Origin of the sequence: Arthrobacter sp. efr-133-TYG-104 (genome assembly GCF_030208915.1) — a bacterium.
Classification (GTDB): domain Bacteria; phylum Actinomycetota; class Actinomycetes; order Actinomycetales; family Micrococcaceae; genus Arthrobacter.
The window spans coordinates 57,296-111,395 of record NZ_JARVTA010000011.1; the positions used below are offsets into that span (position 1 = coordinate 57,296).

At 62.4% G+C, this 54,100-nt stretch carries 62 protein-coding genes, 3 tRNA genes and 1 riboswitch (2 of these 66 cut by a window edge); of the genes, 27 read left to right on the forward strand and 38 right to left on the reverse strand.

Going from position 1 to position 54,100, the window contains the following annotated elements; all coding sequences use genetic code 11:
• The 4 genes from QRN04_RS09630 to QRN04_RS09645 all read right to left on the reverse strand — a co-directional run.
• A protein-coding gene (locus QRN04_RS09630; RefSeq protein ID WP_284975903.1) for a CoA-acylating methylmalonate-semialdehyde dehydrogenase crosses the window boundary here: on the reverse strand, window positions 1–330 show its start. 1,170 nt of this gene lie to the left of the window's left edge; the window shows 330 of its 1,500 coding nt (coding positions 1–330); the start codon lies at window positions 328–330; its stop codon lies off the left edge, out of view.
• A gap of 193 nt (window positions 331–523) precedes the next feature.
• Window positions 524–1,915, reverse strand: coding sequence for a cryptochrome/photolyase family protein (locus QRN04_RS09635; protein ID WP_284975799.1), 1,392 nt, complete (start codon window positions 1,913–1,915; stop codon window positions 524–526).
• Between the two features lie 95 nt (window positions 1,916–2,010).
• A complete protein-coding gene (locus QRN04_RS09640; RefSeq protein WP_284975800.1) occupies window positions 2,011–2,355 on the reverse strand; it encodes a hypothetical protein in 345 nt (114 codons plus the stop codon).
• Between the two features lie 172 nt (window positions 2,356–2,527).
• On the reverse strand, window positions 2,528–3,214 hold the full coding sequence (locus QRN04_RS09645; protein ID WP_284975801.1) for a fasciclin domain-containing protein: 687 nt from the start codon (window positions 3,212–3,214) through the stop codon (window positions 2,528–2,530).
• A gap of 240 nt (window positions 3,215–3,454) precedes the next feature.
• Between QRN04_RS09645 and QRN04_RS09650 the strand changes: the two genes are divergently transcribed.
• Complete coding sequence (locus QRN04_RS09650; RefSeq protein ID WP_284975802.1) at window positions 3,455–5,188, forward strand: cytochrome c biogenesis protein DipZ; 1,734 nt, start codon at window positions 3,455–3,457, stop codon at window positions 5,186–5,188.
• 4 nt (window positions 5,189–5,192) lie between these two features.
• Here QRN04_RS09650 and QRN04_RS09655 read toward each other — a convergent pair whose 3' ends face one another.
• Complete coding sequence (locus tag QRN04_RS09655) at window positions 5,193–5,957, reverse strand: IclR family transcriptional regulator (protein WP_284975803.1); 765 nt, start codon at window positions 5,955–5,957, stop codon at window positions 5,193–5,195.
• A 172-nt stretch (window positions 5,958–6,129) separates the two neighbouring features.
• Between QRN04_RS09655 and QRN04_RS09660 the strand changes: the two genes are divergently transcribed.
• From QRN04_RS09660 to QRN04_RS09685, 6 genes are read left to right on the forward strand one after another with little or no spacing between them, the layout of a single operon-like run.
• Window positions 6,130–6,846: a CoA transferase subunit A gene (locus QRN04_RS09660; RefSeq protein ID WP_284975804.1), complete on the forward strand. Its 717-nt coding sequence runs from the start codon at window positions 6,130–6,132 to the stop codon at window positions 6,844–6,846.
• Window positions 6,847–6,879: 33 nt separating this feature from the next.
• Complete coding sequence (locus QRN04_RS09665; protein ID WP_284975805.1) at window positions 6,880–7,596, forward strand: CoA transferase subunit B; 717 nt, start codon at window positions 6,880–6,882, stop codon at window positions 7,594–7,596.
• A complete protein-coding gene (locus tag QRN04_RS09670; RefSeq protein WP_284975806.1) occupies window positions 7,593–8,807 on the forward strand; it encodes an acetyl-CoA acetyltransferase in 1,215 nt (404 codons plus the stop codon). The genes QRN04_RS09665 and QRN04_RS09670 overlap by 4 nt, the downstream gene beginning before the upstream one ends.
• Window positions 8,808–8,852: 45 nt before the next feature.
• On the forward strand, window positions 8,853–9,416 hold the full coding sequence (locus QRN04_RS09675; RefSeq protein WP_284975807.1) for an HdeD family acid-resistance protein: 564 nt from the start codon (window positions 8,853–8,855) through the stop codon (window positions 9,414–9,416).
• Between the two features lie 46 nt (window positions 9,417–9,462).
• Window positions 9,463–10,269 carry an exodeoxyribonuclease III gene (locus QRN04_RS09680; RefSeq protein ID WP_284975808.1) on the forward strand — a complete coding sequence of 269 codons (807 nt, stop codon included), beginning with the start codon at window positions 9,463–9,465 and terminating at the stop codon, window positions 10,267–10,269.
• 55 nt (window positions 10,270–10,324) lie between these two features.
• Window positions 10,325–11,218 carry a DUF8083 family protein gene (locus QRN04_RS09685; protein ID WP_284975809.1) on the forward strand — a complete coding sequence of 298 codons (894 nt, stop codon included), beginning with the start codon at window positions 10,325–10,327 and terminating at the stop codon, window positions 11,216–11,218.
• On the opposite strand, the gene QRN04_RS09690 is transcribed toward QRN04_RS09685, so the two are convergent.
• The 5 genes from QRN04_RS09690 to QRN04_RS09710 all read right to left on the reverse strand — a co-directional run bounded on the left by QRN04_RS09690 (window position 11,197) and on the right by QRN04_RS09710 (window position 15,960).
• The gene (locus QRN04_RS09690) at window positions 11,197–12,273 is read right to left on the reverse strand and encodes a LacI family DNA-binding transcriptional regulator (protein WP_284975810.1); all 1,077 of its coding nucleotides are present in this window, start codon (window positions 12,271–12,273) and stop codon (window positions 11,197–11,199) included. The genes QRN04_RS09685 and QRN04_RS09690 overlap by 22 nt on opposite strands.
• Window positions 12,274–12,387: 114 nt before the next feature.
• Window positions 12,388–12,672 carry a hypothetical protein gene (locus tag QRN04_RS09695; protein WP_284975811.1) on the reverse strand — a complete coding sequence of 95 codons (285 nt, stop codon included), beginning with the start codon at window positions 12,670–12,672 and terminating at the stop codon, window positions 12,388–12,390.
• Entirely contained in the window at window positions 12,669–13,553 is an 885-nt protein-coding gene (locus QRN04_RS09700; RefSeq protein ID WP_284975812.1) for a carbohydrate ABC transporter permease, read from the reverse strand. Before QRN04_RS09700 ends, QRN04_RS09695 begins: the two co-directional genes overlap by 4 nt.
• A 1-nt stretch (window position 13,554) precedes the next feature.
• Window positions 13,555–14,574 (reverse strand): carbohydrate ABC transporter permease, encoded by a 1,020-nt coding sequence (locus tag QRN04_RS09705; RefSeq protein WP_284975813.1) that lies wholly within the window; start codon window positions 14,572–14,574, stop codon window positions 13,555–13,557.
• Window positions 14,575–14,661: 87 nt separating this feature from the next.
• Window positions 14,662–15,960 carry an ABC transporter substrate-binding protein gene (locus QRN04_RS09710; protein ID WP_284975814.1) on the reverse strand — a complete coding sequence of 433 codons (1,299 nt, stop codon included), beginning with the start codon at window positions 15,958–15,960 and terminating at the stop codon, window positions 14,662–14,664.
• 250 nt (window positions 15,961–16,210) lie between these two features.
• Between QRN04_RS09710 and QRN04_RS09715 the strand changes: the two genes are divergently transcribed.
• On the forward strand, window positions 16,211–16,612 hold the full coding sequence (locus QRN04_RS09715) for a helix-turn-helix domain-containing protein (protein ID WP_284975815.1): 402 nt from the start codon (window positions 16,211–16,213) through the stop codon (window positions 16,610–16,612).
• A gap of 46 nt (window positions 16,613–16,658) precedes the next feature.
• Here the strand turns inward: QRN04_RS09715 and QRN04_RS09720 are convergent, their stop codons facing one another.
• The gene (locus QRN04_RS09720) at window positions 16,659–17,435 is read right to left on the reverse strand and encodes an SDR family NAD(P)-dependent oxidoreductase (RefSeq protein ID WP_284975816.1); all 777 of its coding nucleotides are present in this window, start codon (window positions 17,433–17,435) and stop codon (window positions 16,659–16,661) included.
• A gap of 180 nt (window positions 17,436–17,615) precedes the next feature.
• Between QRN04_RS09720 and QRN04_RS09725 the strand changes: the two genes are divergently transcribed.
• From QRN04_RS09725 to QRN04_RS09740, 4 genes are all read left to right on the forward strand, one after another.
• A complete protein-coding gene (locus QRN04_RS09725; protein WP_284975817.1) occupies window positions 17,616–18,953 on the forward strand; it encodes an MFS transporter in 1,338 nt (445 codons plus the stop codon).
• 73 nt (window positions 18,954–19,026) lie between these two features.
• Window positions 19,027–19,935 carry a transketolase gene (locus QRN04_RS09730; RefSeq protein ID WP_502868783.1) on the forward strand — a complete coding sequence of 303 codons (909 nt, stop codon included), beginning with the start codon at window positions 19,027–19,029 and terminating at the stop codon, window positions 19,933–19,935.
• On the forward strand, window positions 19,932–20,963 hold the full coding sequence (locus QRN04_RS09735) for a transketolase family protein (RefSeq protein WP_284975818.1): 1,032 nt from the start codon (window positions 19,932–19,934) through the stop codon (window positions 20,961–20,963). Before QRN04_RS09730 ends, QRN04_RS09735 begins: the two co-directional genes overlap by 4 nt.
• 133 nt (window positions 20,964–21,096) lie before the next feature.
• A complete protein-coding gene (locus QRN04_RS09740) occupies window positions 21,097–21,756 on the forward strand; it encodes a GntR family transcriptional regulator (RefSeq protein ID WP_284975905.1) in 660 nt (219 codons plus the stop codon).
• A gap of 6 nt (window positions 21,757–21,762) precedes the next feature.
• Here the strand turns inward: QRN04_RS09740 and QRN04_RS09745 are convergent, their stop codons facing one another.
• The 6 genes from QRN04_RS09745 to QRN04_RS09770 form a co-directional block, all read right to left on the reverse strand.
• Window positions 21,763–22,374, reverse strand: coding sequence for a hypothetical protein (locus QRN04_RS09745; RefSeq protein WP_284975819.1), 612 nt, complete (start codon window positions 22,372–22,374; stop codon window positions 21,763–21,765).
• Entirely contained in the window at window positions 22,371–23,015 is a 645-nt protein-coding gene (locus QRN04_RS09750; protein WP_284975820.1) for a DUF6286 domain-containing protein, read from the reverse strand. Before QRN04_RS09750 ends, QRN04_RS09745 begins: the two co-directional genes overlap by 4 nt.
• A complete protein-coding gene (locus QRN04_RS09755) occupies window positions 23,012–23,392 on the reverse strand; it encodes a hypothetical protein (protein ID WP_284975821.1) in 381 nt (126 codons plus the stop codon). The genes QRN04_RS09750 and QRN04_RS09755 overlap by 4 nt, the downstream gene beginning before the upstream one ends.
• Complete coding sequence (locus QRN04_RS09760) at window positions 23,389–23,580, reverse strand: DUF2273 domain-containing protein (protein WP_284975822.1); 192 nt, start codon at window positions 23,578–23,580, stop codon at window positions 23,389–23,391. The genes QRN04_RS09755 and QRN04_RS09760 overlap by 4 nt, the downstream gene beginning before the upstream one ends.
• Entirely contained in the window at window positions 23,577–24,023 is a 447-nt protein-coding gene (locus QRN04_RS09765; RefSeq protein ID WP_284975823.1) for an Asp23/Gls24 family envelope stress response protein, read from the reverse strand. The genes QRN04_RS09760 and QRN04_RS09765 overlap by 4 nt, the downstream gene beginning before the upstream one ends.
• 130 nt (window positions 24,024–24,153) lie before the next feature.
• Window positions 24,154–24,474 (reverse strand): hypothetical protein, encoded by a 321-nt coding sequence (locus QRN04_RS09770; RefSeq protein ID WP_284975910.1) that lies wholly within the window; start codon window positions 24,472–24,474, stop codon window positions 24,154–24,156.
• Between QRN04_RS09770 and QRN04_RS09775 the strand changes: the two genes are divergently transcribed.
• A complete protein-coding gene (locus QRN04_RS09775; RefSeq protein ID WP_284975906.1) occupies window positions 24,425–24,841 on the forward strand; it encodes a DUF6318 family protein in 417 nt (138 codons plus the stop codon). The genes QRN04_RS09770 and QRN04_RS09775 overlap by 50 nt on opposite strands.
• Window positions 24,842–24,918: 77 nt before the next feature.
• Window positions 24,919–25,791 (forward strand): hypothetical protein, encoded by an 873-nt coding sequence (locus QRN04_RS09780; protein WP_284975824.1) that lies wholly within the window; start codon window positions 24,919–24,921, stop codon window positions 25,789–25,791.
• 249 nt (window positions 25,792–26,040) lie between these two features.
• Here the strand turns inward: QRN04_RS09780 and QRN04_RS09785 are convergent.
• From QRN04_RS09785 to QRN04_RS09795, 3 genes are all read right to left on the reverse strand, one after another.
• Window positions 26,041–26,116: transfer RNA gene (locus QRN04_RS09785), tRNA-Phe, on the reverse strand.
• Between the two features lie 48 nt (window positions 26,117–26,164).
• Window positions 26,165–26,238 (reverse strand) — tRNA-Asp (locus tag QRN04_RS09790).
• 84 nt (window positions 26,239–26,322) lie between these two features.
• A tRNA-Glu gene (locus QRN04_RS09795) sits at window positions 26,323–26,395 on the reverse strand.
• A gap of 212 nt (window positions 26,396–26,607) precedes the next feature.
• Between QRN04_RS09795 and QRN04_RS09800 the strand changes: the two genes are divergently transcribed.
• Entirely contained in the window at window positions 26,608–27,546 is a 939-nt protein-coding gene (locus tag QRN04_RS09800) for a DMT family transporter (protein ID WP_284975825.1), read from the forward strand.
• Here QRN04_RS09800 and QRN04_RS09805 read toward each other — a convergent pair.
• On the reverse strand, window positions 27,543–28,466 hold the full coding sequence (locus tag QRN04_RS09805; protein WP_284975826.1) for a carbohydrate kinase family protein: 924 nt from the start codon (window positions 28,464–28,466) through the stop codon (window positions 27,543–27,545). The genes QRN04_RS09800 and QRN04_RS09805 overlap by 4 nt on opposite strands.
• Window positions 28,467–28,554: 88 nt before the next feature.
• Here QRN04_RS09805 and QRN04_RS09810 point away from each other — a divergent pair, with 88 nt between their 5' ends.
• Window positions 28,555–28,998 carry a metallopeptidase family protein gene (locus QRN04_RS09810; RefSeq protein ID WP_284975827.1) on the forward strand — a complete coding sequence of 148 codons (444 nt, stop codon included), beginning with the start codon at window positions 28,555–28,557 and terminating at the stop codon, window positions 28,996–28,998.
• 10 nt (window positions 28,999–29,008) lie between these two features.
• Window positions 29,009–29,929: a cation diffusion facilitator family transporter gene (locus QRN04_RS09815; RefSeq protein WP_284975828.1), complete on the forward strand. Its 921-nt coding sequence runs from the start codon at window positions 29,009–29,011 to the stop codon at window positions 29,927–29,929.
• 51 nt (window positions 29,930–29,980) lie between these two features.
• Here QRN04_RS09815 and QRN04_RS09820 read toward each other — a convergent pair whose 3' ends face one another.
• Window positions 29,981–31,018, reverse strand: coding sequence for a universal stress protein (locus QRN04_RS09820; RefSeq protein WP_284975829.1), 1,038 nt, complete (start codon window positions 31,016–31,018; stop codon window positions 29,981–29,983).
• Between the two features lie 418 nt (window positions 31,019–31,436).
• Between QRN04_RS09820 and QRN04_RS09825 the strand changes: the two genes are divergently transcribed.
• Complete coding sequence (locus QRN04_RS09825) at window positions 31,437–32,138, forward strand: NAD(P)/FAD-dependent oxidoreductase (RefSeq protein ID WP_284975907.1); 702 nt, start codon at window positions 31,437–31,439, stop codon at window positions 32,136–32,138.
• 105 nt (window positions 32,139–32,243) lie between these two features.
• On the opposite strand, the gene QRN04_RS09830 is transcribed toward QRN04_RS09825, so the two are convergent.
• Together QRN04_RS09830 and QRN04_RS09835 are read right to left on the reverse strand one after the other, a co-directional pair.
• The gene (locus QRN04_RS09830) at window positions 32,244–33,038 is read right to left on the reverse strand and encodes a C40 family peptidase (protein WP_284975830.1); all 795 of its coding nucleotides are present in this window, start codon (window positions 33,036–33,038) and stop codon (window positions 32,244–32,246) included.
• A gap of 3 nt (window positions 33,039–33,041) precedes the next feature.
• A riboswitch (cyclic di-AMP (ydaO/yuaA leader) is annotated at window positions 33,042–33,225 on the reverse strand.
• A gap of 116 nt (window positions 33,226–33,341) precedes the next feature.
• On the reverse strand, window positions 33,342–33,977 hold the full coding sequence (locus tag QRN04_RS09835; RefSeq protein ID WP_284975831.1) for a copper resistance CopC family protein: 636 nt from the start codon (window positions 33,975–33,977) through the stop codon (window positions 33,342–33,344).
• A 116-nt stretch (window positions 33,978–34,093) separates the two neighbouring features.
• On the opposite strand from QRN04_RS09835, the gene QRN04_RS09840 reads away from it, so the two are divergent.
• From QRN04_RS09840 to QRN04_RS09855, 4 genes are all read left to right on the forward strand, one after another.
• A complete protein-coding gene (locus QRN04_RS09840; protein ID WP_284975832.1) occupies window positions 34,094–35,536 on the forward strand; it encodes an NCS2 family permease in 1,443 nt (480 codons plus the stop codon).
• A gap of 83 nt (window positions 35,537–35,619) precedes the next feature.
• Window positions 35,620–36,576 (forward strand): formimidoylglutamase, encoded by a 957-nt coding sequence (hutG, locus tag QRN04_RS09845; protein WP_284975833.1) that lies wholly within the window; start codon window positions 35,620–35,622, stop codon window positions 36,574–36,576.
• Between the two features lie 78 nt (window positions 36,577–36,654).
• Window positions 36,655–37,131, forward strand: coding sequence for a hypothetical protein (locus tag QRN04_RS09850; RefSeq protein ID WP_284975834.1), 477 nt, complete (start codon window positions 36,655–36,657; stop codon window positions 37,129–37,131).
• Window positions 37,132–37,197: 66 nt separating this feature from the next.
• A complete protein-coding gene (locus tag QRN04_RS09855; protein WP_284975835.1) occupies window positions 37,198–37,419 on the forward strand; it encodes a hypothetical protein in 222 nt (73 codons plus the stop codon).
• Window positions 37,420–37,505: 86 nt separating this feature from the next.
• Here the strand turns inward: QRN04_RS09855 and QRN04_RS09860 are convergent, their stop codons facing one another.
• From QRN04_RS09860 to QRN04_RS09875, 4 genes are all read right to left on the reverse strand, one after another.
• Window positions 37,506–37,754 (reverse strand): hypothetical protein, encoded by a 249-nt coding sequence (locus QRN04_RS09860; RefSeq protein ID WP_284975836.1) that lies wholly within the window; start codon window positions 37,752–37,754, stop codon window positions 37,506–37,508.
• A 144-nt stretch (window positions 37,755–37,898) separates the two neighbouring features.
• Window positions 37,899–39,491 carry a histidine ammonia-lyase gene (hutH, locus tag QRN04_RS09865; protein WP_284975837.1) on the reverse strand — a complete coding sequence of 531 codons (1,593 nt, stop codon included), beginning with the start codon at window positions 39,489–39,491 and terminating at the stop codon, window positions 37,899–37,901.
• Between the two features lie 4 nt (window positions 39,492–39,495).
• Window positions 39,496–41,235, reverse strand: a complete 1,740-nt coding sequence (gene hutU / locus QRN04_RS09870) for a urocanate hydratase (RefSeq protein WP_284975838.1) — start codon at window positions 41,233–41,235, stop codon at window positions 39,496–39,498.
• Window positions 41,236–41,395: 160 nt separating this feature from the next.
• Window positions 41,396–42,202, reverse strand: coding sequence for an IclR family transcriptional regulator (locus QRN04_RS09875; RefSeq protein ID WP_284975839.1), 807 nt, complete (start codon window positions 42,200–42,202; stop codon window positions 41,396–41,398).
• A 233-nt stretch (window positions 42,203–42,435) separates the two neighbouring features.
• On the opposite strand from QRN04_RS09875, the gene QRN04_RS09880 reads away from it, so the two are divergent.
• Complete coding sequence (locus QRN04_RS09880) at window positions 42,436–43,872, forward strand: amino acid permease (RefSeq protein ID WP_284975840.1); 1,437 nt, start codon at window positions 42,436–42,438, stop codon at window positions 43,870–43,872.
• A gap of 39 nt (window positions 43,873–43,911) precedes the next feature.
• Here the strand turns inward: QRN04_RS09880 and QRN04_RS09885 are convergent, their stop codons facing one another.
• Both QRN04_RS09885 and QRN04_RS09890 read right to left on the reverse strand, forming a co-directional pair.
• On the reverse strand, window positions 43,912–44,661 hold the full coding sequence (locus tag QRN04_RS09885; protein WP_284975841.1) for a 3-hydroxybutyrate dehydrogenase: 750 nt from the start codon (window positions 44,659–44,661) through the stop codon (window positions 43,912–43,914).
• Window positions 44,662–44,665: 4 nt separating this feature from the next.
• Entirely contained in the window at window positions 44,666–46,060 is a 1,395-nt protein-coding gene (locus tag QRN04_RS09890; protein WP_284975908.1) for an MFS transporter, read from the reverse strand.
• Between the two features lie 143 nt (window positions 46,061–46,203).
• On the opposite strand from QRN04_RS09890, the gene QRN04_RS09895 reads away from it, so the two are divergent.
• Window positions 46,204–47,100 carry a LysR family transcriptional regulator gene (locus QRN04_RS09895; protein ID WP_284975842.1) on the forward strand — a complete coding sequence of 299 codons (897 nt, stop codon included), beginning with the start codon at window positions 46,204–46,206 and terminating at the stop codon, window positions 47,098–47,100.
• Window positions 47,101–47,115: 15 nt separating this feature from the next.
• On the opposite strand, the gene QRN04_RS09900 is transcribed toward QRN04_RS09895, so the two are convergent.
• A complete protein-coding gene (locus QRN04_RS09900; protein ID WP_284975843.1) occupies window positions 47,116–48,018 on the reverse strand; it encodes a spermidine synthase in 903 nt (300 codons plus the stop codon).
• Between the two features lie 118 nt (window positions 48,019–48,136).
• Here QRN04_RS09900 and QRN04_RS09905 point away from each other — a divergent pair, with 118 nt between their 5' ends.
• Window positions 48,137–48,403 (forward strand): hypothetical protein, encoded by a 267-nt coding sequence (locus QRN04_RS09905; RefSeq protein ID WP_284975844.1) that lies wholly within the window; start codon window positions 48,137–48,139, stop codon window positions 48,401–48,403.
• Between the two features lie 23 nt (window positions 48,404–48,426).
• On the opposite strand, the gene QRN04_RS09910 is transcribed toward QRN04_RS09905, so the two are convergent.
• The 3 genes from QRN04_RS09910 to QRN04_RS09920 are packed head-to-tail and all read right to left on the reverse strand — an operon-like array spanning window position 48,427 to window position 49,977.
• Window positions 48,427–48,930, reverse strand: a complete 504-nt coding sequence (locus QRN04_RS09910; protein ID WP_284975845.1) for a GNAT family N-acetyltransferase — start codon at window positions 48,928–48,930, stop codon at window positions 48,427–48,429.
• A 4-nt stretch (window positions 48,931–48,934) separates the two neighbouring features.
• A complete protein-coding gene (locus tag QRN04_RS09915; RefSeq protein WP_284975846.1) occupies window positions 48,935–49,606 on the reverse strand; it encodes an O-methyltransferase in 672 nt (223 codons plus the stop codon).
• Between the two features lie 38 nt (window positions 49,607–49,644).
• A complete protein-coding gene (locus QRN04_RS09920) occupies window positions 49,645–49,977 on the reverse strand; it encodes a thiamine-binding protein (RefSeq protein WP_284975847.1) in 333 nt (110 codons plus the stop codon).
• Between the two features lie 90 nt (window positions 49,978–50,067).
• Here QRN04_RS09920 and QRN04_RS09925 point away from each other — a divergent pair, with 90 nt between their 5' ends.
• A complete protein-coding gene (locus tag QRN04_RS09925; RefSeq protein WP_284975848.1) occupies window positions 50,068–50,697 on the forward strand; it encodes a TetR/AcrR family transcriptional regulator in 630 nt (209 codons plus the stop codon).
• A 9-nt stretch (window positions 50,698–50,706) separates the two neighbouring features.
• On the opposite strand, the gene QRN04_RS09930 is transcribed toward QRN04_RS09925, so the two are convergent.
• From QRN04_RS09930 to QRN04_RS09945, 4 genes are all read right to left on the reverse strand, one after another.
• Entirely contained in the window at window positions 50,707–51,018 is a 312-nt protein-coding gene (locus tag QRN04_RS09930) for an AzlD domain-containing protein (RefSeq protein WP_284975849.1), read from the reverse strand.
• A complete protein-coding gene (locus QRN04_RS09935) occupies window positions 51,015–51,791 on the reverse strand; it encodes an AzlC family ABC transporter permease (RefSeq protein WP_284975850.1) in 777 nt (258 codons plus the stop codon). The genes QRN04_RS09930 and QRN04_RS09935 overlap by 4 nt, the downstream gene beginning before the upstream one ends.
• On the reverse strand, window positions 51,788–52,249 hold the full coding sequence (locus QRN04_RS09940; protein ID WP_284975851.1) for a DoxX family protein: 462 nt from the start codon (window positions 52,247–52,249) through the stop codon (window positions 51,788–51,790). Before QRN04_RS09940 ends, QRN04_RS09935 begins: the two co-directional genes overlap by 4 nt.
• Window positions 52,250–52,348: 99 nt before the next feature.
• Window positions 52,349–53,236 carry a glycerophosphodiester phosphodiesterase family protein gene (locus tag QRN04_RS09945; RefSeq protein ID WP_284975852.1) on the reverse strand — a complete coding sequence of 296 codons (888 nt, stop codon included), beginning with the start codon at window positions 53,234–53,236 and terminating at the stop codon, window positions 52,349–52,351.
• A gap of 49 nt (window positions 53,237–53,285) precedes the next feature.
• Between QRN04_RS09945 and QRN04_RS09950 the strand changes: the two genes are divergently transcribed.
• Window positions 53,286–54,100: the 5' portion of a DUF445 domain-containing protein gene (locus QRN04_RS09950; RefSeq protein WP_284975853.1), read on the forward strand. Its footprint extends 541 nt past the window's final position; 815 of the gene's 1,356 nt are visible here — the first part of the coding sequence; its start codon is at window positions 53,286–53,288; the stop codon falls past the right edge of the window.

A 54,100-nucleotide genomic window follows, 5' to 3' on the forward strand; every position in this document is an offset into this window, starting at 1 on the left:
CACCACCTCGACGCCGCGCTGGATATCGCCCTTGGCGTCCGCGAACGTCTTGCCATGTTCGGAGGACAGGAGTGTGGCAAGTTCGTCCATGTTCTCGTTGACCAGGTCCACGAACTTGAGCAGGATCCGTCCCCGGCGCTGCGGGTTCATGGCCGCCCATTCGAGCTGGCCTTTCTCGGCATTGGCGACGGCGTTGCGCACCTCATCGGCGCTGGCCAACGGAACCCGCGCCTGGACTTCGCCCGTGCAGGGATCGTAAACGTCACTGAAGCGACCGGACGTGCCGTCGATCCTCTGGCCATCTATGTAGTGGGAAAGTTCGCGCACCATGGTGGAAATGCTCCTTTGCATCGTGAATGACTACCGTTCCGCCGGCTGCTGGGGCCGGCGAGGAACACGTGACCAACTGTGATCCAGGTCATCTCTGAAACCGAATATACTCGGACTTCCTACTAATTTCCAGAGGGGGTCCAAGGAGCGTTCGCGGCTGGCTGCCCCGGCGCCCCACCAGGCGAAGAGTTCGCTAGTGGACTTCCCTCATGCCCTTGTATGCCTCCAAGGCCTCGGCCCGGGTGGTCTTGAGGTCCACGATTCCTTCCGGGTAATCCGGAGTGCCGAACTCGGGGATCCAGTGGGCGATGTACTTGCCTTGGGGGTCGAACTTGGTCCGCTGCCCCTCCGGGTTGAAGATCCGGAAGAACGGGGAGGCGTCCGCCCCGGAGCCGGCCACCCACTGCCAGTTGGCCGGGTTGGACGCCGGGTCCGCGTCAACAAGGGTGTCCCAGAACCATTGCTCGCCGAGTTGCCAGTGGATGCCGAGGTTTTTCACCAGGAAGCTGGCCGCGACCATGCGTACACGGTTGTGCATCCAGCCTGTGGTCCAGAGTTGCCTCTGACCTGCGTCAACCAAAGGGAATCCAGTGATTCCTTTTTTCCAGGCGCGGAACTCCCGGGGGGCGCCATCGTGGCCGGGTTCGCGCCCGTTACTGCCGTCACTGCCCGGCCACGCCCACGGGAAACGGTCAAACTCCGGGCGGAGGTTCGCCGTGGCAAGCTGCGGGTTGTGGAAGTACTGGTGCCAGCAGAACTCGCGCCACCCCAGCTCCGAAGCGAAGATGCTGCTGCTCTCGGACCGCTTTTCCCCAAGCGCGTGCCACACTTCGTAAGGGCTGAGCTCACCCCATCTCAGGTACGGGGAAAGGCCGCTGCTGCCGTCAGTGTCCGGACGGTTATGGCCCTCGCTGTAATTGGAAAGACCCTCCGACACGAAGCGGGCAAGGCGTTTGTGGCCCGCGGCAGCCCCAGGCGTCCACGCTTGCGCCAACCCTCCTGCCCAGTCCGGCTTTGTGGGCAGCAGTGACCAGGACTCCAAGTCATCACTTTCAGCCATGGCACCTGCGTAGCCGTGGCCGGCTTCAGGCACGGGCAGCGGCTCCCGAAAATCCTGCGCCGAAACGGTACGCCAGAAAGGCGTGAAGACCTTGTACTGACCCCCCGTTTTGGTGGTCACGTTCCACGGCTCGTGAAGCAGTGAGGCCTGGAAACTCGAGACGTGAAGTCCGGCCTCGCGCGCCCAAGCCTTGATGCCGGCGTCGACCGTTCGCTCCGCCGCGCCGTACCGCCGGTTCCAGTAGAGTGCGCCGGCGCCGGGCGTCGTCGTCAATTCTTGGACAACCTCAAACGCCCGGCCGCGACGCAACACCAGCGGGATGCCCAGTTTGTCCAACTCGGCGCGGAGCGCCAACAAGGAATGGTGCAGCCACCAGCGCGACGCACCACCATGGGGGCGAAGGCCCGCTGATTCCTCGTCAAGGACGTAAAGCGCGACGGCGGCGCCGTCGTCCACTGCGGCACGGAGCGCGGGGTTGTCAGCGACCCTGAGGTCGTCGCGGAACCAAACGATGGACGGCTTCATTTTTCCTTTCAGCGCAGGCATGGGAACAGCCCATGTCCCTAACGAATACTAGGGGCATGGGCTGTTGGTGAGATGTTGGGCGAAGCCGGTGGAGGTCAGGCGCTGAAAGCGATAGCTTCCTCGCCGATTTCCATCAGTACGGGAGCCGGAGCCGAGGCCGTTTCAGTCCACATGGGCACGTTGTTCACCACGTAGTCCCTTGCGGCAGGCCCCACCATGCTCATGCCGGGATAGATCCTGTGGCCGATTTCCTTGGCGGACTTGATGCCCTCGAGTTGAAGCGCGGTCTTGAAAGCTGAATCGGGAATCGGAACCTTGCGTTCCAGTACGCACCAGCTGATATACAAGCCGTAGAGGGTGTCGAAGTCCAGGCCTTTTTCGGTGTCGTCCTCGAACACCACGCTGTCACGGAGAAAACGGGCGATTTGGGTGTCGGTCATTGCGGTGGCCTCTTCTAAGAGAGAAGTACGGGCCGCCGGTCTGCATCAGCGAATGTCCTGTTTTTTCATGATATCCCAGTCCTGACCGGGAAACCAGATTAACTCTCGGTGGCCGAAAGTAATGCCCTCTACATCTAGGGTAAAGGGCGTCACTTTCAGCAATTGAGTTTTTTTACTTGGGCATCAATACGGAGTCCACGAGGTAAACCGTTGCATTAGCCGTGTGGACGCCACCGCAAATAACATTGGCGCCATTTACAGTCAACGCATCTTTGGTGCCGGCCACCGTCACGTCCCCGCCTTGCACGGTCTTGTGTGTGCCCACCATCTGATCAGGGGTCAGCTGGCCGGGGATCACGTGGTAGGTGAGGATCTTGCTCAGCAAGGCGTCATCAGTCTTGAGCGTTGCGATGGTGGCGGGGTCGATCTTGGCGAAAGCGGAGTCAACGGGCGCGATCACCGTGAACTCGCTGCCGTCCAAGGTGGATACCAGATCCACCTTCGGGTTCAGCTTGCCTGAGACTGCGGACGTCAGGGTCTTCAAGAGAGGGTTGTTGGAGGCGGCTACAGCCACCGGGTCCTGCGACATGCCCAGGACCGAGCCCGCACCACTGGGAACTTGCGCCGCGTAGCCTGCGCAGCCGGGCCCAACCAGGTCACGGGTAGGATCCATGGCCGCGCTGGCCTTAGGGGACATCGACGGCGACGCTGCCATGGACGACGTTGCCGCAGATGAGGGCGCTGCGGCGGGAGTGGAGGCGGTGCTGGAGGTGCTCGAACCACCACAGGCAGTAAGGCCGAGAAGGGCAGCTGCGGTGAGGCCGACCAAGGCGAGAGCGGGGCGCTTTGTGGACAACATGTCATTCTCCTTTTTTGTGGAACCAGGGCGTTGGTTCCGTTGGTTGGTGGGACCCGGGCCGCCGGCGGTTTGTTTGCCCGGCAGTTTGTGTCTCAGCAGCTATTCGGAGGTCGGCACCAGCTGGATGGGTGCTGATCGAAAAAGTTTTAAACCAAGCCACACGGGCCTCGGCTCCGAACTGCTTGCAGATATCCGGAGCCGGCTTACGTTGCCGCCGCCCGGCAAACGTTGGGAGACGCAATGTTGCAACTAGCACTTATCGGCCTGCTGGGCGGATTGATCACGGGGATCTCCCCCTGCATCCTTCCTGTCCTTCCGGTCATCTTCTTATCCGGTGGCGTACAGGGAGCGCGCCAAGGGCCCGTCGACCTTAAGGCTGAAGCCAAGCGCCGGCGGAAGGCCGGCTTGCGGCCGTACCTTGTCATCCTGGGGCTGGTGGTCAGCTTCAGTGTCTTCACGTTGGTGGGCTCGTTCCTTCTGACACTGGTGAACCTGCCGCAGGACCTGGTGCGCTGGATTGGGCTAGTGGTGCTGGTGCTGATCGGCCTCGGGCTGATCTTTGAGCGCTTCCAGCACCTCCTGGAGAAGCCGTTCTCATGGGTACCGCAGCGCAGGGTAGGCACAGAAAATGGTGGGCTGGTGCTGGGGCTGGCCCTCGGCGTCGTTTATGTTCCCTGTGCAGGACCAGTGCTCGCCGCCATTGCGGTGGCTGGCGCCACGGGCCGGATCGGCACGGAAACCATCGTCCTTACGTTGACGTTCGCCTTGGGCGCCGCGCTGCCCCTGCTGGTGTTCGCCCTTGCCGGCCGCCGCGTAGCCGAAAGGGTCAAGACGTTCCGCAAGAACCAACGCAAGATCCGAGTTGCAGGCGGAATAATGATGATCGCCCTGGCTATCGGACTTGTCTTCAACCTGCCCCAACTACTCCAGAGGCTTGTCCCGGACTACACCTCCACACTGCAGGCACAAGTGCAGGACAATGAAAGCGTCAAGAAGGCGCTGGATCTCGGCGGACTGGTCAATGACCAGAACAAGGACCTCGACAAATGCAGCAACGGCGGCACCGAGCTGGAATCCTGCGGCACCGCACCGGACCTGAAGGGCATCCAGCAGTGGTTCAACACGCCCGGTAACCAGCCGGTGAACTTGAAAGACCTGAAGGGCAAGGTAGTCCTGGTGGACTTCTGGGCCTACTCCTGCATCAACTGCCAGCGTTCGGTTCCGCACCTGACCGATTGGTACAGCGCCTATAAGGCCGCCGGACTGGAAATCGTCGGCGTGCACTCCCCCGAGTATGCCTTCGAGAAGGAACCCCACAACGTGATGGCCGGGGCACAGAACCTCGGGATCACCTATCCGGTGGGGATTGATAACAACCTCTCCACCTGGACCAACTACCGTAACCGCTACTGGCCCGCTCACTACTTGATCGATTCCTCGGGAACAGTCCGGCAAATCCAATTCGGCGAGGGCGGCTACCAGACCACGGAGAAGCTCATCCGCGAATTGCTGCAGCAGGCTAACCCGTCGGCAACGCTTCCGGCCCCGACGGAGAAGTCCGACGCCGGCCCCGTCGCCGGAGCCACGACTCCCGAGACTTATTTTGGGACCACCAAGAAGGTCAATTACGGGGGCACCGAACCGTACAAGGCAGGTCCGGGCGTCTACACAGCACCGGCAGCCCAAGCGGCCGATAGCTACGCCCTCGCCGGGGGTTGGGATCTGGGCACTCAGTCCATTACGCCCACTGGCGATGGCTCGTCCATCGCGTTGAAGTACCACGCCAAGCAGGTGTACATCGTGGTTAGTGGCCAGGGCACCTTGAACGTGATCCGGAATGGTAAGAGCACTCCGGTGGCAGTCTCCGGAACGCCCACACTGTACAAGATCGTGGACGATTCCTCGAGCAGCGCTGGCAGCCTCCAAGTGCAGGTGCCAAAGGGTATCCAGGCGTACTCGTTCACGTTCGGATAACCTCTCAGCTGCCCTGCAGCCTCGCAGTCATCCGGTGCGCTTCGGCCAGCAGGAGTTTGCCAAGGAACTCCTGCCGGTCGGGCCGGAAGCGCGGTTCGATGCCCGTCAAGGAAAGGGCCCACGCGGGTTCTCCGTGCTGGTCAAACACCGCCGCACCCATGCCCCAGCTCCCTTCCAAAACCAGGCCCGGGTTGACGGAATAGCCTGTCAACCGGGTTCGTTCAAGGTTTTCACGCACAGTCTCAACGGGGTGCCCTGCGGAGAAGTCCCCGGCATGGGCAGGCCATTGGGTGAACAAGCCTTCCTGCTCTTCGGGAGGCAGGAAGGCAAGGATCGCCGTTCCCGCGGACGCTACCCCCAACGGGAATCGCACTCCCTCGTGGAGCACGAAAGACCGCACCGGGAATGAACCTTCTTCCCGCAGCACGCACACGGTCTCGTTGCCTCGACGGATGGAGAAGAACGCGCTCTCCCCTGTTTCAGCGGCCAACCGGCGGAGGGATGGACGGGCGATCTCCTCCATCGGGAAGCGGGCCGCCGCCACGGATCCGAGCAAGAAGATTTCTGAGCCCAGGGCCCACTTGCCGGTGGCGGAATTGTGTTCAAGGAGGCCCTCAGCTGCCAGCGATGACAGCAACCGGTGCACGGTGGGGCGGGTCAACCCTGACTCACGGACCAAGCCGGCCAGGGACGTCCCCTCCGGCTTGCGACCCACCAACCTCAGAAGCAGGGCCACCCTGCCCACCACCTGCGCTCCCTGTACTGCCATGGCACCCTTTCCTAAATTTCATCCACATTATGGACACTTATCAGTGTAGCGTCCACAGAGTGGGTGGATCAGTGTGCGAACCGTTGACCCGCAGTCAGCCAAAACCTAGGCTCACATACAGAAGGGTCATGTCCACAAAGTGGATAGGCCACCACTCAAACGGGAGCTCAGAATGTCAAAGATCCACACGAGCGCCGCCCTCGCGCTGCAGGACGTGATAACAGACGGCTTGACCATCGCCGTCGGAGGTTTTGGTTTAAGTGGTATCCCGGCGGACCTGATCGACGCCGTACGTGATTCAGGCGCCAAAGACCTCACCGTCGTCTCCAACAACATGGGCGTGGATGGCAAGGGCCTCGGCGTGCTGATCGAGGCCGGCCAGGTGCGGAAGGTCATTGCGTCCTATGTGGGCGAGAACAAGCTGTTCGCCGAGCAGTACCTTGCCGGGAAACTTGAGGTCGAGTTCACGCCCCAGGGCACCCTCGCAGAGAGGCTCCGCGCCGGGGGCGCAGGTATCCCGGCCTTCTACACGCGTACGGGTGTGGGCACCTTGGTGGCCGAAGGCAAGCCCTTGGAAGAGTTCGACGGCGTGACGTACGTCCGCGAGCGCGCCATCACCGCCGACGTCGCACTTGTCCACGCACATACTGCCGATACCGACGGCAACCTCATCTACCGCTATACAGCCCGGAACTTCAACCCGGTAGTGGCCACGGCCGGTGCCGTGACCATCGCCGAGGCTGAGGTCATCGTGGCGTCGGGCGAGTTGGATCCAAACCACGTCGTCACCCCCGGCGTCTACGTCCAGCGGCTGGTGCAGGCCACAGACCGGGTGAAGGACATCGAACAACGGACCGTCCGGCCGCGGCCGGTACACGCAACGGTCTAAGAACTTCACGGTCTAAGCAAAGGAGCACACACCATGGCATGGACGCGAGACCAGATGGCCGCGATCGCAGCTGAAGAGCTGACCGACGGCGACTACGTCAACCTCGGCATCGGCATCCCCACGTTGGTGGCCAACAACCTGCCCGACGGCGTGCGGGTGGTCCTGCAGAGCGAGAACGGCTTGCTCGGCATGGGCCCTTTCCCCTACGAAGGCGAGGAAGACGCCGACCTTATCAACGCGGGCAAGCAAACCGTGACCATCACCCCCGGCGGCAGCATCTTCGACTCCGCCACGTCTTTCGGAATGATCCGGGGCGGACATGTAAAAGTTGCCATCCTCGGCGCAATGCAGGTCTCCGGCAGCGGCGACCTCGCCAACTGGACCATCCCGGGGAAGATGGTCAAGGGCATGGGCGGGGCCATGGACCTGGTGGCTGGCACTCCGCGCGTGGTGGTCCTCACCGAACACAACGCCAAAGACGGAACGGCCAAGATCGTCACGGAATGCACCCTGCCGCTCACCGGACTCAAGTGCGTTGATCGGATCATCACCGACCTCGCCGTTTTCGACATCGTTCCGGAACAGGCTGCCCCTGGCGCAGAACCGCACGACGGCGGCACCGCCCTCGTGCTGACCCGGCTCGCCCCCGGCGTCACTGTTGAAGAGATCCGCAGCAAGACGGAGGCTGAATTCACCGTCGCGCTGGAAGTCGGCACGGAAGAAAGCACCCTCGAAGGAGTACGCGCATGAGCCTCCATGACCAGTTCGGCAAAGATGTCCTTCTCACGGGATGGGGCCACAGCAAATTCGGCAAACTGACCGATGACACCCTGGAATCGTTGATCGTCCAGGTAGCCGGGGAAGCGATACGCAACTCGGGCCTGGACCCGAAGGACATCGACGAGATCTACCTCGGCCAGTTCAACTCAGGGATGCAGCCACTGGGCTTCACCTCCTCCCTGGCACTTCAGCTGTCCGAAGACCTCGCCAACGTCCCGGCAACACGCACGGAGAATGCCTGCGCCTCCGGGTCGGCCGCTTTCCAACAAGGCGTCAAGGCCCTCCTCGCCGGGACCGCACGCAACGTCCTGGTGATCGGTGCCGAGAAAATGACCGACGCCGGTGCGGACGTCGTGGGGGCGGCACTACTGGGTGCTTCCTACGAAATGGCGGGCAAGGCCTCCACCACCGGCTTCACCGGCCTCTTCGCTGAGGTGGCCAAGCACTACGCCAAGCGGTATGGCTCCAAGATCGCGGCCCCCGGATTTGAAGCCGGCCTCGGTGATGTCCTCGGTTCCATTGCCGCCAAGAACCACCACAACGGCATGGCCAACCCGTACGCCCAGATGCATCGGGACTTCGGTGAAGAGTTCTGCCGCACCATTTCCGAGAAGAACCCCATGGTGGCCGAACCGTTGCGCCGCACGGACTGCTCGCCAGTCTCGGACGGGGCTGCCGCCGTCGTGATTTCATCGACGGCAACCGGAGGCACCACCGCGCCGGTGCGCCTTGCCGGATTCGGACACGCGAACGACTTTTTCCCCGCGGAGAAACGGGATCCCACGGAATTCGCTGCCACCCGGGCCTCCTGGGAGCGCGCATTCCGCATGGCTGGCGTCGGCCTCGCGGATCTGGACTTCGCGGAGGTCCACGACTGTTTCACCATCGCCGAGTTGGTTATGTACGAAGCCATGGGCCTGACGCCGCGGGGTGAAGGTGCACGGGCTATCCAGGAGGGCTGGGTGTACAAGGATGGAATACTGCCCGTCAACATCTCAGGCGGGCTGAAGGCAAAGGGCCACCCTGTGGGCGCCACCGGCGTATCGCAGCACGTCATCGCCGCCATGCAACTGTCCGGTACCGCCGGCGATATGCAACTGCCCAACGCCCGGCGCGGAGCCGTGCAAAACATGGGCGGAGTGGGTATCGCCAACTACGTCAGCGTCCTTGAGGCCCTCTAGTACCCAACTGTTTCGAATAGGCGGACGGTTGGCTACGCTGACGGTATGTCTGACGTATCGGGTCGCAGAATGTACAAACACCCAGGAACGGCGCTGCTGGTCCGGGGAGCCCTCGCCGTCGTTTTTGGGCTCCTCATCACCGTTTTGCCGGGGGCCACGGCATTCGGAATCGTGGTCCTTTTTGGGATCTTCGCGATAGTTGACGGCATCACCAGTGTTGCCCATTACTTCTACGATCCCGCGGGCCGTTCCAGTTGGACGATGGTGGGCGGCTTTATCTCCATTGCAGCTGGCATCGTGGCCGTTGCCTGGCCGGGGATCACTGCCACCGCCGTCGCCGTCTTGATCGGGCTGTGGGCCCTGATCCTGGGGATTTCGCAGATGGTGCTGGCGTTTGCCGCGAGGAACTTCATCGCTCGGTGGGGCATCTGGTTCCTCACAGGACTCATCACCACTGTGTTCGGGATAGTGGTCCTCACCAATCCAGGCATCGGGATTCTGGGGCTCATGGGAATGCTCGCTGCGTTTGCCATCGTCACGGGTCTGCTGTTGATCGTTTCGGGCATCACCCTCCGCAGGCTCGCGTCCCGGTCGTTGTACGCCCACTAGCCGGTTGGGGGGTGCACCGAGCGCCAAGTTCGGTAAGTTAGTGGCTGTGAAGATAGCTACCTGGAATGTGAACTCCCTCCGTGCCCGCGCTGACCGAGTTGAAGCCTGGCTTGACCGCAGCGACTGTGACGTCCTGGCCATCCAGGAGACCAAGTGCAAGGACGAGAACTTTCCGTGGGAGCTTTTTGAGCGCATGGGCTACGAGGTTGCGCACTTTGGCGTGAACCAGTGGAACGGCGTCGCCATCGCTTCCCGGGTGGGTTTGGAGGACGTCGAGCGGACGTTTCCGGACCAGCCAATGTTCGGCAAGGCAGGCAAGGACCCCGCACAGGAGGCCCGCGCCATTGCCGCGACCTGTGGCGGCATGCGCATCTGGAGCCTGTACGTTCCCAACGGCCGCTCGTTGGACGACGAACACATGCCGTACAAGATCAAGTGGCTGGACGTCCTGCAGGGCCACGCGGCCGAGTGGGTAAAGTCCGATCCGACCGCCAAGATCGCCCTGATGGGCGACTGGAACATCGCCCCCTTCGACGAGGATGTTTGGGACATCGACTTGTTCCGGCACAACAACTTCACGCACGTCAGCGAACCTGAGCGGGCCGCGTTCCACGCGTTCGAAGCAGCCGGTTTTACCGACGTCGCCCGCCCTTTTACGCCCGGTCCGGGCGTTTACACCTATTGGGACTACACGCAGCTGCGCTTCCCCAAGAAGGAGGGCATGCGCATCGACTTCTGCTTAGCATCCCCCGCGTTGGCTTCGCGGGTCACTGGTGCTTCCATTGACCGGGAGGAGCGCAAGGGCAAGGGCGCCTCGGACCATGCGCCCGTCATTGTGGAACTCGCCGATTAACCTGATTAACCAGCTGCGCGAACACGCGAGAGATAAGGGAAGGGGCAGGCCGATCATGGCTGGAAACCTGTACGGGGGCCAAGCAGGCCTGCCGTTCTCTTCCTCACTGCGGGTTTACGAACCGCTCGCCGCCTTTCCGCCGGATCAGCAACGCCAACTGGTGGCAGGAGGCAGGAAGATCGGTTCCCGGGCCGCCGTCGAAAACGCGGAACTCCAAGCATCGCTGGGCCGCATCACCCGCGAGGGAGGCGATCCTTTTCCAACCGGGCGCACGGACCTGGTGAGAATGACCCGCGTACCTGCCGCCCGGCATTTGGCTCCGGGGAACAGCGGCAAAGATGAGGACGACGGCGGACGGATCCTTTACTGCCCCAGCCAGCTGGTGATTCGGGCAGGTTTGGCAGCCAACGCACTCATGGACGGCATCCATAGTCCTTTGGCGGACCTGCTCATCCCCGTATCGCAGCGGGACAAGCACCAGCTCCGGATAGACCGGATCAACGCGGGCGAGGATGCAAAACGGGTCCATACCCGGGCGTCCACCTGGGGCATCCCGTTCAGCTGGTTCTCCTTATTCTCCGAAGGGGACCGCAAGGACGTCATCGAAGCCGGCGGCCGCATCCTCACCGTGAGGGTATGGACGCCCCTGACCGAAGCATTGGACCGGGCGCGGTTCGCCGTGGCCCATCTTGCTTTGGCCGCGCCGGACCTGGACATGCTCGATGACTTGACGCAGTTGACCGAATGGCTGGAATTGTTCCACACTCGGTCCTTTGTGGAACTGGATTACGGTGCGGTGGCGGACAAGGTCTACCCAGACGAATCACCGATGGACGTGAGGCTGGGCATCGAATGCCTGGCCGAAGGTGACATGACAGGCGCCGCAGCCGCGTACCGCCGTCTTGCTTCCCGTTGGATACCAATCCGTCAGTTGGCGCGGGCATCCTGAGCAAGGTGCTGTGGCGGGGCAGTTGTCTCCCGGATGATCAGCTCGAACGGCGCTACCTGCGACCTGACAGCCCCGGCAACACCATCAAGTTCATCGAGCAACATCTTGGTGGCAAGCTCCGCCTGGTTGTCAGGACGTTGACCCACGGTGGTCAGCCCGAGCGATGACGAGAAATCGTGGTCATCGATGCCGATGACGGAAAGGTCCTGGGGAACGCGGACACCATGGCGGGCGGCCTCAAAGATGACTCCCATGGCCATCTCGTCCGAGGAACAGAAGATTGCAGTGGGTTTGCGCCCGGGTTGCTTCCAAAGACGCTTGAATGCGTGTTGGCCGCTGGCCACTGTGAAGTCTCCCCATTCATCCCATTCGGGACGGACTTCCAGTCCGGCGTCGGCCATGACTTCCTGGAAGGCGCGGATACGCACGCGTGGAACGTCGAAGTTGAGGTCCGTCTCGTCGTCTCCATGGAGCAGTGCGATATCTGTGTGGCCCAGTTCCAGCAGATGCCGAACAGCCGTGGACGCGGCGTCGTAATCGTTGATGCCGATGTAGGCACAATCTTCAACGTGCCCACCCACTACAACCAAGGGGATGTCGAGCTTGTGGAGGTGTTCGAGTTCGTCGGCGCTCAGGGACATGCAGAGAACCAGTAAGGCATCGATTTGTTTGTAGACCATGGTGGAACTGAAGAGGCGTTCCCGGTTGCTTCCATGGCCGCCGAGATTGAAGAGCGACAGGTTGTACTTGCGCGAGTGCAGCTCCCGATCGGCGCCCTCGATGGCTTTGGAAAAAAACCATCGGCTGACGAACGGGGCCAGGACTCCGATGGTCCGGGTGCGGCCCGTCGCCAGCCCGGAAGCCGACGACGAGGCCACGTACCCAAGAGAACCGGCTACTTCAAGGATTTTTTCCCTGGTGGCGGGGGAAACACGGGGCAGGCCCCTGACCGCCCGGGAAACTGTTGCGGTGGAGACTCCAGCAGCTGCGGCGACGTCCTCGATGCTGACTCCCGCATGGCCACCACGTTGGGACCGTTCGTTCGCCTTTGCCACTGATGCCCCCTCATTGGTGCACGCCGAAAGCCGAGGGGCGTTCCCAGACGGCACACCCAGCCTATTCCGCCCCCATGCCCTCCGCCGATTTCACGCCATATATTGCGAATCCACTCACGTCAGACGCTTGGTGGTCCTCGGGGGCAGTTTCTTCCGGAGCCGAAACATCCCCCATAAGGCCAAGACAATCGCCAGCAGTCCCAGCGCCCAACCCAAAGCAGGCTGGCCGGTGAGTTCCATGGCAACCGTTACCACCAGAAGCACAAGCCCCCAGAAACCCAACAGGCCAATGATGATGTCAAAGTCCTCAGCGGACCGGACATGCTTGCTGTCCGGATTCTTCCGGTCCGGATTTTGCCGGGAGGAAGCGGATGGAGCAGCATCGGCGGAACTGGTCACTTGACCGCACCCGCCGTCAGCCCGGCAACAATCTTCCGCTGGAATATGAGCACCAGAATGACCAACGGGATAGTGACCACGGTGCCGGCAGCCATGACCGCCGTATACGGTTCCTGGTGAGGCTGGGAACCGGCGAAGTAGGCAATGGCCACCGTTACGGTCTTTGTGGAGTCATTCGAGAGCTGGCTGGCAATCAGGAACTCGTTCCACGATGCGATGAAAGCAAGGATGGCCGTGGTGAACGTGGCTGGAGCAGCCAGTGGAAGGATCACCTTCCGGAATGCCTGACCCTGCGTACATCCGTCGATTCGAGCGGCTTCCTCAAGCTCCCATGGCATCTCACGGAAGAACGAGGTGAGGGTATACACGGTCAACGGAAGCACGAACGAAATATTGGGAATGATCAGGGCCTGGTAGGTACCGAACCAGCCGATGTTGGTGAACAGCTGGAACAGCGGCGTAACCAAGGCGACACCGGGGAACATGGAAGCCCCCAGGATGAAGCCAAGCACCACGAACTTGAATCGGAAGTTCAACCTCGCAAGGGCATAGGCTGCGAACACGCCAACGACAAGTGCGACGACGGTGGTCACCACCCCAACGATCAAGCTGTTGAGGAGGTTTTTGCCGAAGTGGTTGCCGAGGCTTTCGTCGAAGACAGTGGCGAAGTTGTCCCACGTGACGTGCGTGAAGAAAGGCGTGGTATCGAACGTAAAACCGACGTCCCGGAAAGCCGTGACAACCATCCAGTAGAACGGTGCCAAGCACCAAATCAGGATGATGGCCGCACTGATGTACGTGCGGAAGGAGCCCCAGTTGAACGGCCGCTTGGGCCGGTCTGTTGAGGTTGCTGACGTCCTCGAAACTGTAGCTGTGGTCATCTCACTTGGCCTTTCCGGACGAGGTTGCGGCATCGACGGCGTTGGCCCCAAGGAAGCGGACGAAGATGAAGGCGACGAGGAAGATCACGAGGAAAGTAATGGTGGATAGGGCCGCAGCTGTGTTGAATCCTTGCCGGATCTGCTGCACCACCAGAATCGAGAGGGTGGTTGTTCCGTTAGCGCCCTGGGTCATGATGGCTGGAAGGTCGTACATGCGCAGCGCGTCAAGCACACGGAACAGGATCGCAACCATGAGTGCGGGCCGGACCAGCGGCAACGTGATCAGGCGGAAGCGCTGCCACGTGGAAGCACCGTCCACCCTTGCAGCTTCATAGACTTCGTCCGGGATCAACTGCAGGCCGGCAAGGATCAACAATGCCATGAATGGCGTGGTTTTCCAGACGTCCGCGATGATAATGGCCCACTTGGCAGGCCACTCAGAACCCGTCCACAAGATCTGTGTTCCGAAGAGCTTGTTGGCGATGCCTTCGAAAGCGAAGATGAAGAACCACAGCTTTGCAGTGACGGCCGTCGGGATGGCCCACGGTACCAGGACAGCTGCGCGGATCAGGCTGCGTCCACGGAATGCACGCGCCATGATGATTGCCATCCAAAAGCCGAGGACGGTTTCAAAAGCAACCGTGACCAGCGTGAAGAAGAACGTTGTGCCCATGGAGTCCCAGAATTGGGCGCCCAAGGTTCCCGGAGGACAAGCAACACTGCCTCCGCCGGGGGCCGTGCATTGCTGCACCAGCCAGTGAATGTAGTTGTCGAAACCAGCAGGGCCGCCTTCGGAGAAGAACCCCGTGGTGGCGTCCAGGCCAGAGTCCTTCTGGAAGGACATGACGATTGCGTTGATCACCGGATAAATGATCACGATCGCCAGTAGGACCAAGGAGGGGGCCAGCAGGGTGTAAGCCCAACGGCCTTGCGTGGCTTCCTTCCGGTCCGCGCTTTCGCGGCCCGGCAGTTTTTGCCCGCCACCCGCCGTCGTCTTCGGCTTTTGAAGTTCTGTTGACATGTCAAGACTCCTGTCAGGGAGAAGGCCGTTGCCGCCGGTCCGGCCGCCCGTCCGTGAGGAAAGGCCGCCGGACCGTGGCCCGGATGGTTACTTTGCTCCGGCCGACTCAATTGCCTTCTGCATGTCGGAGATAGCCGTATCCACGGACTTCTCTCCCTTGAGGGCTGCGTAAGCGTTGTCCTGGACAGCCTTGGTCACTGCGGGGTAGAACGGCGTCACAGGACGCGGAACCGCGTTCTGGATAGACGTCTTCAGAACCGGCAGGTATGGCAACTTGGCCACGAGGGCCTGGTCGTCGTACAGCTTAGTCAGAACCGGGGCGAGCGAACCCTGCGTTGCGTAGAAGCGCTGGGTCTCTTCACTGGTGATGAACTTGAGGAAGTCCGAGACGGTGGCCTTGTTCTTGGAGTAGACACTCATGGCGACGTTGTGGCCGCCCAGTGATGAGGCGCCCGGTCCGCTCTTACCCGGAAGCGGTGCCATCTTGAACGTGTCTTTCACAGTGGACGAACCGTCAGTCTTCGCGAGGTTGTAAACGTAGGGCCAGTTGCGGAGGAAGAGGAGCTTTCCGTCTTCGAATGCCTGGCGACCCTGCTCTTCCTGGTACGTGATGGCTTCGGTGGGGATGTTGCCATCCTTGTAAGCCTGGACCAGGTTGTTGAGTCCGGCCTTGGCCTGATCCGTGTTCACGGCTGCCTTACCCGAATCGTCTACGATCTTGCCGCCGGCCGAGTTGATGGCTTCAGCAGCGTTGACGGTCAGGCCTTCGTATTTCTGGAACTGACCGGCGTAGCAACCGATGTTGTGGGCCTTTGCGATGGAGCACATGCTCATCATCTCGTCCCACGTCTTCGGTGGAGTGGGAACGAGGTCACTGCGGTAGTAGAGGATACCGCCGTCGGAGCTCTGCGGTGCTGCGTAAAGAGTGCCGTTGTACGTGGCGCTCTTGATCGTTGCATCAAGCATGCCATCCGTGGGAATGGACGTCTTGTCCTTGAGCGGCTGCAGCCACCCCTTGGCAGCGAATTCCGCCGTCCAGACGACGTCGACGCTCATGACGTCGTAGTTCGGGTTCTTGGCCTGGAAGTTCTGCACGAGGTCGTCGTGCTGTTGGTCGGCCTGGTCCGACTGCTCCTTGAACGTCACCTTCTCATTCGGGTGCGCCGCGTTCCACTTGTCGATGAGCGGGCGGACCACGTTGCTGTTGTCCTTGCCTTGAACATAAGTAATCGGACCGCGGCCATCGAGGTTGTTGGCCGCATCACCGGAAAGGCCGCCGCCCGAACTGGCGCTGCCGCCGCCCCCGCCTCCACCGCCACAGGCGGTCAGGGACATGGCGAGGACTCCGGCGATCGCAGCCGGGAGCAGTAACTTCTTGGATTTCATGCTGGGAACTCCTCAGTGAGTGAACCAGTAGTTTTCCGCAGTGCGGTTGATGTGGTGAGCCTCACATTAGCTACGGATCTCCCGAAAATGCAAGCGCTTACACGCAACTTAACCACATTGATACCAAGTAACCTGCCCGTTAGACCTGAGTGAACACGCGGTCCATCTGGAAGCTGGCGCGGGGCAGCCTTGAACGGCGACCCCAGCTAAGATTTGGTTACCGTGTATTGCCTATGGAAAAGTGGGCACTGTGGACGAACTTGAAGCACTGCAGACCATAGGCCGCCTGATCAAAGAAGAACGCCTTGCGCAAGGGCTGAGCCAAGTGCAGCTTGCAAAGCAGGCAGGTACTGCTATCAAGACCGTCCGAACGCTGGAATCGGGAACACGCCGAACGCAGGAGATCAACCAGCGCAAGGTTGAACATGCCCTAGGTTGGCGTCCCGGCTCCGTGGCTGATGTGCTGCGGGGTAAATCTTCCTTTGCCCCCGACATGATCACCCCCGATGACATGCGTTCAGGCGATGAAGCGCGTCCTGGACCGGCCCGGTCGGCAGTTCCTTCGGGGCGGGTCGCCAGGGCATCGCACCTTTCGGACGAGGAGCTCGTGGCTGAACTTACCTACAGGATGATGCACCGCAACAGGGGCTAGCCAAGGACCTGCCGAGTTGCCGGGCTGAGTCGCCAGGCCGAGGGCGTTAGTGCAGGTGGCTGCCGCCGTTGATGTCGATGGTGGTGCCGGTCAAGTAGGCCGAGGCCTCGGAGGAGAGGAAAGTGATCACCGATGCAACTTCCTCCGTGGTGGCGTTTCGGCCCAGCGGGATGCCGGCGTTAATGGCGGCTTCTTGCTCGTCAGTGCTGCCCACGCGGATGTTCGTATCCACCGCGCCAGGGGTGATGGCATTAACCGTCACTCCAGTGGCGCCCAGTTCCCGGGCCAGGGCCTTGGTGAAGCCCAGGATCGCTGCTTTCGCCGCCGAGTAGGGGACCTTGCCGAAGACGCCGCCACCACGTTGGGCGGACACCGAGGACATGTTGACGATCCGACCCCACCCGTTCTCGATCATGCCCGGCAGGAACGCCTTGGTTACCAAGTAGGTGCCGGTGGCATTGACGTCCATGACCTTGTGCCAGAGCTCCAAGGTGGTCTCCAGGAATGGGAGCGGAGAGGTGATCCCGGCGATGTTGGCCAGGGCGCCCACGGGAGGGAGGTTGCCTGCCGCCACCTCCGCGGATACGGCCGCCTGTGCGGCAATGACCGAGGCCTCGTTGGCAACGTCAACCTCATGGCCGAACGCGGGAACATTGAACTCGTTGCCGATCTCGGCGGCGATCTTCGCGGACTTCTCGCCGTTGAGGTCCAATATGACGACGCCCCAACCTTCGCTGGCGTAGCGGCGGGCGGTTGTCATGCCGATACCGCGGTCCGAGGTTGCTCCGGTCAGGACGGCGGTGCGCTGGATGGTGTGGCTCATGATGCTCCTTGAGAAGAGGTGATGGGGATCACTGTAGGTGGATTCGCTGTCAACAGTCAACACTTTAAGTTGACTGTTGACAATGAAGCATGACGCAGGTCACTATTGTCGTGTCAGAGTGTTAACGGTCGACAGCGCGGGAGCTTGTGCTTCATCGCTCACCGAAAGGGACAAAACTCCATGAGCAATGAAGCTCTGAAAATGCGCGGCCACGTCCACGGAACCAAGGACGCTACCCGCGTCGCTATCGGCTCCGGCGTGGGCGCAGTCATTGAGACGTATGACTTCATCGGTTTCGGCACCGCTGCCGCGCTGTACTTCGGAACCGCGTTCTTCCCCGGAAGCGATCCGGTCACAGGGACCCTCGCGTCCTTTGCCACCTTGGGTGTTGGCTTCGCTGCCCGGCCACTGGGCGGAATTATTGGTGGCCACCTCGGCGACAAAGTAGGCCGGAAGCCGGTGTTGGTTACTTCACTGATCCTGATGGGGTTGGCAACCTTCGCCATTGGCCTGCTCCCCACCTATGCCATGGTTGGACTGCTGGCGCCGGCACTGCTCGTCTTCGTGCGCATCGTGCAGGGCCTGGCCTTCGGCGCGGAATGGGGCGGCGCCATCCTGATGAGCTACGAGCACGCTCCGTGGAAGAACAAGGGAAAATACACGGGAATCGTCCAGGCCGGCTTCCCCGTGGGCCTGTTGCTAGCCAACCTCACCTTTTTGGCAAGCAGCAACCTTGGCGGCCAACTCGCTTGGCGGATTCCCTTCCTGGCAAGCATCGTGCTGGTGGCCGTTGGCCTCATCATCCGGTCCAAGGTCCCGGAGTCCCCTGTTTTCGATGAGGTCAAGGACAGCGGGGCCATCGTGAAGTCCCCGGTCATCGAAGTGATCAAGACCGACTGGCGCAACATCGTGAAAGGCATTGGCCTCCGCATCGCTGAGACCGCCGGCTACGCCGTGTCCATCACCTACATGATCTCCTACCTCAACAGCCAACATTTGGCGGATAAGACCCAGACTTTGGTTGCCCTCTGCATCGCCTCGGCCATCGGAATCTTTGCTACCCAAGCGTGGGCCAGGCTAACGGACCACATCGGCCGCCGTCCCGTCTACGTCTGGTCATGTGCTTTTGCCGTCCTGTTCGCCGTTCCCATGTTCCTGCTGGTGAACACCGGACTTTTCTTCTTCGTCATCGCCACCGTCGTGATCTCCTACGCCGTGTGCCAGAACTCCCTCGCCGGGGCCCAAGGTGCCTGGTTCCCGGAGCTCTTCCAAGCTAAAACCCGTTCGTCGGGCGCCAGCCTGGCGTACCAGATTTCAGCGATGGTGTCCGGCTTCACCCCCTTCATCACCACATTGCTTTTTGTCAGCTTCGGTTGGATGGGTCCGGCCCTGCTCTTCGGCTTGTTTGCAGCAATCGGCCTCTGGGCCGCAGTCGCTACCCGAGAAACCTGGGGCAAGCGGGAACGCGAACTGGCTGACGAGATCACCAAGACCACCCCGACCCGCGTCGACGCTTAACAACGCCGCTACGCACCCCCCCGGACTCGCCGCCAGTTGCGCGGCAAGGCCGCCACCTTTGAAAGGGAGACTCGTGGTTCTCACCAAGGAAGCACAAACGCAAGAAACCAACCCCGACGCCGGTGAAACCTCGGCACAACGTGTTGAGCGAGTATCGGCAGCGGCCTACCGGATCCGGCACCATGCCCTGAACATGGGCGAGGTCCAAGGGCAGGGCTATGTTGGACAGGCGTTGGGCGCAGCCGACATGCTCGCCACCGTCTATGGAGACCAGCTCCGGTTCCGCGCGGATGATCCGCACTGGGAGTCACGCGACCGGTTCCTGCTCTCCACCGGCCACTACGCTATCGGCCACTATGCGGCACTGGCCGAGGCCGGCATCATCCCCGTCCAGGAACTGGAAACGTACGGGTCGGACGATTCCCGGCTCCCGATGTCGGGCATGTCCACGTACACCCCGGGCATGGAAATCTCCGGCGGCTCCCTGGGCCACGGCTTGACCATCGCCGTCGGCATGGCTCTGGGACTGCGTTACCAAGGCTCCAGGGCCCGGGTGTTCAACTTCCTCTCCGACGGCGAGCTCGACGAGGGCTCCACATGGGAGGCCGCCATGGGTGCACACCATCATCAGCTGGGCAATCTCACCGCCATGGTGGACATCAATGCGTTGCAGGCCGACGGCAAGACGGACACCGTGTTGCGCACAGAGCCCGTCACGGAGAAGTGGGAGTCCTTCGGCTGGTACACCCAGCGAGTGGATGGTAACGACGTCGGCGCGCTGCTGGCTGCCTTCGGCAAAGCAACTTCCCAGGCTGCCGCCGTCGGACGTCCTTCCGTGATCCTGTGCGATACCAAGGTGGGCCGCGGCGTACCACTGCTGGAAAACCGGGAAAAGGCGCACTTTATGCGCATCGAAGAAAACGAGTGGCAGATCTGCCGTGAACAGCTCACTGCCGGCTACCAAGGAAAGGCGTCAGCATGAGCTCCACCACCGAGGCCCCGGACACGACGGCGGCCGCAGCGACAGCCGCCAAGCCGAAACTGAAGACATCGGCCATGATTGCATCGTTCGCCGACCCGGGCCAGAAAACCTCAAATGCACCGTTCGGGCACGCCCTGGTCAAGGCCGCACAGGAGAACGACAAGATCGTTGGCCTGACCGCGGACCTTGGCAAGTACACGGACATGCACATCTTCGCCAAAGCCTTCCCGGAACGGTTCTTCCAGATGGGCATGGCCGAGCAGTTGCTCTTCGGCGCAGCCGCCGGTTTGGCCGAGAGCGGCCTGATCCCCTTCGCGTCCACTTACTCAGTGTTCGCTGCCCGTCGCGCCTACGATTTTGTCTGCCTGGATGCGGCAGAGCCGAATCTCAACGTGAACATCGTTGGCGGCCTGCCCGGCCTGACCACAGGCTACGGCCCCAGCCACCAGGCCACCGAAGACATGGCGATCTTCCGCGGCATGCCCAACCTGACCATCGTTGACCCTTGCGACTCTGTGGACATCGGGCAGGCCGTGCCGCAGCTCGCCGCCTCAGACGGGCCCACATACCTGCGCCTGCTGCGCGGCAACGTGCCCACCGTCTTGGATGAATACGACTACACCTTTGAGCTCGGCAAGGCCAAGGTTTTGCGCGGCGGTAACGACGTCGTATTCATTTCCTCCGGGCTCATGACCATGCGGGCGCTGCAAGCGGCGAAGGCTCTGGCAGCGCACAACGTAGACGTTGCCGTTGTGCACACTCCTACGATCAAGCCGTTCGACGCCGAAACCGTCCTCGAGGAGATTAATACGGATCGATTGAGCGTGACCCTCGAAAACCACTCCGTGGTCGGCGGCCTGTTCGAAACCGTGGCGTCCGCCGTCGTCACCGCAGGTCTGGGCAAGCGCGTGGTGCCTGTGGCACTGCCGGATCAGTTCCTCGACGCCGGGGCGCTGCCCACTTTGCATGACCGCTACGGTTTGGCGGTAGACCGTATCGTGGCCAAGGTTCTGGCCGAACTGGGTTAGGCCCTCGATTCGAACCAGGTACTCGACTCAGGAAGCACGGCACTGGCCCCCGGCCATTGCCGTGCTTTTTGCCGTAGGATCGGAACCACTACCGACTGTAAACAGTTGACTAATGACAATGAGGACAGAAGCCATGGCTGGACTGACCGCGCCGCTACTCGGACTGGAAAAGACGAGCCTGCGTGAACAAGCACTGTCGGCACTGCGGACCGCGATCACCAGCGGCGAACTCGAGCCGGGCCGCCATCTTGTGGAAACCGAACTCTCAGAGATGCTTCAGATCAGCCGGGGAACCCTGCGGGAAGCCCTCCGCCAGCTTGAGCAGGAGGGACTGCTTTCGGCAGGGCCGCGTGGACGGCTTTCCGTCCGGCATCTGGACGAGAAGGAGATCCGGGACATTTTCGCGGTGCGGGCCGCCTTGGAGTCACTGGCTGCCAGAACCCTGTGCGAAATCCCGGACCGAGCGCAGCTGATTCAATCCCTGCATCAGACGATCGACGTGATGGAGGCGGCCCAGGACGCATCATTGGAGGAGCGAGTGGAGTCCGACATGGAATTCCACCGCACTCTTTGCCGTCTCACTGGAAACGAGACGCTCCTGCACTCGTGGGAGTCCTTGGAAGGGTCGATCCGCATGTCCATCATGTTCGGTGGCTTGGAAAAGGGCGTCAAGAACATGAGCGTGAACCGGCACCGCGAAATCGTCGCTGCCATCGAAACCGGCGACGCATCACTGGCCCGGAAGACCATCCACGAACATATGGACGCTGCCGCCACTACCTTGGTGTCCTGAGAACGGTCAGCGAACCCGCTCGGCTCGCGTGAACTTGGCACGTGCACCCGAGACTATGTGTAGCAGCACCGGAGTTTTCTTTCCGATCACGAGATCCAGTGCTTCCAGAAGTTGTGAAACCTCCGTGGCCAAGAGGTGGGGCGCCACGCCCTGCCTCGGCTGGATGCGGACCCGCAGCCCAGGCTGGCCCTTGAACTCGTACGTGGCTACCGATGCCCCCGCCAGATCCGGTCGGTCAGCGAGGGCTGCCCTTAGCGCCTGCTCAGCGACGCCCCCGCCGATGGTGACTAAGCCTTCGACGTCGCCGTCGTCCTCCCCCGACACGAGGAAGTTTGCCTTGCCTTTACCTTGCTGCGAGAGCCAGGCGATCATGGCAACGATGACCGCTATTACCACCAGGGCAGCGACTATCCACAGCCAGCTCTCCTGACGGCCGGGCAGGCGTGTCTGCTCGAAGGCGCCCTCCGCCGATCCCCATACACCGGCCGACCAACCGTGCCACCAGGACGCGACGGCCGGGACGGAAGCCAGCAAAACCAGCAGCACCCCGATAGCCAGGAATACGGCGCCAATAATAAAGAGAAGAACCCGATTCAGTGCGCGCGGTGTACCGTTCATGCGCCAATTACCCCCGACGTGGCCAAATTGACCCGGACGTCCGGCATGGGCACCGGAGACATCTCTTCAAGTTCAGCACGGACGGCCGCCAGGACTGTTTCCTCGCTCACAGCGCTACCGGAGGTGGGCCGCACATTGACGACGACGAGCTGCCGCGAGACCACCACCATCACTTGTTCCCGGGTAACGTTTGCTGCGGTCCGGGCACGACGGGCGAGCGCCGAAGCCAAGACCTCGTCGTCAACTACGACGGCGGCACGCCGGTCCCGGAGCAGGTGCCGCGCCCGCCGGCCAGGCAGGAGGGCTTGAAGCAGGAAGAAGACCCCCACCATGGCAACAACCGCTCCGCCGGCCCCCAGCAGCAACGGCGAGATCCCGTCTGGAAGGGCGATAATCCGCTCCGCGGCGGTGCCGAAATCGATCAGCCAAGGTGGCTGGCCAATCGCCCGGACGCCTGCTTCAAGCAGTACGTACGCACAAACAATCATGACCAACACGGCGGCTATTCCTGCCGCGGCAGCCCGGGAAGAATGCATCTCACGGCGCAGGATATGCCTCATCGCGGGGTCTTCACCGGCCACTGGGCTGGCACCGGACTCCTGCACCACCTTCAATGGCTCTGTTACCTGATCCTGTCTCATTGAACGCGACCTCCTTCCCTCACCTCTGCACCGCTGATCCTGATATCCACACGGCTAAGCCGCGAGCCACTCAGGAGGGATACACGGTTCAGGATCACCGCCTTCGCGGCCACGGCGCGGTCCCAGATGGAACCGCCCAAGCTCTCCACGGCTTGTGGATGTCGTTGGACGTCGATCAGGGCCGGAATGCTGATGGGTGCCACGATGGACAAAGCCAGCAAGCCGCCGTCGTCCGCCCAATCAGCGCGGATGGCGCTGGCGGTTACGCCTAAAGCCTCGGCGGCAGCGGCCTTGGCCAACGATGTCAAAGCCTGGGTACTGATCCGGTTGTGGCCGGCCAGGCTGGTGGTGGAGTCCACAGCCTCAGCCACCTTCATGACGAAGAGCGCCGGCCCGTAATGGCGTCAAGGACGCTTCGGAGATCGAGCTTTCCATCTGCCGCACGGCCAAACAGCGCGCCAATTGCCATGAAAAGGAGCGAAACGAGGAAACCCCAGAGCCCAAAAGAGAGGGACATGAACGCCACGAAAGCACCGATGCCTATGCCGACTACCGTCATGCTCATTGCAGGACCTCCCTTTCAACTACCACTGTCTTGGCGCCGACGGGCTTGGGCGGCGGGGCCACGAAAACATCCGTGATCTCGATGTTGACCTCGATCACCTGGAGACCCACGAGTTCCTCGACTGCCCTGTATACGGCGGCTCGGACTTGGTTTGCTACACCGTGGAGGGGATGGCCGTACGTGGCGACCAACGTGATGTCCACTGCCACCTGTGTCTCGCCGACCTCCGCACGGACGCCTGCGGAGTGGTCCGAACTACCCACGGCATCACGGATGGCGCCGAGTGCCCGGGAGGGACCGGAGCCCAAGGAGTACACGCCGGGAATTGCGCGGGCGGCGATACCCGCGACTTTGGCCACAGCCGCCTCGGAGATGATGGTGCGTCCGGTTCCGGTGGCATCGCCGCCGGGTACGGGCTCGAGCTGCACATTCTGGTCTTCCATGGAGCACTCCCCTTCTCGTCAGTACCACCCTAGCGTCTAGGTCCGACACTGTGTGGCGGAAAGTTATCCACATCCCCCACTGAGTAGTTGGGACGTGGTTGCGGGGCCAGCCTAGACTCGCAGCACGCAATCAAACAGCCGCTGGGGAGCCTGTCATGCCACCACGTTCATTCGCTTTCTCTAGGACGTTTCGCGGGCAGGTGACGCTGGGCCTGCTTCTGGTTTTGTTCCTGTCAGGTTGCGAGGGTCCGTCGACACCCAGCACCTCACCGTCAACACCCTCGACGACGGCGTCGCCCACCTTATCTGGATCGGCTTCCCCGCCTGCGGGCCCTTCGACGGCTGCGGCGTACAAGCCGGCCGATGCGAAGGGGAAGGCCCAGAACGTTCCCGTCCCCGTGATGCCGGAGCTGGCGAAGGAGAACTCGAAGGCCGGGTTGGAGGCGTTCATACGGTACTGGTATGCGACGTATTCCTATGCGACAGAGACAGGTGATGTCGGACCTTGGAGTCTTTCAACTGACACGTCTACCGTCTCCGGCGCCGCCTACAAGAAGGCAATAGATGCCAACTATACAAAGGGGCGGTGGGTAGTTGGGGGTCGAATCACCACACCGGTCATCGAAGTGCTTTGGAAGGACCGACAAGATTCACAGTCTGTAAGGGTTCAGGTCATCCAAGAAGACATACGGTACTTCGACGCCGACGGAAGCCCGGGACAACCTGAAACACTGGCCACCAACACCGCGGAGGCTGTAATTGCTGCGTACCGAAGTGGCCGTTGGCGCGTTATCGACAATGGATTGATCCAAGGCTGATCATGGGTGTATTTAGGCTCGGGTTAGCCCTCCCTGCAGCTACAGTTCTGCTGTGTGTCATCGGATATGCACCTTCTGTGGCCGACGATGATCCCCGAATAAGTGCAGGGAAGAGAGACACAGGGATCGCTGTAGGCGCCAACTTCACCATCGATCCGGAAACTGGAGTGCTGACCTCCAAGAGCGGTGGCACCGCAGCTCAACCCGGTGAGGATCCGAATCAGTACATGGCCGATGTCCACTGTCGCTCAGGCGGGTCGGACACTCCGGACAAAGGCTGCCTCACCCTGGACTGCCCGCCAAAAACACGCGGCGGCCAAGAAGGCACCCCCGTCATCTGGCGGCAAGCTCCGAAGTCGATCACCAAACCCGTATGGACCGACTTCCCGGCGGTCAGTGGACCCACGTGCCTCTACGACCCCCAACCAGAAAACGTCCTGGCCAACATCGCAGCCCGCATCCTCACCGACTTCCGACAACTACCCGTCAACCCCGGAACACTCCAAACCCAACCCGCCCCCAACACCCTCAAAGGCGGACCCACCAACTTCTACACCACCACCAGCGAACAGACCTTCGACGTGATCATCCTCGGCCAGAACGTCCACCTCACCGCCGCCCCCACCAGCTACACCTACACCTACGGCGACGGCACCACCCTCGGACCAACACCCACCCCCGGCCAACCCCTCCCCCAAACCCAATGGCTCACCACCAACACCCGCACCAGCCACACCTACACACAAACCGGCAACTACCAAACCACCCTCACCACCACCTTCACCGGAACCTACACCGTCAACAACGGACCCCCACTACCCATCAACGGAACCCTCGACATCACCACACCACCCACCACCATCCACGTCTGGAAAACCCAAAAAACACTCGTCGCCGACACCTGCCAACAAAACCCCAACTCCTGGGGCTGCCCCGGAGCAACCCGGTGAGAACAAACAGTGACAGCCAACGGTGCGGGCATGCCGATGGGCAGGACGGGGCTCGTTCAGTCGCAGAAGAGTTTTTCACCGCGGGCGCGCACGGCCGCGGTGCTGTGGCGAGCAGCTTTATGCGAACCCTGCAACGCTTCGAATATGCCGTGCCGGTTTGACGTCAGGGTGTTCCGGCCGCGGGGTCCCGGACCAGCATGAAGTGTTAAAGAAGAAAAGCACCAGTTCGAATGAACTGATGCTTCCCAGTGGTGGCTCCGACCGGCGTCGATCCGGTGACCTTTCGATTTTCAGTCGAACGCTCTACCAACTGAGCTACAGAGCCTAGGTGACATGTCACCTTGAGACCCGGAATTTCTTCCGTATCCCAGAGCGACCCTGACGGGACTTGAACCCGCGACCTCCGCCGTGACAGGGCGGCGCGCTAACCAACTGCGCTACAGGGCCTTGCTGTGCGATATCGCTACCGCGTTTTTTTCAAGGCTTCTAGCTTACCAGACTTTCATGACCCGGTTTACCACTTGCCTTGCGTACCCCCAACGGGATTCGAACCCGTGCCGCCGCCGTGAAAGGGCGGTGTCCTAGGCCGCTAGACGATGGGGGCCTGAACTCAATTCGTAAATGAGCAAAGAAAAAGCCCGCTTCCGCGGTCTTTCCCGGTTCTTGCTCGTCCGAACTGGACTCTAAAACTTTAGAGCATGAAGAGCGATATTCCCAAATCGAGACTCTGTGCCGTGAAGCGACCGCCTCAGCGGGACTTCGTGACGTGTCCGAAACCCGCCAGCGACTCTCCCGAACCGCGATTAGATTATCCCTATGACAACCACCACCCCGGCCGGATCCGGCCAACCCAATCCCGGCCTGCCGCCGCGCACCACCCCAGCGCTGACAGCGGGCATCAGCAGGCGTGGCATCGCCGCCGTCGTCATCACCGTGCTCCTCTGGGCCTCGGCTTTCGTCGGAATCCGGGCCGTGGGCCCGAGCTTCTCCCCCGGTTCCTTGTCGCTGGGACGTCTGGCAGTTGCCGCCGTCGCACTTGGAATTGTTGTGCTGCCGACCCTCAAAGTGTGGCCGCGCGGCCGGGAGTGGCTCCCGATCATTGCCTACGGCGTGATGTGGTTCGGGGGCTACAACGTGGCCCTCAACGCCGCCGAGCACATGCTCGACGCCGGCACCAGCGCCATGCTGATCAACGTTTCACCCATCCTCATCGCAATCCTTGCGGGCATCTTCCTCAAGGAGGGCTTTCCGCGGTGGCTGCTGATCGGCAGCGGGGTTGCGTTCTGCGGCGTCGCGATGATCGCTTTGGGTTCGGGACAACGCTCGACGGCGGATGTCGCCGGTGTGCTCTTGTGCTTGCTTGCCGCTGTCCTCGCCTCAGTGAGCGCGATCCTGCAAAAGCCTGTACTCCGGAAATTCACCGCCGGCCAGGCGACCTGGTTCGGCATCCTGGTGGGAGCCGTTTGCTGCCTGCCGTGGGCCGGTCAGCTCATTACCGAAGTGCAAGCGGCCCCACTCCCGGCCACACTTGGCCTCGTGTACCTCGGCATCTTCCCGACAGCCATTGCCTTCACGACATGGGCGTACGCACTTTCCTTGATATCCGCGGGGCGGCTCGCGGCCACAACGTACCTGGTTCCGGGCACCACCATTTTGATCTCGTGGGCGGTGCTTCAAGAGGTGCCAACCATTTGGGGCTGGGTTGGCGGCGCAGTGTGCTTGATCGGCGTCGGATTGACGCGCCGAAGGTCCTAGCGGGCCATTCCTGCCAGAAGTTCCCGATGTGTCGGCGGGTTGGCGCCGGGCCTGCCGACGGTGATCGACGATGCCATCGATGCGATGGTCCCGATCCGCTCCAGGACCGTGGGCGCCATCCCGTCGCTACCCCGCAACAACAGGCCCATGATCAGCGCGGAGGTGTACGAATCCCCGGCGCCGATGGTGTCCGCCACGGCGGAGGGCACAGCAGGAACGGTGAGCTGTATGTGCTTGGTCGCCATGAGCGAACCCTTGGCGCCTTGCGTGATGACAGCCAGCCCGGTGCCAAGGGCCAGGAGATGCCTCGCGGTATCCTCCAGATCCTTTCCCGGGTAAAGCCACCGGGCATCCGAACCGCTCATCCTGACGACGTCCGTCAGTGGCACCATCTCCTCGAAAAGGGATAACGCCTCCTGATGGCTCCCCAGAAGATCGGGACGGATGTTTGGATCGTAGGTCACCATCGACCCACCCTGCGCCTGCTCCAGCAAACCCCGCACAACCCCGGCCCCGGGCTCCAGGAACGTTGCAATGGAGCCGGTGTGGAGGATCCGCGGAGCGTAGGGCAGGGCAACGGGCGGCAAGGCCCAATCGATGTCGAACGTGTATGTGGCCGAACCGTCGGCAGCAATCCGGGCCGTCGCCGTCGCCGTCTTCTCCAGAGACTTGGACCCGGGCAACAGCACAACGCCGGCGCTCTCCAGGTGCGAGGCGATCGCTGCGCCCCGTTCGTCACGGCCAATCGCCGTCAGCAGCCCTGCTTTTACATCCAGTCGGCCCAGTCCGTAAGCGACGTTGGCCGGAGAACCGCCGGGGTACTCGATGTCACCTTCAAGAGACTTCACGATATCGATCAGCGCCTCCCCCACCACGACGACGGCGAGTGGCTCGGGCGTGAGATGGGGCGAGGCAGACATGCAGATCCTGTTCGTTAGCGAGGGCTTAGGTTTAGTATCGCCCATGACGCCACAGCCCAGGGCCCTGTGCACGGGCTACAGTCGTAATATGCCCGCGAACCTCCCGCCCGGCCTTCCAAACATTCCCGACGGCGGTTTTCCCTCCTCGCCGCTGCGGAAGGCTCCCTTCGGGATGTCGGCCGAAGATTTTGAGGCGGCCGTAACTGATGCCTTGCACCGCATTCCGCCCAAGGCCGCCAACGCTATGGACAACGTGGCCATTTTTATCGAGGACGTCTACACACCCCAGCCAGGCGAGGATCCGGACACAGTATTGCTTGGGCTTTATGAGGGCGTCCCGCTGACCGAGCGTGATTCGTGGTGGGAGGCAGGTTCGTTGCCGGACCGGATTACCATTTTCCGGCAACCCATCCTGGACATGTGTACCAGCCGTGAGCAAGTCATCCACGAGGTGGTCGTCACCGTTATGCACGAGATTGCGCATCACTTCGGAATTGATGACCACAGGCTCCATGACCTCGGCTGGGGCTAGCCTTGTAAGCATGGCGCACGACCACAATCATTCCCACGGACTCACAGCAACCGGTAGGCACCGGAAACGGCTGATCGCAGTACTGGCCATCACCTTAGCGGTGGTGGGAATCCAGGTGCTCGGCGCCGTGGTGTCAGGGTCACTGGCCTTGCTCGCTGACGCCGGCCACATGCTCTCAGACGCGGCAGGGGTTTTCATCGCGCTGATGGCAGCGTGGATTGCCACCCGACCAGCGAGCGATCAACGGACCTATGGCTACCAACGCGCAGAGGTCTTGGCGGCCTTGGCCAACGCACTGATCCTCATTGTCATCGCTGTAGTGATCATGATTGAAGCCCTGCGTCGTTTTGGTGAGACGCCGGACATCCGCACGGACGTCATGTTGTGGGCAGCAGTCCTGGGCGCCGTCGCCAATCTCTGCTCGCTCCTGATTTTGCAAGGCGCGCAGAAAGAAAGCCTGAACGTCCGCGGTGCCTACTTGGAGGTCGTTGGCGACCTCCTTGGTTCAATTGCCGTGATTGTGGCTGCCGTTGTGATCATGACCACCGGCTTTACGGCAGCAGACCCGATTGCGTCGGTCCTCATTTCCCTCATGATCATCCCCAGGGCGTGGCACCTGCTGCGGGACGTAGTGGACGTGCTCCTTGAGGCAACGCCCAAGGGAGTTGATGTGAACATGATCAGGGAACACATCATCGCCGTCGACGGAGTAGTGGAGGCCCACGACATCCACATTTGGACCATCACCTCAGGGGTTCCGGTCTTCTCCGCCCACGTGGTGGTGGAGGACCAAGTGTTGAACGCCAGCGGAGCCGATAGCATCCTCGATCAGCTGGGGACCTGCCTGGGCCGGCATTTCGACACAGAGCACTGCACGTTCCAGTTGGAGCCCGTCAGCCACTCCGAGCACGAGTCACACCAGCACGCTTAGCCGGGACCTAACACTCCCGGTCTGGACCTGGCACTCCCGGCCGGGACCTACCTAGGCTGCCCCGAGCATCGGCCCGAATTGAGGCCGGTCAGCCAACCGAGGGTCTTCCCTGTCCGGGACAACCAACACCGGCCCCTTGGCATGGTGAAGGACGCCATCTGAGGTGGAGCCCAACAGCATTCCGGCGAACCCACCCCGTCCGCGAGTACCCAGGACAACAAGCTCCACCCCGCCGCTGGCCTCAACAAGGACCTCCACCGGTGAACCGTCCCTGAGTTCCGCTTCTACAGTCAATGCAGGGAAGTGGCTCTTGAGCCAGGCCACGCCTGCCTCAAGCTGGACCTTGATGTCCGCGAACAAAGCGTCCCGGTCCATGGGTGCAGGCACCCAAGCAAGTGAGCCGCTGTACTGCGGCACAGCGCAGATAACCCGGAGCTTGGCGCCTATCCGCATGGCTTGTTCCGCCGCATCAAGTACCGCCACCCGGGCTTGCTCCGAGCCGTCAACACCTACCACCACCACGTTCTCCACGGTCCGCGGGCCGGACTTTGCGTGCTGGGCTTTGACGTGTTTATCCTCGGTGTTTTCGCCCAGGCGGTCCGCGCAGTACAGCGGAACCGTCACGGTGGGGCACTTGGCGTGGGCCGGCAGCGCGCTGCTTACCGATCCCAGCAGCCGACCCACAAAACCGCCCCGCCCCCTGCTTCCAAAAACAAGCAGCGCGGCGTCCGCCGAAAGGTCCAGCAGCACGCCCGCGGCGTCGCCGTTTTCCACAGAGGCGTCTACGTCAATGGCATAACTGGAAACTTTGTCCATGGCTTGGGCAATGATGGCCTCCGCGCCCTCGCGGATCACCGAATCGTCTACGGTGGCATAACCGCCGTCGAGCCCTGACGCAGCAAAAATAGGTACCGAGTATGCCGTGACGATGTGCAGCGGAAGCTGGCGGCGTTCCGCTTCCCTCGCTGCCCAAATCAAGGCGCACTTTCCATGCTCGGATCCGTCAACTCCGACCACGATGCCACCAGGCGCCACTGCCTGGTCCTCGCGGTCATTCGGCTCATTGATGTGCCTGCCGTGCTGGTCCATGGGGGCCCGCCTCTCCACCTACTGCTTGATGTTCCGGCTATTCTGCCAGAGGTTTCTTCCTACGGCTTCCCGCAGGCACTGGTGTCAACAACCGGGGCGAAAGATCTCAAGGAATCTCTTCCGCCAATGCCCACTATTCTCGGTCCACAGGGCCTAATCAAGGCGACTTTGGGCTATGTGGGTAACGGTCCGGGCTCAGTTCTTGGACCCCGTTATCGCGGTCCGCCAAGACGCCGAAAAACGCGTCCTTGAAAGCTATCCTTGGCCGAAAAAGTTCGGTAGTGTTCGAGTCACTGAATGGACGGGCAATGTGTTTCACCACACACCTCGGCCATTAGCTGCGGCCGCTTGGGTTTTCCGAATGGGCCCACGCGCAGCCCGAACAGCACCGATGTCAAGGAGGAACCACGCAGTGTCACTGACGCCTGATTCCGGCATGGAACGTACCACCACCGTGGTCATTGGAGCCGGCCTCTCCGGCTTGGCAGTGGCCAGTGAGCTAAGCCGCCACGGAGTCGGTTCCATCGTTCTGGACGGCTTCGGCGCCTTGTCCGCTTCCGGACAGAACGTCAACACGGGAATGCTTCAGCGATGCGACGCGGGTGACCCTGGAACCATCCAAGAACGCCACGAGATCCTCCGGCACTTGCGCAACTACGCCGCCAACCACCACATAGATGTGCGCAATGCCACGCGTGCACTCCGCCTTGATTTCCTTGGGCGTGAACCATCCGCGCAACTCGGTTACGGGCTGTCCAAAAGCTTCACGGGGGCTGCTGCCAACGGTGCGTTGGAGCTCTCAGGCCCCATGGAAGCCGCCCCGCGGCAATGGGCTGTCCATACAGCGGACGGCATTCTGTTGGCGGATCACATAGTGGTGACGCGCTGCGCACAAAGCCAACTGCGTCGTATGCTGTCCGAACTGGGGATCGCCCTGGGCCAGAACTTTGCCACGGCCATGCGTGCCCTGGGAATGCACCTCGTGGGCGTCGGTGAACTCATCGCACCGAGCCCCAAGGAGGTGCTCCGGCAAGCCAAGGCCGTGGGGCAGGCGATTTCGTCAAAGGTCGCTTTGCCTGGCGGATCCGTTTCCACTGGCTCCCGTATGGCCATCGCCTGAAACTTAATCGCACAACTGCGAACACCAAAGGCCGGCACGGTCGAAAGACGCTAGTCCTCGACCATGCCGGCCTTTGGTTTGCTACCTAAAGCTGCAACGTGAAGCTTATGCGCCCGCGCGCACGTACGTGACAGGCCCGACGTTGGTCATCCAGCTAACAGGGTGGATGCCGGTCTGGTTGCCGTTGATGCCACCGCTGATGGCCTGGCCGTTGCCAATGTAAATGGCAACGTGGCCGGACTGGACGATCATGTCGCCCGGCAACGGTGAGCTGACTACCTTGCCGTAGTTCAGGAACTGCAGGGGCGCGAGGTCCCCAACAGGGATGCCGGCCGAGCCAAGGGCCCTTTCCACCATGGCAGTGCAATCCTGCATGATGCCGATCTGGGCGTATGCCGAGGCGACCATGGCGGCGTTCACGCCACTGGCCGGCGCGGCGGCCGCAGGAGCTACAGGCGCTGCAGCCGGTGCGGCTGGAGCGGCCTTGACGGCAACAGGTGCTGGAGCAACAGCTGCGGCGACTGCCTTCTTGGCGACCGGGGCCTGAGCGGCGGGAGCCTCGACGACGGGGGCCGGCTTTTCGACGACCGGGGCTGCCTCCGAGGCAACAGTGGGACGCTCGAAGTTGACGGTTGCCGTGGCCGCAGCGGTGACGACCTTGTTAGGCGCCCCGGTGGCGTGTTCCGCTACGGTGGCAGGGCTGGAATCCCGCTGAACGGGCGGCTCGGCAGCGTGTGCCGCTACGGTGCCGGTCAAGACCAATCCCGATGCCGCGGCGATCACGGCGGCCTGGCGACCAGCGCCGGACGCGTTGCTGGCAACGGCCTTGGAGATGGAAATAAAAGGATTAGGACGTACGGTGTCCGCCTTACGACGGCCGCGAAGAATGCGTGAAGACATGAAAAAGCCTCTCCCGATGCCTGCGAGGTTAGCTGTCGGATTCGGATGGGAGTCACCCGGCCACGATCCCCCGCTGGGCAGCGGAAGCCTCGTGGCTTCACCCCAAGGCACGCTCAAAAGCGACCTAAATTGGGTTCCCCGTCTCTGCCGTGGTTTGTCTGCGAACGGATTCCGGGACTGCGGCAGAGCTAGGCAATCAGTCCGGAAGTGCCCGCTACGTGGAACAGGCACATTTACAACCGTACGGGATCCCTCAGGCAAAGTCACATTTCTGTAACGGACAGGCTTCCTACTCGGGCTTCCTTACTCAGGCTGATCGTCGCCGTCTGCGTCGTCCGGGACTGCCAGCCTGCGGCGCGCCGTCACCGCCAGGTACGCCACTATGCCAACCGCGACCACAGCCAGGCCCACGATGCTCCAAGGAAACGGCTCGGACGAGTCCCGGACGCCTACGCCGTCGGCCGCCCGAGGCGCGCTGCTGCTGCCGGGAGCCGCTTCGCCCGCAGTCGGAACGGCCGCCAAGGCGGACGGCTCCGCAGCGCCGCTTGCCGACGTCGTACTTCCAGTGGTTGCCGTGAAGCTGAAGGTGCCTTCAATGGGATGTGAGTCGGAGCTGACCACGCGCCATACCACCGTGTATTTGCCTGCCGGGGCACCGGAACGCAACTTTTGCACGGCTTGGTTGTCGATTATTTCGACGGCGCCGTCCGCCCAGTTCTGCCCGCCCTCGCTAACCGTTACGCCGGACCCGATGGCCAGCGGCGGGTTATTGAACGTAATCGAAACCGACGCCGGTACCCCTGCCACGGTGGCACCGTCCGCTGGTGCCGTTGACTCAGCGACATCATGCGCGGACGCTGGCGCTGCTGAAAACAGCAAAGCGCCCGCGAAGGCAAGAGCGGCGACGACGGCGGCCAGAAGCGTGCGGGTTGTACGCATTTGGGGCGGTTTCTCCTAGTGTTGGCTTCCTTACAGAGTAGGCGAATGGTCACAGGCACCCACTCCGCGGGGCATAGGATTTGATAGCACACTCCCCCCGAACCCCGGAGACCTTCATGCTGAAACAAGGTTCTGCCCTTGACCGCTACTTCAAGATCACCGAACGCGGATCCACGTACTCACGGGAAATCCGGGGCGGGTTCGCGACGTTCTTCGCCATGAGCTACATCGTGGTCTTGAACCCTCTCATCCTTTCGGGCGCTGATTCCGGCGGGGGTACCTTGGGGTCGGCCGCCGTTGCGGCAACCACTGCCTTCGTTGCAGGCATCCTGACAATCCTCATGGGCGCATGGGCCAAACACCCCTTTGCCTTGGCCACCGGCTTGGGCGTTAACGCCTTTGTAGCGGTCACGGTTGCCACGCACCCGGGCCTTACCTGGCCGGACATGATGGGTTTGGTGCTCCTCTCCGGCCTGACCATGCTGATCCTGGTCCTGACCGGTTTCCGGACGGCTGTGTTCAAGGCAGTTCCCGATGCCCTGAAGACCGCGATCGTGGTGGGCATCGGCTTCTTCATTGCCTTGATCGGGCTCGTGAATGCCGGCTTTGTCCGCCGGATCCCCGACGCCGCCCACACCACGGTTCCCCTGGGGCTGGGCGTCGATGACAAGTTGCTGGGCTGGCCCACACTGGTGTTCGTGGTCGGACTGATCCTGACCATCGCCCTGGTTGTCCGCAAGGTCCGCGGTGCGATCCTGATCGGCATCGTGGTGTCCACGGTGCTTGCGGCCATCCTCGAATTCACGCTTCACATCGGCCCCAGCTTTGATGGAAAAAACGTCAACCCCCGCGGCTGGTCGCTGGTAGCCCCCACCATCTCGCAATGGGGTGCCCCTGATCTGTCCCTGATCGGCAAAGCCAACCCTGTAGGCGCCTTCCAACACCTCGGCTTCATCGCCGCTGCCCTGCTGGCATTCGTGATCCTGCTCAGCATCTTCTTCGACGCCATGGGCACCATGGTGGGCTTGGCCAACGAGGCAGGCACCGTGGATGAACACGGCAACATCCCCAACGTTGACCGTGTCCTTCAGGTAGACGCCCTCGGTGCCATCATCGGCGGTGGCTCGTCCGTGTCCTCGAACCAGATCTTCGTTGAATCCGGCGCCGGCATCGGGGAAGGCGCCCGGACCGGCCTCGCCTCGATCGTCACAGGCCTCCTGTTCCTGGTGGCCATGTTCTTCACCCCCCTGATCAACCTGGTTCCGTTCGAAGCCGTAGCGCCGGCACTGGTAGTGGTGGGCTTCATGATGGTCTCGCAAGTGGGCAAGATCGACTGGCAGGACTGGGGCCTCGGCATCCCCGCCTTCCTGACCATCGCCCTTATGCCGTTCACGTACTCGATCGCGAACGGCTTGGGGGCAGGCTTTATCTCCTACGTGCTGATCCGCGCATTCCAGGGCCGCGCTCGTGAGGTGCACCCGCTCATGTGGGTTGTGGCGGCGGCATTCGTGTTGTTCTTTGGCATCGGCACCATCGAGGAGATGTTCGGAGTCAAGTAAGGGCAAGGCCCTAGTCCGGAGACCCAGACACTCCCGACGCCGAAGTGCTGGTTTTCGTCCACTCCTTCGGGTGTGCTTGAAGCATGGGACCAACAAACAGCCAGAGCCTCACTGTAGACATCAGCCCCAACGCCTGGACCGGCCGTTTCGACGGCGACGGCGCCGAGCACCGCCGCTGGTGGCAGGCCATGGCGCCCCACACCCAGGCAGCGGCCGAGGCAGCTGCGCGGCCCGCCGTCGTGCTTGGTTTTTGCAGTGATGCCGGGGTCCTTCGGAACAAGGGCCGCGTGGGCGCGGCTGCGGCGCCTGCAGCTATCCGCTCGGCGCTGGGCCCGTTGGCCTATCACCTGGACCGTGACGTGTTCGACGCCGGCGACGTGGTGGTTGAGGGCGACGCGCTCGAAGCGGGCCAGGAACGTGCCGGGCAGGCTATTTCGAAGCTGCTCGACGCCGGAAACCTCACGGTGGTTTTGGGCGGCGGGCATGAAACAGCGTTCGCCAGCTACCTTGGCGTGGCCGGATCCGAATCCGTTCAAGGGAAGCGGCTGGGCGTGCTGAACCTGGATGCCCACTTTGACCTGCGGGATGAGGCAACTCCAAGCTCGGGTACGCCGTTCCTTCAGATGGCCACGGCGGAGGCCGAGGCCGGACGAAAACTGAACTACGCCGTCGTCGGAATTTCCGAACCCAACAACACCCGGACGCTTTTCGACACCGCAGACCGGTTGGACGTGAAGTACATCCTGGACGAACAGTGCTCGCGCGAAGCGGTTGAAGTATTCGTCGCGGACTTTTTGGCCGGCATCGACGTGCTTTACTTGACGATCGACCTCGACGTCTTGCCTGCCTCTGTGGCGCCCGGCGTCAGCGCCCCTGCTGCGTACGGAGTTCCCCTGCCAGTGATCAGTTCCGTCTGCCGCCAAGTTGCCGCGAGCGGGAAGCTGCTCCATGTGGACGTCGCCGAGTTGAACCCCGAGTTCGACATTGACTCCCGGACCGCGAAGGTCGCCGCACGGCTCATAAACAGCCTCCTCGCCTAGCGGCGGAGTACGACGCGGCGCACGACCCTGTTCATCTCCGCCCCTTTCCGCATAGCCTGTGTGGAGGAGAGGATGGCGATGGGTCCGAGTGCTGTGCAGGAGAAGTGGAGCTGGGTAGCGGGACCGGTAGCGGTCGCTTTGGGCTTGGTAGCCCACCTCCTCTCAGGTGGAAGCGCCCCGTCCGTGCCCGTGCTGCTTGCATTGACGGCATTCTGCGCGTTGGCAGCAGAACTCGTTGGCCGGTGGATTCACGGACCCATACTGCTGCTCCTGATCTCCGGCCTTGCACAGCAGCTGTTGTTCTTTGGCTTCGACACCCTGGGAGGATCCTTTCCAGGAGGTGAACTCCTCACTCACTCACACGGCCCACAGCAGGTCCCAACGGACGTGGCCTCGGGCGCAAATTCACATCCGGCGGCCCACGCTGGTGACCTAATGCTGTACACGCATGCCGCGGCCGCCATCCTCACGCTCTTGATCGGCGCGGGCGTAGCCAAGCTGGTGCGGTCAAAATCGCGGTCACACTCCGGCGCGGTCACCACCCTTGGACGCTAGCACCAGCTCCGCCCTCTATAATTGATGGGTCGCCCTCGCATGCGACATCCAAGAGGAGGCCCCCCAATGACCCCTGCAAGCATTGCAGAACGCGAAATACGACTGTCTTTTTCCAAGGCAGATGAAATCCACGACGGACTAGAACGCGCCGTGGAAGCTTTGATCAACAACGCAGCGGCTGACGCCGACTGCGGAATCATGGTGACCCGGCACGAGCCCGGCACCTACACCGTGGCCCTGGACGAATCCGTTCCCTTCGGCCAGATCCACGAGGCACTCGCTGCCTAGCAGCAAAAGAAGCCGGGGCTCACATGAGCCCCGGCTTCTTTTTAAGCCGGCACCTGCTGTTAAACAGGCAGCTCGAGGTACTGAACTTATGCCCGGCGCAGCGAGACGCCGTCGGACTTCATGAACAGTTCCTTGCCTTCTTCGGTAACGCCCTGCCCGAGGCGCTCCAGCCACACCACGTTTCCACTAGTGGAGATCTCCTCCACCTGCCCGGTGGCGATCACGTGGGCGTGCTTGAGCACTTCCACGCGTTCGCCCACTTTCAGCGTCTTCCAATCGGAAACCATGGCTGAGTGAGCGCTTCGCTTGGAGAGGACTGCTCCGCGTGCCTTCATTGAACTTCTACCCCTTTGTGGATGTTCGCTTGAATGTGAGTTGTGACAACAGTTTTACTACATGCGCCGCGCCCCGGAGATTGCGTTGCGAACAATTTCCGGGGCGCGGCGGTTTTGCCCATCAAATGAGCGCTTTATTCGGTGCTAGGCCAGAATCCCGACGGCGGATTCGGCGGCCGCACGGACAGCACCGGAGCCTACCAAGCGGTCAGCCGCTTCGAGTTCGGGCGACAGGAACCGATCGGTTCCCGGTCCCTGCACCACTTCACGAAGCACCTCAAGCACGGCCGCGCCAGCAGGTCCCGGGGTGAGTTCGCCGTCGGACATTTGCGTGCGCATGTCGATGGCGCGGGCGCTGGTGACAAGCTCGACGGCGAGCACTCGGCGGAGGTTTTCCACAGCCTTGCGCAGCTTCCGGGCGGCGTGCCAACCCATGGACACGTGGTCTTCCTGCATCGCGGAGCTCGGAATGGAGTCCACCGAGGCCGGAACGGCCAATCGCTTGTTGTCCGAGACGAGGCCGGCCTGCGTGTACTGGGCGATCATCAGGCCGGAGTCGACGCCGGGATCAGCCGCCAGGAATGCCGGGAGGCCATGGGAGCGGGCCGGATCCAGCATGCGGTCGGTGCGTCGTTCAGCGATGGAGCTGAGGTCAGCGACGGCGATGGCCAAGAAGTCCAGGACGTACGCCACGGGTGCGCCGTGGAAGTTGCCGTTGGACGAAACGCGGCCGTCGGGAAGGACCACCGGGTTGTCGATGGCTGCGGCCAGTTCGCGGGATGCGACCAGCGCGGCGTGGTCCACGGTGTCGCGGACGGCGCCGGCAACCTGCGGCGCGCAACGCAGGGAGTAGGCGTCCTGCACCTTGGTGTCGTTGATCCGGTGGGATGCAACGATCGCTGAGTTGGACAGGACACGGAGCATGTTGTCCGCGCTGGCAGCCTGGCCCGGGTGGGGGCGCAGGGCTGCGTGCAGCTCAGGAAGGAACACTTGGTCCGTGCCCAGCAGGGCCTCGACGCTGAGCGCCGCGGTGACGTCCGCCGTCGCAAGCAACATGCGAATATCGGCGATGGCCATCAGCAACATGCCAAGCATGCCCTCGGTGCCGTTGACGAGTGCCAGGCCCTCCTTCTCGGCCAGGGTTACCGGCTCGATGCCGTGCTGCGCGAGCAGCTCAGCGACGCTCTTGTTTCCGGGCGTTCCGTACAGTTCGCCGTCGGGACCCATTGCCTCTCCTTCGCCCATGAGCACCAAGGCGCAGTGCGAGAGCGGGGCGAGGTCGCCGGAGCAGCCCAGCGAACCGAACTCGCGGACCAGCGGCGTGATGCCGGCGTTGAGGACGTCCACCATGGTCTGCAAGACCACAGGACGGACTCCTGTGCGGCCCGATGCCAGGGTCTTGGCACGGAGGAACATGATGCCGCGCACCACTTCCCGTTCCACGGCAGGACCCATGCCCGCAGCATGGCTGCGGATCAGCGACTTCTGCAACTGCGTGCGGAGGTCATTGGGGATGTGTCGGTTGGCCAACGCGCCGAAGCCCGTGGAGATGCCGTACGCAGGAACGTCGCTGGTGGCGAGGCTGTCGATATGCGCACGGACCTTGGCAACCGTGTCCAGGGCATCCTGGGAAATGGTCACCTTGGCGTCATGGCGGGCGACGGCGACGACGTCTTCCGGGGTCACGCCGGAAGATCCGAGGGTGACGGTGAGTTGTTCGTTCGAGGTAATGGTCATGTTCTTACTTGCTTTCCGGGGCTTCGTTCATGGGGATGCGGACGCCGCGTTCGTTGGCGACCTCGAGGGCGCGGTCGTAGCCGGCGTCGACGTGGCGGATGACGCCCATTCCGGGGTCGTTGGTCAGGAGCCGTTCGAGTTTCTCCGCGGCCAGGTCCGTGCCGTCAGCGACGGAAACCTGCCCCGCGTGGAGGGACCGGCCAATACCGACACCACCGCCGTGATGGATCGACACCCAGGTAGCGCCCGAGGACGTGTTCAGCATCGCGTTCAGCAACGGCCAGTCAGCAATTGCGTCCGAACCATCAGCCATGGATTCGGTCTCCCGGTACGGAGACGCAACCGACCCCGAATCCAGGTGGTCTCGGCCGATCACGATCGGGGCCTTGACTTTGCCTTCTTTCACGAGCTGGTTGAACAACAGGCCTGCCTTGGCCCGCTCGCCGTATCCGAGCCAGCAAATACGTGCCGGCAGGCCCTCGAACTCCACCCGGTCCGCCGCAGCATCAAGCCACTTATGCAGGTGCTTGTTCTCCGGGAAGAGTTCCTTAATGGCCTTGTCCGTGACCGCGATGTCTTCCGGGTCCCCGGAGAGAGCGACCCAGCGGAACGGGCCGAGGCCCTCGCAGAACAGGGGTCGGATGTATGCCGGAACGAAGCCCGGGAACTCGAACGCCCGGTCATAACCGCCCTTGCGCGCCTCATCACGGATCGAGTTACCGTAATCAAACACCTCCGCCCCGGCGTCCTGGAACTCCACCATGGCCTGCACGTGGCGGGCCATGGAGGCCTGGGACTTCTTAGTGAAACCTTCCGGGTCGGCCTCCGCCTCGGTGTGCCACTCCTCCACGGAGATGCCCTCAGGCAGGTAGGACAGGGGGTCATGCGCGGACGTCTGGTCCGTGACCACATCAAAGATGACCTCCCCGGCCTGGTGGCGGCGAAGCAGCTCCGGGAACACCTCCGCGGCGTTACCTACGTACCCGACCGACCAGCCACGGCGCTCGTCCTTGGCCTTCTGCACCTTCGCGATCGCGGTGTCCAGGTCCGTTTCGACCTCGTCCAGGTAGCGCTTGCCGACGCGGCGGCGCAGGCGGGTTTCGTCGACGTCGACAATCAGGCACGCGCCGTCGTTCAGGGTGACAGCCAGTGGCTGGGCGCCGCCCATGCCGCCACAACCGCCGGTCAGCGTCAGGGTGCCCGCCAGCGGACCTTCGGTGGAACCTTCCGCGGCCGGTGCCGGGTGGCGGCCCTCCGCGACCAATTTGTTCCCGACGGCGGCAAAGGTTTCATACGTACCCTGCAGGATGCCCTGGGTGCCGATGTAGATCCAGGACCCGGCCGTCATCTGGCCATACATCATCAGACCCTCGGCCTCGAGGCGGCGGAACTCAGGCCACGTCGCCCAATCCCCCACCAGATTCGAGTTCGCCAGCAGCACCCGGGGCGCCCACTCATGAGTGCGGAACACACCCACCGGCTTACCCGACTGCACCAGCAGGGTCTCATCCTTCTCCATCGACTCCAACGTCCTGGTAATCGCATCAAAGGCGGCCCAGGAACGGACCGCGCGGCCCGTGCCGCCATAAACCACCAAGTCGTCCGGACGCTCAGCGACCTCCGGATCCAGGTTGTTCATCAGCATGCGCAACGGCGCCTCGGTCTGCCACGACTTGGCAGTAAGTTCAGTACCCCGGGCGGCCTTAACCGGTCGAGCACCGGTGGTGAAATCGGCGGGTGCCATGGTGACTCCTTCGTCTTTGGAAAGTATGCGGTGGAAAGATCTCCTGCTTCTACTAAAGCCCCTTTACCAAGCGGCAGGAATGGCTTTTAGCAGGGTGCTGTCCGGTATTACAGACGCGACCAGCGACGAGCTGCGCGCGTTCGATCCCGGTCGGCAGGGTTTAGCCTGCGGGGCGGCCGTGGATCCGGATTGACAGCTCGTCCGCCGCCTTCCGGATTCTCGCCGCGAGGACCGGCCATTGCTCGGCCGGCACTTTGTCCTCCAAGAACGTGACGGCGACTGCCGCCGTCGGCCATCCAACATGGTCCGTCACTGCGGCGGCAATGGAGCCAAATCCCGGCGTGATTTCGCCGTGTTCCGTGGCATAGCCACGCTGACGCACCTGATCCAGATGGGAGGACAGCGCCGAGTATTTCATGATGGGAAACTCCACCTCATGGCGCGACGTGAACGCGGCAGCATTCGGGTACAGGGCGCGCACTTGGGACTTTGGCAGGGCAGCAAGAATCGCCCGTCCAGTCGCGGTGAGGTGGCTGGGCAGGCGAACCCCGACGTCGGTCACAAGGCTGGGGCGGTTTTTTGCCCGCTCCTCTACGATGTACAGCACGTCGCGGCCGTGCAGCACAGCGAGGTGCGCACTCTCACCGATGGCATCCACGAGCGAGGCGAGCATCGGCCTTCCCAGGCGCGATAGAGGTTCCTGCCGCGAATACGCCGAGCTGAGCTCGAACGCGCTGATGCCCAGCCCGTAGCGCTGTTCCTCGTGCAAGTGGAGCACGAATCCGTTGGCCTCCATGACTCCCAGGAGGTGATAGACACTGGACCGCGGCAAGCCGAGGGCTGTTGCAATGTTCGACGCCGCCATCGGGCCACGGCGCGAGGCCAACAGCTTCAGGATGCGCAGCGTGTTTTCGGCAGCCGGGACTTTAGATGTTGCCTTGCCCGGTGCAACTGGCGTCGTTGTCATGGTTCCTCACTGCTCACGTGCCTGGGTTGCCGGACTAGCTGTCCGGTATCCCGTACTCAAGATTGCATGCAGAACCGGGTAGGCGCCAGACCATTACGAGCCATTCCAGTCTGGAATGCCAGACTCAAGTTGTCTGCGATCGAAGACACCAAAGCTCCGTGAGTCCGATCACAAGCCTCCCGAAAGTGATCTGCTGGATACCGATCCCCTCCCAAAGACGAGAAGGTTTTACTATGCAACAAACCAAGCTGGCCGTGGAGAGCTCTGTCCTCCAAGCCACGGGTACGGCGCTCAGCCGGGGCCTCAACGTCCGCCACATCCGTTTTATGGCCCTTGGCTCCGCGATTGGGACCGGCCTCTTTTACGGTTCAGCGTCCGCCATCCAAAAAGCCGGCCCGTCGGTGCTGCTGGCCTACATCATCGGTGGTGCAGCCGTGTTCATGGTGATGCGGGCCCTCGGCGAGATGGCTGTTCGCCACCCCGTATCGGGCTCGTTCGGGCAGTACGCGAGCCGCTACCTGGGACCGTTCGCCGGATTTGTGACCGGCTGGACCTACGTCTTCGAGATGGCGATCGTTGCGATCGCCGACGTCACGGCTTTCAGCATCTATATGGGCTTCTGGTTCCCGCAGGTGGACAGATGGATCTGGGTGCTCGCCATCATCCTCTTCCTTGGAGCCATGAACCTGCTCAGCGTCAAGGTCTTCGGCGAGCTTGAATTCTGGTTCTCGCTGATCAAAGTGGTTGCGATTATTGCCATGATCATCGGCGGTGCAGCGATCGTTGTGTTTGGCTTCCAAACGGGCGACGGCGGCGCCGTGGCACCGGGGTTGGGGAACCTCGTCAACCACGGCGGCCTCTTCCCGAATGGTTTCGAGGGGCTCCTGGCCGCGTTCGCCGTCGTCATGTTTGCCTTCGGTGGCATCGAAACCATCGGCATCACGGCGGGAGAAGCCGCCGATCCCAAGAAGGTCATCCCGCAAGCGGTAAACACGGTCCCGGTGCGCGTGCTGCTCTTCTACGTTCTGACGCTGGGCGTCCTGATGAGCATCTTCCCATGGGACCAGATCGGTACCAACGGCAGCCCGTTCGTGCAGATCTTTGACGGTTTGGGCATCCCCGCGGCATCCCACATCCTTAATGCTGTTGTGATTACGGCCGCGCTTTCGGCGATCAACAGCGATATCTTCGGTGCCGGGCGCATTCTGTTCGGCTTGGCCCAGCAGGGACATGCCCCCAAGAGCTTCGGCAAGGTCTCCCGCCATGGTGTTCCTTGGATGACCGTGGTGATGATGGGCGGCATCTTGTTGGTGGGCGTTGTCCTGAACGCCGTGATCCCCGAGGACGTGTTCGTGCTCATCGCATCGATCGCTACCTTTGCCACCGTGTGGGTGTGGGTCATGATCCTGGCGTCGCACGTGGCCATGAAACGCGAGATCAAGCTCAAGGGGCTGGCGGCGTCGGAGTTTGGTTCGCCTTTGTGGCCGCTCGCTTCCATCCTGACCATGGCTTTCATGGCAGTTGTCATCGTGATCCTGGGCGCTTTCGAGGACACGCGGGTGGCGCTCTACGTCGGCGGAACCTGGCTGGTGCTGTTGCTTGTGGCCTACAAATTGTGGGTGCGTGGGGACGGGCTGCGCCGGGCAGAGCTGGTAGACGAAACAGCCTAGAACCCGGACGCGCCCGCCTTCTCCCGCCGAGGTGGGGCTTTACTTAGCCGACCATCCACCGTCCATGGTGTAGCTGGCACCGGTGACCATGCCGGCGTCGTCGGAGGCCATCCACGCCGCAAGGGAGCCGACTTCCGCGGGCTCCACAAGCCGCTTGATCGCAGCCTCGGTCAGCATCACTTTGGCCAGAACTTCGGCTTCGGGTATGCCATGAACCCTGGCCTGATCGGCGATCTGGCGCTCCACCAACGGGGTCCGGACGTAGCCCGGGTTAATGCAATTGGAAGTGACTCCATGCTCGCCACCTTCCAACGCGGTCACCTTACTCAGCCCTTCAAGGCCGTGCTTGGCGGAAACGTAGGCGCTCTTGTACGCCGACGCGCGGAGTCCGTGAACGGACGAAATGTTGATGATCCGGCCGAATCCGTTGGCATACATGTGGGGCAGCGCGGCCCGGATGAGGAGGAACGGGGCCTCCACCATCAGGGTCATGATGCGCCGGAAATCCGCGGGGTTGAACTCCTCGATCGGCGCAACCTTCTGGATGCCGGCGTTGTTGACCAGGATGTCGCAATCAAGGCTCAAGGTTCCTAGAGCGTCGGTATCCAGCAGGTCCACGGTCCATGCGGTCCCGCCCAGTTCGTCGGCGAGCGCCGCAGCTCCGGAGGCATCGACGTCGGCCACTACCACTTTGGCCCCGCGGGCGGCGAGCGCACGGGCACAAGCTGCGCCGATCCCGCTCGCGCCGCCCGTGACCAGCGCCTTGCGCCCATTCAATGAGTTGTCCATCTGATCAGCCTTTCGTTGCGGCAGCACTGGCTGGGGTAAGTCCGTGGCGCACAGCGTCGGCCTGGTCCACCTCTTGGAGCGCGATGCCCTTGGTTTCCTTCAATGAAACGACGGCGACGGCGGTAATGACGCAGGCGACCAGAAGGTAGATAGCGGTGGGCACCCAGGAACCTGTGTCTTTGAGCCATTCCGTTGCCAGCAACGGTGCCAGTGAGCCAGCGAAGATCGAGGTGACCTGCGATCCCAGCGAGACCCCGGAGTAGCGCATCCTTGTGGGAAAGAGCTCAGCCATGATGGCCGGCTGACCGGCGTACATGAACGCATGCAGGCACAAGCCGATGGTGGTTGCGAGAACGATGATCACCGGGTTGCGGGTGTCGAACATGGGGAAGGCGAAGAAAGGCCAGGCCGCCCCGGTGATCGCACCAATGAGGTACACGGGCTTGCGTCCCCAAGAGTCTGCAAGCCGTCCCACCTGGGGGATCACCAAGAAGTGGATGAGGTGGGCAATGAGAAGTGCCAGCAGCAGGGAGGAGGTGTCGTACTTGTGGACGGTCTTGAGATAGACAATGACAAAGCTGACCACGAGGTAGTACATGATGTTCTCCGCGAAGCGCAGGCCCATGGCCTGGAGGATGCCCTTGGGGTACTTGCGGATGACTTCGCCCACGCCGTAGCTGATGGCCTTGGATTCTTCCACCTGGGCCTTGGCCTCGAGGAAGATCGGGGCTTCCGTGACGTGGGTGCGGATGTAGTAGCCAACAAAAACGATCACTGCCGACAACCAGAACGCTACGCGCCAGCCCCAACCGAGGAACGCCTCGGCGCTGAGGGTGGTGGACATGACGAAAAGGACCAAGGTGGCAAGGAGGTTGCCCACAGGAACGGCTGCCTGCGGCCAGGAGGACCAGAAAGCCCGGGTCTTGTTGGGGCTGTGCTCGGCAACCAGCAACACCGCGCCGCCCCATTCCCCGCCGAGCGCGAAGCCCTGGATGAAGCGGAGCGCCACCAGCATGACCGGCGCCCAGAAGCCGACGTCGTGGAAGCCTGGGAGGCAGCCCATCAGGAAGGTGGAGGCTCCGACGATCACGATGGTGAGCTGGAGGGTCGGTTTGCGGCCGAGCCTATCGCCGATCTGGCCGAAGACGATTCCTCCCAGGGGTCGGGCCACGAAGCCCACCGCGTAGGTCAGGAAGGCCTGGATGATGCCGTCCAGCTCATTGCCGGTGCTGGGAAAGAAGTACTTGCCGAACACCAGGGTTGCTGCTGTTGCGTACAGGAAGAACTCGTACCATTCCACCACCGTGCCCACCATGGAGGCGGCAACGATTTTCTTCAGTCCGGAACCTTTGCCGGTCCCCTTGCCTGCGCTTGATGCGGAGCGCTGTTCTACGCCCATGTCCATCTCCTCAGTGTCCTCTTCGACAATGCCCTTTTTGAGCGCGCTGTGATCCACAACACGAAATGCTCCACTGAGTATTGCTGCAGATCCGCCCCGCCTCAATAACCAATAGGGCACCCGGTACGTGCAAAAATGCAGATATGAATCCAAACCCGGATGACCTCCTCATCCTCTTGGCTGTGTCACGTTCCGGGAAGTTCACGACGGCGGCGCAGGCGCTGGGGCTGAACCACACCACGGTCTCGCGCCGGATAGCGGCCCTGGAAAAGGCATTGGGCGGACGGGTCCTCGCACGGGCCGCGGGCGGGTGGGAGGTTACCGAACTGGGCGCCGAAGGTGTGCTGGTTGCCGAGAGGATAGAAGCGGCCGTGAGCGCGCTGGGTCCAAGCGGGCACGCACCTGACCCTATTACCGGCGTCGTGCGGATGACGGCGACCGATGGGTTCAGCGCGTACATCGCCGCGCCGGCGGTGGCCCGGCTTCGTCGCGAGCACCCGGGGCTGAGCGTCGAGATCGTGACGGTAACGCGCCGCGCCCTGCAGCAGCGCTCCGGGCTGGACATCGAAGTGGTGGTTGGAGCGCCCCAGGTGCACCGGGCAGAGGCGGTCCAGCTGGGCGAGTACCGGCTCGGAATGTATGCCTCGCGGAACTACCTGGCGGACCATGGGACGCCAGGCACCATCGAGGAACTCACACAGCACCAGCTGGTCTACTTCGTGGATTCCATGCTTCAAGTGGACGATCTCGACGCCCCAAGGCGCCTGGTTCCCTCCATGCGCGATGGCCTGAGTTCGACCAACGTGTTCGTCCATGTCGAAGCGACGCGGGCTGGCGCGGGCGTGGGTTTCCTCCCGTGCTTCATGGCGGACAGGCATCCGGACCTGGTGCGCTTGCTGCCCTCGGACTTTGCGGAGCTGCTCCCTTACTGGATGGTCCTCCGGCCCGACTCCATGCGCAGGCCGGCCGTAGCCGCCGTCGTCCACGCGCTGCGCGAGGAAGTCGTGGAACGCCGGCAGGAGCTTCTGGGCCGTGCTTAGCCTGCGGGGCCGTGCCTAGCCTGCGGGATCGTGCCGGACGGGCGTCCCTGCTGCGAATGCCCGCACCTGGGCGTCGTCCCAAATGTGCGCCGGAACGCCACCGCCAAGGAGCCTGCGGGCAAGTACAGGATCATCGCCGAACGGGGCATGGCTTCCGGCCATGATCATGTTGCCGTAGCGCCGGCCCTTGAGCATGGCGGGATCGGCGATGATCATGGTGTGCTCGAACGTGTCCGCGATAGTGGCAGCATCAGACCGGGCATTCTTGAGGTCCGGGGCATCGCCGGAGTTGACCACGTAGAGGCCGTCCGGGGCCAGAACAGCATCGGCGTGCGCCGTGAATTCGCGGGTAGTCAATGGCCTGGGCGTGAAAGCCCCGGCGAAAACGTCGCGGATAATCAAGTCCCGTGTGTCCGGAGTCAAGGACTCCGTGACCTCACGCGCCTCACCCACCCGAATGCGCAGTAGCGGAGCCTTGGGCAAGTCGAACCAGCCGCGCACGTATTCTGCGAGCTTGCCGTCGAGCTCAACCACAACCTGGCGGGCCTCAGGATAGGCGGCATGAAAGTACCGCGCCATGGTGCACGCTCCGCCGCCCAAATGCAGTGTGCGCAACTTGGGCTTGGCGTCCCGGGACCACCGAGACTCAACGAGTGCCGCGATCCAGCGCATGTACTCAAAATCGAGGAACAGCGGATCCGCGAGATCGATATGCGAACTCATCACGCCATTGATTTTCAGCAGCCAGCCGGTGGAATTGTCTTGGTCAGGGACCAACTCGCAGTCGCCCGTGTCGATGTAGTAAACCCCGGCAACGGGGCCTTTGGGCCGTGCGCCCGCAGCTAGCTCGATGACGGCAGCCGTCGTCGCGGGTTTACCGGGTTTACTGGATCTACTGGACCTGCCGGGTTTCGCCACTAGCTTTGCCTTCCTTGGGTCATGCATCCAGCCTAGTGGAGCGAAATATGACCTTCCACGGCCATAATAAGTACTAAGGATGCTTACCAACTGCTCCATTCAGACCTAAAATCTCTTCATGGAGTTCGGTGAAACAGTATGGACGCAGGTATTGATTGCCGCGGTGGCATGGTTGACCGTGGTGAGCCTGCTCATTGCGCGCGTACCCAAGCCGCCGAGCCTCTTGGACACGCCCGATGACCTGGACCAACCCGGGCAGCTGGACCAACCCACCCCCACGGCACCGAAAACGCCGCACGACCGGCTGCGCCGTTTCCTCCCCAAGCCGCGTGCCGTAGGCCACCCCAGAGCCAAGCGGCGCCAAAGGTCAGCGCCAAAGCAGTAAAGCCTCACCGCCGCGGCAAGGACTCAATGCCCGACGGCGGGACGAACCATCCGGTGTTCCGGCAGTGAGTACCAGGACGGGTCGCACAATTTGCGTTTCCCACCGTGGACGAACCCGTTGCGCCGGTAAAACGACTCTGCCCGGGGGTTGCTGTCCAAGACCCACAAGTACGCGGGGCCGTCCCCAAGCAGCGTATCCACTAAGGCCTGCCCTACTCCCCGGCCGTGTACCCGCGCCAAGGTGTAGAGCATGAACAGTTCCACCTCACACGGACTATCCTCATCCCGCCCCGGCCCGGCCGCGGCGAGGCCTACAAGTCCGCCGTCGGAGTCGTGGGCCAGCATCCGCACGCGGCCCGCCGCGATGGAGGCACGATAGCGCTCGATGCGGTCTTCGAGGGCCTTTTCCTGGCTGATGAAGAACTCCTGCGGCAGCAGGCTCGAATAACTTTCCCGCCACGATTGGATGTGCATGACGGCCATGGCCTCGGCATCGTCCACCAGCGCAGCCCGCAGGGTGAAATCCATCCCGTCAGCGTACCCGTGCCACCGCGAACCCGTCCCAACCTTTGCTTCCCACGGTCTGGATCGCAGTGGCATCCAGGCGGGGGTCGTTCCCCATCATTTCAAGCGCCTGCACTATGCCCGGGGCATTAAGTTGGTCCCGTTCCGGCTCAAGGATGGCTCCGTCCCAAATCACGTTATCCATCACAATCACGGTGCCTGCGTGCCCGAGCCGGATAGCCCACTCCAGATAATTGGCATCGTTCTGCTTGTCGGCATCGATGAAAACGAAGTCGAACGGCTCATGCCCGGCCAGCATCGGAAGCGTATCCAAGGCAGCCCCAACGCGGATCTCGACCTTGTGCCCCACTCCGGCAGCGTCCACATTGGCTCGAGCTACGTCCGCGTGCTGTTGGAGGAATTCGCACGTGACCAAGGTGCCGTCGTCGGGCAGTCCCTGGGCCATCCAGATACTGCTGAACCCGGCTAAAGTGCCGATCTCCAAGACACGTTTGGCACCGGAAAGCTGTACGAGCATCCTTAGCAGCTTCCCGGCGTTCGGCGCTACCTCGATGGCCGGCATCCCTGCCTCGACGGCCGAGGCCAGGGCGCGCCGGTGTGCAGCTTCGGGACGCACGACGACGTCTGTCAGGTACCGTTCAACCTCAGCCCAGCCGGGCTCGGTCACATGTTCGACCATGGCCCCAGTTTGGCATCCGGGCGACCACGGAGGAAGACCTATTCCGCGGCGGACAGGGCGCCTTCCAGGCGCTCAACTTTGCCCGTCATTTCTCCGGTATAGCCGGGCCGGATGTCGGCCTTGATCACCAGCGAGACCCGGCTGCCGTAGCGTCCTACGGCCTCGGTGGCGCGCTGGACGACGTCGAAAACCTCGTCCCACTCCCCCTCGATCGTGGTGAACATTGAGTCGGTCTGGTTCGGCAGCCCGGACTCACGGACAATCTTGACCGCGGCAGCGACGGCGTCGTGTACCGAAGCGTCAGGGTTGGAACCACCGTTGACCGGGGTAGCGGGCTGGCCTGAAGGGGCAACTGAAAATGCAAGCAACATGAATCCAGTGTTTCACGTACTGGTTTGTCACATACGGGTTTACTCCCGCGTAACAAGGGGCCTGGACCCCTGCATTGCTAATCTGGCAGCATGGAACAGCCCGCTGAACGCAAGCCCCTGAGGGCTGACGCCGCACGCAACGTCGACAAGATCATTACCGCGGCGCGGGAGTGTTTCCGGGAGCACGGTCCGGAGGTTCCGCTGCAGACCATCGCGGTCACCGCCGGCGTCGGCCCCGCCACCCTATTCCGCAACTTCGCTGACAAAGAGCAACTGGTTCTCGCGGCGCTATCGCGTCAGCTCAGGCTGCATGTAGATCCGGTTGCCGAGGCAGCAGCACAGGGCATGGACGCCGCCGAAGGACTCATCAACGTGATTGACGCCGTCGTTGGGGTGGCGAGCGATGACGCGAACCTCCTTGGCGCCGTCGCCGGCCGCCGCGGACTCCTCATCGGCATCACCGGCGGGATTATCGGCTCCATGGAGTTACTCCTCAAACGCGGCCAAAGCCAGGGCACCTTGCGGCGGGACATCACCATTGAGGACATGGTGCGGCTCGTGGCAATGCTCATCGGTGCCGTGGACACCATGGAGCCCGGTTCAGCTGCATGGAAGCGGCCGGTTGCCTTGGTTGAGGACGCGATCCGGACAGAACGCCCGGCCCGCCCCCTTCCGGAGCAGACCCCCATTCCCGGAATCGTGTTTAACGGCCAGGCCTGAACGTACCGGCTAACCCCAACCGAGCAGTCGCAGCAAGGCCGCTGCTCCTGCGCCGGCAATAACCACCACCAAGAACGGCGCTCTTAACAAAAGCGCGACGGCGGCGGCCAGCAGTGCGCCGATCCGGGCATCGAGCACCAAGCCCTGGCCGGATGCCACCGCATTGACGAGAGTCAGGGATGCAAGCAAACCGATGGTCATAGTCCCGGCCACGTGCATGATCCGCGGGTTCTGCAGCAGCTTCGCGGGCACAAAGTAGCCAACGAGCTTGGTCGCATAGGCAAGAACGCAAGCGATCAGGATCCACGTCCACAGGTTCATTCCGTTCCCCCGATCTTGCGTTCGCTATCCACGCCGGCGTAAGGATCCACGTCAGGTTCCAAGCCTTCATCCAGGCGCGCATGGCTGTACCAGCCGATCACTGCAGCAACAACCGCAGCCACCAGGATGGGAACGCCGGAGGGAACGAACGGGACCGCCAGGACTGTTGCCAGTGCACACGCCGCGGCGATTGCCCAAGGTTCCCGGCCCCGCAGCCTCGGCCACAACAAGCCAAGGAATGCCGCCACAGCGGCGCCGTCGAGACCCCAACGCTTTGGGTCACCCATGGCGTCGCCGGCCAACGCCCCAACCGCAGTGAAGATATTCCACAGGATGAATATTCCAATGCCCGCCGTCCAAAACCCGCGCCGTTGCTCGTCGGGATCGGTCTGGCCGGACGCCGTCGCTGTCGACTCATCAATCGTCACATGCGCTGCGGCGTATCGCTTCAGTCCACCGGGACGCAGCAAGGCATTGATCTGCATGCCGTAAATGCCATTTCGCAGCCCCAACAAAGCGCTGGCGGTCATGGCCGCAACCCCGGACCCGCCGCCAGCCACTACGCCGATGAACGCAAACTGCGAGCCGCCGCTAAACAGCAGGAGGCTCAGCGCCATGGTCTGCCAAAAGTCGAAGCCGGACGCCACGGACAGGGCACCGAACGAAACGCCGTATAGGCCGGTGGCGATGCTCAAGGACACCGCGATCTTGAAGGCAGGTGACGCCCTGAGCCTCACCCTGGCGGGTTCTTGGCCCCGTGAAGCCCCGCTCATTTTCTAAGGCTCCACGCCCACAGGATCAGCGGCAACTGGAGGGGTAACCGAACCGTGTGGATTCGCCGATCCGCATGCGTTCCATCGGGTCCGTAGGCGCGCCGAAGCGCGTCAATATGCCCTGCAAGGAATGCAACAAACATGGCGGCGGAGGCGTCGGCGGCTATTTTCCGCGTGGCAGGAATCAGTAGTCCGGCTCCGAGGGCTGCTTCGAGCAGGCCCGAAACCGCAATCCATTCCTCCCTGGACATGATCGCCAGAGGGCCGTTCACCGTGCGACCGGAGTGGTCCACGGCCCCTGGGTTTTCGGGTGCATCGATGCGGCAGAGGTAATCAGGGACCACCGCGTTATAGAAGCCTGGAGTGCGGAAGTGCTTCATGGCGCTGGCGAGAAGCAGCGCGCCCAGGCCCACTGCCGAGGCGTTCTGTGATGTTTGGGGTGACCAGCGAAATGACATGGCTTCACTCAATCACAAGCGCGCCGAGGCCCCAAAGCCCGCCCCAACCCAGTAGAAGTGGAGTCCGTTATGGGCGCTCATAACGGACCAGGCTGCGGCCTAGTTGGAGACCATCAACTGCGACAGGACCTGCGCGGGTTTGTTTGTGGTGATCTCTTGGATTCCAAGTCCTTGGCACAGGGCCACATCCCGCTCTGAGTCCACGGTCCACACCCTGAACACCAGACCTGCCTCCAACCACCGTTGGACGGTGCGGGCATGTTCCCTGACATACTCGATACCGGGACCAGCGATCCCTACGCGACCGTTGTCGAGGACCTCTTCGGCGTCCTCCTGCATAGCTTTCAGGACATTCGCCACGGCCCCGCCCGTGATGAACCCGAGCCCCATTTCCTCCCGGACCTCCTCCACCGTGAAGTCATCCACGAGTTGGCAGATGTGTTCAGGGGGAACTGTCTCCAAGAGCCGCTGAATGGAGTCGGAATCGAAACTCATGAACGAGACTGTGATGTTGTCCAGTCGGGACTGCTCCGGCGTCCATCCCTCCTCCGTGAGCAACTCCAGCACCCGGTCCTCCAACTTCAGGCCGTACGGGCTGGGGTGCTTCAGTTCGATGGCGAGGCCGATCTCCCTTCCTGCCTCCCGCAGGATGTCCAGCAGCTCAGGCAAGGTGAGTAGCTGGTCCGCGACTCCGCCGAATGCTTCCGGAATCCGTGCACCTTTCCACGAGGAAAAATCCAGCTGACGGAGTTCGTCCAACGTTTGTTCGGCAACCGGCCCTGTTCCGCTGGATGTCCGGTCAAGGTCAGCGTCGTGCAGCAGGACGAGGTGCTGGTCGCGCGTCAGATGGACATCGCATTCCACCCCGTCAGCCCCGTCCTGGATGGCCTGCAGGTAGGCGGCCCGAGTGTGCTCGGCGAACATGGCACTGGAACCACGGTGCGCGTAGACCATGGGCCGGCGAGTGGTGAAGTCGTCGCTAGTCATGCAGACACCGTAGCCCACGGTGCTGCATGTACGGGGCTACGCTGGGCTAATGCAGGTGAATTCTGAACAAATACCGGCCGACGACATCACGGACCCTTCCAGCTCCCGCCTGACGGCGGTCCCTGCGCCTGCCCAAGGCGGATCCGCCGTCGTGAGCCCGTCCATCGGCGATGACGAAAAAGCCGCCGCCTTGAAGCGAATGAAACGCTTGGCGCTGGCTATGTTGATCGGCATGGCCGTCATATTTACGGTTGCGTTCGCCCTGCAGAAGCAGTATTCATGGCTAGAGTATGTCCGTGCCGCGGCCGAGGGCGGAATGGTGGGTGCGCTGGCGGACTGGTTCGCCGTGACCGCGTTGTTCAAGTACCCCATGGGTTTGAAGATCCCCCACACAGCCATCATTCCGCGGCGCAAGGACCAGATCGGAGAATCGCTCAGCGACTTCGTGGAGAGCAACTTCCTGTCCCAAGAGGTTGTGCAGGAGAAGCTGGCGAGTATCGACGTCGCCCGCAAAGCCGGTACTTGGCTGTCCAGCCCCGGCGGTTCCGAGCGCGTAGCCAAGGAAGGCGGTGCCATGATTCGCGGGGCGTTCACCGTCCTGAACGACGACGACGTGCAGGCAGTTATCGAAGGGATGGTCCGCAAGCACCTGCTCACGCCGCCATGGGGGCCTCCAGTTGGTCGAATGGCCGAGCGCATCTTCGCTGACGACCACCACCACAAACTTGTGGACCTCCTGGTGGACCGTGCCGCCGACTGGGTAGACACCAATCACTCCACCGTGAACCGCCTCGTCTCCGATCGGTCCCCACTGTGGGTGCCGACGTTTGTGGATGGCTTGGTAGGTGACCGGGTCCACGTCGA

Bases quoted from the DNA above. Each gene is read 5' to 3' on its own strand.
- QRN04_RS09635 (WP_284975799.1), bottom strand. From the start codon at position 1,915: ATGAAGCCGTCCATCGTTTGGTTCCGCGACGACCTCAGGGTCGCTGAC.
- QRN04_RS09640 (WP_284975800.1), bottom strand. From the start codon at position 2,355: ATGACCGACACCCAAATCGCCCGTTTTCTCCGTGACAGCGTGGTGTTC.
- QRN04_RS09645 (WP_284975801.1), bottom strand. From the start codon at position 3,214: ATGTTGTCCACAAAGCGCCCCGCTCTCGCCTTGGTCGGCCTCACCGCA.
- QRN04_RS09650 (WP_284975802.1), top strand. From the start codon at position 3,455: ATGTTGCAACTAGCACTTATCGGCCTGCTGGGCGGATTGATCACGGGG.
- QRN04_RS09655 (WP_284975803.1), bottom strand. From the start codon at position 5,957: ATGGCAGTACAGGGAGCGCAGGTGGTGGGCAGGGTGGCCCTGCTTCTG.
- QRN04_RS09660 (WP_284975804.1), top strand. From the start codon at position 6,130: ATGTCAAAGATCCACACGAGCGCCGCCCTCGCGCTGCAGGACGTGATA.
- QRN04_RS09665 (WP_284975805.1), top strand. From the start codon at position 6,880: ATGGCATGGACGCGAGACCAGATGGCCGCGATCGCAGCTGAAGAGCTG.
- QRN04_RS09670 (WP_284975806.1), top strand. From the start codon at position 7,593: ATGAGCCTCCATGACCAGTTCGGCAAAGATGTCCTTCTCACGGGATGG.
- QRN04_RS09675 (WP_284975807.1), top strand. From the start codon at position 8,853: ATGTCTGACGTATCGGGTCGCAGAATGTACAAACACCCAGGAACGGCG.
- QRN04_RS09685 (WP_284975809.1), top strand. From the start codon at position 10,325: ATGGCTGGAAACCTGTACGGGGGCCAAGCAGGCCTGCCGTTCTCTTCC.
- QRN04_RS09700 (WP_284975812.1), bottom strand. From the start codon at position 13,553: ATGACCACAGCTACAGTTTCGAGGACGTCAGCAACCTCAACAGACCGG.
- QRN04_RS09705 (WP_284975813.1), bottom strand. From the start codon at position 14,574: ATGTCAACAGAACTTCAAAAGCCGAAGACGACGGCGGGTGGCGGGCAA.
- QRN04_RS09710 (WP_284975814.1), bottom strand. From the start codon at position 15,960: ATGAAATCCAAGAAGTTACTGCTCCCGGCTGCGATCGCCGGAGTCCTC.
- QRN04_RS09720 (WP_284975816.1), bottom strand. From the start codon at position 17,435: ATGAGCCACACCATCCAGCGCACCGCCGTCCTGACCGGAGCAACCTCG.
- QRN04_RS09725 (WP_284975817.1), top strand. From the start codon at position 17,616: ATGAGCAATGAAGCTCTGAAAATGCGCGGCCACGTCCACGGAACCAAG.
- QRN04_RS09735 (WP_284975818.1), top strand. From the start codon at position 19,932: ATGAGCTCCACCACCGAGGCCCCGGACACGACGGCGGCCGCAGCGACA.
- QRN04_RS09740 (WP_284975905.1), top strand. From the start codon at position 21,097: ATGGCTGGACTGACCGCGCCGCTACTCGGACTGGAAAAGACGAGCCTG.
- QRN04_RS09745 (WP_284975819.1), bottom strand. From the start codon at position 22,374: ATGAACGGTACACCGCGCGCACTGAATCGGGTTCTTCTCTTTATTATT.
- QRN04_RS09750 (WP_284975820.1), bottom strand. From the start codon at position 23,015: ATGAGACAGGATCAGGTAACAGAGCCATTGAAGGTGGTGCAGGAGTCC.
- QRN04_RS09755 (WP_284975821.1), bottom strand. From the start codon at position 23,392: ATGAAGGTGGCTGAGGCTGTGGACTCCACCACCAGCCTGGCCGGCCAC.
- QRN04_RS09760 (WP_284975822.1), bottom strand. From the start codon at position 23,580: ATGAGCATGACGGTAGTCGGCATAGGCATCGGTGCTTTCGTGGCGTTC.
- QRN04_RS09765 (WP_284975823.1), bottom strand. From the start codon at position 24,023: ATGGAAGACCAGAATGTGCAGCTCGAGCCCGTACCCGGCGGCGATGCC.
- QRN04_RS09775 (WP_284975906.1), top strand. From the start codon at position 24,425: ATGCCGGAGCTGGCGAAGGAGAACTCGAAGGCCGGGTTGGAGGCGTTC.
- QRN04_RS09770 (WP_284975910.1), bottom strand. From the start codon at position 24,474: ATGAACGCCTCCAACCCGGCCTTCGAGTTCTCCTTCGCCAGCTCCGGC.
- QRN04_RS09800 (WP_284975825.1), top strand. From the start codon at position 26,608: ATGACAACCACCACCCCGGCCGGATCCGGCCAACCCAATCCCGGCCTG.
- QRN04_RS09805 (WP_284975826.1), bottom strand. From the start codon at position 28,466: ATGTCTGCCTCGCCCCATCTCACGCCCGAGCCACTCGCCGTCGTCGTG.
- QRN04_RS09810 (WP_284975827.1), top strand. From the start codon at position 28,555: ATGCCCGCGAACCTCCCGCCCGGCCTTCCAAACATTCCCGACGGCGGT.
- QRN04_RS09815 (WP_284975828.1), top strand. From the start codon at position 29,009: ATGGCGCACGACCACAATCATTCCCACGGACTCACAGCAACCGGTAGG.
- QRN04_RS09820 (WP_284975829.1), bottom strand. From the start codon at position 31,018: ATGGACCAGCACGGCAGGCACATCAATGAGCCGAATGACCGCGAGGAC.
- QRN04_RS09830 (WP_284975830.1), bottom strand. From the start codon at position 33,038: ATGTCTTCACGCATTCTTCGCGGCCGTCGTAAGGCGGACACCGTACGT.
- QRN04_RS09835 (WP_284975831.1), bottom strand. From the start codon at position 33,977: ATGCGTACAACCCGCACGCTTCTGGCCGCCGTCGTCGCCGCTCTTGCC.
- QRN04_RS09840 (WP_284975832.1), top strand. From the start codon at position 34,094: ATGCTGAAACAAGGTTCTGCCCTTGACCGCTACTTCAAGATCACCGAA.
- hutG (WP_284975833.1), top strand. From the start codon at position 35,620: ATGGGACCAACAAACAGCCAGAGCCTCACTGTAGACATCAGCCCCAAC.
- QRN04_RS09850 (WP_284975834.1), top strand. From the start codon at position 36,655: ATGGGTCCGAGTGCTGTGCAGGAGAAGTGGAGCTGGGTAGCGGGACCG.
- QRN04_RS09855 (WP_284975835.1), top strand. From the start codon at position 37,198: ATGACCCCTGCAAGCATTGCAGAACGCGAAATACGACTGTCTTTTTCC.
- QRN04_RS09860 (WP_284975836.1), bottom strand. From the start codon at position 37,754: ATGAAGGCACGCGGAGCAGTCCTCTCCAAGCGAAGCGCTCACTCAGCC.
- hutH (WP_284975837.1), bottom strand. From the start codon at position 39,491: ATGACCATTACCTCGAACGAACAACTCACCGTCACCCTCGGATCTTCC.
- hutU (WP_284975838.1), bottom strand. From the start codon at position 41,235: ATGGCACCCGCCGATTTCACCACCGGTGCTCGACCGGTTAAGGCCGCC.
- QRN04_RS09875 (WP_284975839.1), bottom strand. From the start codon at position 42,202: ATGACAACGACGCCAGTTGCACCGGGCAAGGCAACATCTAAAGTCCCG.
- QRN04_RS09880 (WP_284975840.1), top strand. From the start codon at position 42,436: ATGCAACAAACCAAGCTGGCCGTGGAGAGCTCTGTCCTCCAAGCCACG.
- QRN04_RS09885 (WP_284975841.1), bottom strand. From the start codon at position 44,661: ATGGACAACTCATTGAATGGGCGCAAGGCGCTGGTCACGGGCGGCGCG.
- QRN04_RS09890 (WP_284975908.1), bottom strand. From the start codon at position 46,060: ATGGGCGTAGAACAGCGCTCCGCATCAAGCGCAGGCAAGGGGACCGGC.
- QRN04_RS09895 (WP_284975842.1), top strand. From the start codon at position 46,204: ATGAATCCAAACCCGGATGACCTCCTCATCCTCTTGGCTGTGTCACGT.
- QRN04_RS09905 (WP_284975844.1), top strand. From the start codon at position 48,137: ATGGAGTTCGGTGAAACAGTATGGACGCAGGTATTGATTGCCGCGGTG.
- QRN04_RS09910 (WP_284975845.1), bottom strand. From the start codon at position 48,930: ATGGATTTCACCCTGCGGGCTGCGCTGGTGGACGATGCCGAGGCCATG.
- QRN04_RS09915 (WP_284975846.1), bottom strand. From the start codon at position 49,606: ATGGTCGAACATGTGACCGAGCCCGGCTGGGCTGAGGTTGAACGGTAC.
- QRN04_RS09920 (WP_284975847.1), bottom strand. From the start codon at position 49,977: ATGTTGCTTGCATTTTCAGTTGCCCCTTCAGGCCAGCCCGCTACCCCG.
- QRN04_RS09925 (WP_284975848.1), top strand. From the start codon at position 50,068: ATGGAACAGCCCGCTGAACGCAAGCCCCTGAGGGCTGACGCCGCACGC.
- QRN04_RS09930 (WP_284975849.1), bottom strand. From the start codon at position 51,018: ATGAACCTGTGGACGTGGATCCTGATCGCTTGCGTTCTTGCCTATGCG.
- QRN04_RS09935 (WP_284975850.1), bottom strand. From the start codon at position 51,791: ATGAGCGGGGCTTCACGGGGCCAAGAACCCGCCAGGGTGAGGCTCAGG.
- QRN04_RS09940 (WP_284975851.1), bottom strand. From the start codon at position 52,249: ATGTCATTTCGCTGGTCACCCCAAACATCACAGAACGCCTCGGCAGTG.
- QRN04_RS09945 (WP_284975852.1), bottom strand. From the start codon at position 53,236: ATGACTAGCGACGACTTCACCACTCGCCGGCCCATGGTCTACGCGCAC.